Source organism: Nitrospirillum amazonense, from assembly GCF_007828045.1.
GTDB classification, from domain to species: Bacteria; Pseudomonadota; Alphaproteobacteria; order Azospirillales; family Azospirillaceae; genus Nitrospirillum; species Nitrospirillum amazonense_C.
On sequence record NZ_VITN01000032.1, the window covers coordinates 1 to 51,485 of the forward strand.

Below are 51,485 nucleotides of genomic sequence, written 5' to 3' on the forward strand. Positions count from 1 at the left end.
AGAACTCAGGGATCGCTTCGCCGTCGCGCCGTTCGTTGTCGCCCGCCGCGTCGGTGAACGGGGTTATAGTGACCCCAACCACCCCCTGTCTATAGCTTTTTTCATCCACCCCTCACTTTTTTCGAAACGCGGCGTAGCCGCTATCCGGAAACCAGCCCGGAGCCCGCAGGCCGCCGGAAAAAAGGGGCCTTAGGCCAAGCCCAGCTGCCGCAGCTCCGCCAATATGTGGGGCGGCAGGTCCTGCGCGCCCCCGCCGGCCTGGTCCAGGTCGGGCGGCGCATCCTCCGGCTTCAGATAACGCCAGCCCTGGAAGGGGCGCTTGGGCTGGGGCACGGTTTCCACCAGTTCGGTATCCAGCAGCATGCGGCAGACCTCATCCCCCTCGGGCGAGCGCATGAGGTCGAAACCGACGAAACGGGCGCGGCAGCACAGGATGCCCTTCACCACCCAATAGAGGGAACCGCCGTCCAACAGTTCCGCCGTGCGTGTGGGCATGCGGCGGGTATAGGTGGGCACCACCCGATGGCCGTGCCAGTCCATCTGGTTGCGGTTGCGCCAGTCGCGCATGTCGGCAAGGTCGGGGGCGCCCACGGCAAGGCGCAGCATATGAAGGAGCATGGTCTCAACAGGGCCGGTGTCTATCGGGTGGTTGAGACTACGAGCTTAAGCCTGGGGGTCAAGGCGCCCCGTCACAGGGGCGGTCCTCAAGCGGATCATGAGTGGGGGAGTTACGCCCGGCACTCAAGGCACCAACTACGCCCCGGCCGAGGCATTCATGGCGCGGCACTTGGCCTCGAAACCGTCGGAGATGAAGTCCGGCCGCTTGAACATGCCCTTCAGCCACGCAGCCAGCAGGCACAGTTCCTCCAGTTTCAGCACCTCATCCAGGGTGCCCTGGGGGAAGCGGATGGCGAAGCTGTCGGCGACAATGTCCAGCACCTCTTCCACCTGCTCGATGCTGAGGCCGCAGTCGGTCTCCAGCACGGCGGTGCGGGTCAGGATTTTCTCGTCGACGCCGTAGTCGTCGCGGATCAGCTTCACGATCCAACGGAATAGGTGCATCCAGTTGGTGACGCCCTCGATCGACCGGCTCACGGCATCCCGCCCCTCAAGTTTCAGGCCCCGCGCTGGGGTGGTCACCCCGCCCTTACGCGGCTTTCAGGTCCCCACCCCTATCAGAGAAGCGTTAAGACTTTTTTGACGCCGGCACCAGTGATGTTTCTTGGCGGCCAATGGCGGGGCCACGTGCCGCCATCCTGGGGGGCTCCGAGTTCAGCGGTCGGGCGGCCGGCGGCTGCTGGAGTAGCTGAAGATGGCGTTGAATCCGAACAACAACAGCAGCATGCCGACGATGACCTCGGCCGCCACGACCAGGCGGATGAAGCTGCCTACCGGCACGATGTCGCCGTAGCCCACGGTCGACAGGGTCACGACGGAGAAATAAAGGCTCTCCGCGAATCCGATCTTCTGCGGCGCGCCGCCGATCATGAACTGGCTGACGGGGGAGAAGCGGTCCACCACCGTGTAGAGGGCGGCGAAGACGATCACCAGCAGGGAGTAGAAGGTGAAGAAGGCGAAGGCCGGCTCCGCCAGGCCGGCCACCTGCTCGAAAAACTCCTCGAACAGCAGGCCCGTCTCCAACAGCAGCACCACCACGTCGTAGCTGACCAGCAGCACGATGAAGGCGATGAAGCCCATGGCGGCGAAGAAGGCGTCGCGCACCACGGGCTCGGGCGTCTCGGGGGTCAGCAAGAAGGTGGCCGCCCCCACCAGGCCCAGCGGCACCACCCAACCGAAGGCGCGACCGAAGCGGCGCAGGTCGCGCCGCCTGGTGTTGCCGTCCGGCCGCGCCTGGACGATGGCGCGAATGCCCTCGCGGCGAATCACCACGCCGGCCAGGAAAGCGGCCAATGGCAGGACGAAGCCCAGCCCCAGCAGGCCCGGCGGCAACCGTGAGAAGTGCGCCTCGACGAAGAACTCGAAGATGATGGCGTAGATGCCGACGAAGTTGGCCAAGCCGATGGTAAAGAAGCGGCTGCCGGGGAACAGCAGGTGGCAGGCGCCCACCACCACGACCACCGCCCCCAACAGCGCCAGCATCAGGCCCGGATCCGCCCCCTGGATGGTGAGCGAGATCAAGGCCAGCAGGCCCACCGTCAGGACGATGGGCGTCACCAGGGTGCGCTTGCGCCGCCGCCGGGACGGAACGGACCGGGGGGTGGTCGCGTTCATCACCAGCCGCCCTGCGCCAGCCAGCGTTCCACCTGCACCAGGCGGTCCGCCCCCCAGAACCCCTCCCCATCCACGAAGATGAAGGGGGAACCGAAGACGCCCCGGGCCATGGCGGCATCGGTGGCGACGCGCAGCGCGTCCTTCACCGCCGGTTCCTGCATGCCCGCCTTGAGGCTATCCGCATCCATGCCGATGCCGGTGGCGACATCCGCCACCGCGTCCATCCCGGAAATGTCCCGCCCCTCCTGCCAGTGGGCGCGGTACAGCGCCTTCGCCAAGCTTCGCGCCAGGCCGACATCCCGGGTGGCCGTCCAGTAATAGGCGCGGGAGGACGCCACGGCATTGATCGGCATCACCTGCGGCCACACCAGCGGCAGGCCGTAATAGCGGGCGGAGCGCATCACGTCATGCCGCAGGTAATCCCCCTGCAAGGGACGCAGCACCGTGGCGGTGACGCCCGTGCTCTTGAACACCGCCCCCAGCAGGATGGGATGCCAGGCCACGGCGCGGCCATGGCGGGCCGCCAGTTCATCGATCGCCATGGCGGCGAAATAGCCATAAGGCGAGGCGAAGTCGAAATAGAAGTCCAAGGGCCGCGCTGCCGTCACAGGTCCCCTCCCCACAATGTTATTCGGGCGGCCGCACCCCTCGGCACGGCCGCCCGCCAGTATGCCCACTCGCCGGACCAGGTCCAGCGTCGATGGGGGTCAGTTGAGGCGCTCGATGGCCACGGCCGTGGCTTCGCCACCGCCGATGCACAGGCTGGCCACGCCCCGGGTCTGGCCGTAGCGCTGCAGTGCGGCCAGCAAGGTCACCAGGATGCGGGCGCCTGAAGCACCGATGGGGTGGCCCAGGGCGCAGGCGCCGCCATGGACGTTGACCTTGTCATGGGGAATGTCGAATTCCCGCATCGCCGCCATGGGCACCACGGCGAAAGCCTCGTTGATCTCGAACAGATCGACATCGCGGGCCGACCAGCCGGTCTTGGCGAACAGGGTCTCGATGGCGCCAATGGGGGCGGTGGTGAACCAGTTGGGCGCGCGGGCGTGGCTGGCATGGCCGACGATGCGGGCCAACGGCTTCAAGCCGCGCTTCTCCGCCACGCTGGCACGGGTCAGCACCAGGGCGGCGGCACCGTCGCTGATGCTGGCGCTGCTGGCCGCCGTCACCGTGCCGTCCTTGCGGAACGGAGTCTTGAGGGTGGGGATCTTTTCCGGCTTGCCCTTCAGCGGCTGCTCATCCCGGCTGATGACGACGTCCCCGGCCTTGCCCTTCACGGTGACGCCCACCGTCTCGCCGTCGAACCAGCCGCCTTCCACCGCGGCCTTGGCCCGGCGCAGGCTCTCGATGGCATAGGCGTCCTGCATCTCACGGGTGAACTGGTAATGGGCGGCCGTGTCCTCGGCGAAGGTGCCCATGGCGCGGCCCCGGTCGTAGGCGTCCTCCAGTCCATCCAGCGCCATGTGGTCGTAGATGGTGGCGTGGCCGTAGCGATAGCCGCCACGGGCGCGGTCCAGCAGGTAGGGCGCGTTGGACATGCTTTCCATGCCGCCGGCCAGCGCGATGTCGACGCTACCCGCCACCAGCAGGTCGTGGGCGACCATGGCCGCCTTCATGCCGCTGCCGCACATCTTGTTCAGGGTGCTGCAGGGCACCGACTGCGGCAGGCCCGCGGCCAGCGCCGCCTGGCGGCCGGGCGCCTGGCCCTGGCCGGCCTGCAGCACGCAGCCCATCACCACCTCATCGATGGCGTCGGGCGAAAGGCCCGCGCGCTCCACCGCCGCCTTCACGGCAGCAGCACCCAGCTGGGCGGCCGGCAGGCTGGACAGGTCGCCCATCATGCCGCCCATGGCGGTGCGGGCGGCGCTGACGATAACAATCGGATCACTCGACATGGTTCATCTCTCCCGTTTGATTATGTGCGGAGCCCAAGGCGCCCTCCACTTGAAGGCGCCAGGCACGGCGAACGAAATCCAGGCCCTCCGGCTCACCCAACAGGCGGCAGGTCATGGTCTGGGCGAAGGCGATACCCACCATCTGGAACGCGAACAGGGTGCAATCGAGACCGGGGCGGAAATGCCCCGCCGCAATCGCCATGGCGGCCCCCTGCCGGATGAAGGCGCGCAAGCGGCGCTGGGCCCCCGCGATCTCATCCCGCAACAGGCCCGGCCGGTCATCCAATTCCAGGCTGGCCGCCTGGATGGGGCAGCCGCCCGGAAAGGGGGGTGACCGGTTCCACGTCCACCAGCCCTCAGCGAAGGCCTCCAGCCGCGGCAGGCCGCGCGGCAGGCCCAACACGGGACGGATGACATGGGCGGTGAAGCAGGCCTGGGCCTCCTGCAACACCGCCACCTGCAGCTGTTCCTTGGACCCGAAGTGGGCGAACAGCCCGCTTTTCGACAGGCCGGTACGCTCCGCCAACAGGCCGATGGTGAGACCTGACAGTCCATCCGTGCTCATGAGGCTCAAGGCCTCACCCAGGATGGCGGCGCGCGTGCGGACACCTTTGCTCATGGGCGAAAAATAAACGAACGATCGTGCTATTGTCAAGGCAGGGACCCTGCGCCAAAAAAGCGAAGACCCGCCCCGGATCGCTCCGGGACGGGTCTTCACCGCCGTCAGCCATAGGGCGCCCCGAAGGGCCAGGATCAAGCGTCCTCGCCCACCTCATGCATCTGGGCATCGACCACGGCCAGGGCCGACATGTTGACGATGCCGCGCACGGTGACCGAGGGGGTGAGGATGTGCACCGGCTGGGCGGCGCCCAGCAGCACCGGGCCCACCGGCTGCCCCTCGCCCAGCGTCTTCAGCAGGTTGAAGGCGATGTTGGCGGCATCGCGGCTGGGCATGATCAGCAGGTTGGCCATGCCCTTCAGGCGGCTGTTGGGGAACACCCGGTTGCGGATGTCTTCGGAAATGGCGCTGTCGGCATGCATCTCGCCCTCGACCTCCAGCGTCGGGCACTGCTGCTCGATCTTGGCCAGGGCGGCGCGCATGGTCAGGGCCGAGGCATCGCCGTGGCTGCCGAAGTTGGAGTGCGACAGCAGGGCCACCTTGGGCACCACGCCGAAGCGCCGCACCTCTTCCGCCGCCAGGGCCGTCATGGCGGCGATCTGGTCGGCCGTGGGGTCCGGCGTCACATAGGCGTCGGCCAGGAAGAAGGTGCCCTTGGGCAGGATCAGCACCGACAGGGCGGCGGGAATGGTGGTGCCCGGCTTCAGCCCGATGACGTCCAGCACATGCTTCAGGTGCCAGTCATAGAGGCCGACCGTGCCGCCGATCATGGCGTCGGCGTCGCCCTTGCGCACCATCATCAGGCCGATGACGGTGGTGTTGTTGCGCACCACCTGGCGGGCGCGGTCCGGGCTGACGCCCCGGCGTTCCATGATGGCGTGGTAGCTCTGCCAGTAGTCGGCGTAGCGCGGGTCGTTCTGCGGATCGACCAGTTCGACATCGCGGTCCAGCTGGATGCGCAGGCCCAGCTTCTCGATACGGCGCGCCACCACCTCGCGCCGGCCGATGAGGATGGGCTTGGCCAGGCCGTCGTCCACCACGAACTGCACGGCGCGCAGCACCCGCTCCTCCTCGCCCTCGCAATAGACCAGGCGCTTGGGCGCCTGCTTGGCGCGGGAGAACACCGGCTTCATCAGCAGGCCGGAGCGGAAGACGAACTGCGACAGCCGCTCGCGGTAGGCGTCGAAATCGGTGATGGGTCGGGTGGCCACGCCGCTGTCCATGGCCGCCTTGGCCACCGCCGGCGCGATCTCCAGGATCAGGCGCGGGTCGAAGGGCTTGGGGATGATGTTGTCGGGGCCGAAGCCGGCCTGCTGGTCGCCGTAGGCGGCGGCCACCACGTCGTGCTGTTCCGCCATGGCCAGGCGGGCGATGGCCTCCACCGCGGCGATCTTCATCGCCTCGTTGATCTGGGTGGCGCCCACGTCCAGGGCCCCCCGGAAAATGAAGGGGAAGCAGAGGACGTTGTTGACCTGGTTGGGGTAGTCGGACCGCCCGGTGGCGATGATGGCGTCAGGCTGCGCCTCGCGCGCCTCTTCCGGCATGATTTCCGGGGTGGGGTTGGCCAGCGCCAGGATGACCGGCTGCCCCGCCATCTTGGCCACCATGGGCTTGGTCAGCACGCGCGGGGCGGACAGGCCCAGGAAGATGTCCGCGCCATCGATGATGTCGTCCAGGGTGCGGGCGTTGGTCTTTTTGGCGTAGCGGGCCTTGCGCGGGTCCATCAGTTCGGTGCGGCCGTCATAGACCACGCCCTTGATGTCGCTGACCCAGATGTTGTCCACGGGCATGCCCATATCGACCAGCAGGTCCAGGCAGGCCAGGGCGGCGGCGCCGGCGCCGCTGGCCACCAGCTTGACCTCGTCGATCTTGCGGCCGCGCAGCTTCAGCGCGTTGGTGATGGCGGCGGCGACGATGATGGCGGTGCCGTGCTGGTCGTCATGGAAGACCGGGATCTTCATGCGCTCGCGCAGCTTGCTTTCCACGTAGAAGCATTCCGGCGCCTTGATGTCTTCAAGGTTGATGCCACCGAACGTCGGCTCCAGCGCGGCGATGACCTCGACCAGCTTGTCGGGATCCTTCTGGTCGATCTCGATGTCGAAGACGTCGATGCCGGCGAACTTCTTGAACAGGACGCCCTTGCCCTCCATCACCGGCTTGGCGGCCAGCGGACCGATGTCGCCCAGGCCCAGCACGGCGGTGCCGTTGGTGATGACGGCCACCAGGTTGCCGCGCGAGGTCATCTGGCTGGCCTCGGCCGGATCGGCCACGATGGCCTCGCAGGCGAAGGCCACGCCGGGCGAATAGGCCAGGGCCAGGTCGCGCTGTGTCGCCAAGGGCTTGGTCGGCGTGACGGCGATCTTACCCGGCGTCGGCAGCCGGTGATAGTCAAGGGCGGCTTCGCGAAACTCGTCGGACATGGGGCCGGTCTCTTCTGCGGGGGACTGGGTCGCGAGCGGCGTCACGGGGCGCCGATGCTGCCACAGGCGTCGTAAACCGTTCGGTCTGCTTCCTGCTTAAGGCGGGGGGGCCGGCGTTGTCCAGAGGCCATGGGCACTATGGAGCCATTCGACACCGGCGCGCCCGTCTGCCATGCGCGATATCGGCCCATAAACGATGCCCAGAAGCGACCGCCCGGAGAAGCGACCGCCCGAGAACGCGAAAGGCCGACCCCAGGGGGCCGGCCTTTCAGGTGATGGTGCGGTCAAGAAGACTCGAACTTCCACGGGTTGCCCCACAGCGACCTCAACGCTGCGCGTCTACCAATTCCGCCATGACCGCATCATGTCAGAACCTCGTCGGCAAGGGCTTGCCAACGGGTGAACGGGGGAATAGCAAATCGCCGATCCCATAGCAAGCCCTCGTGTGGCCCCATCGGGATCGGGACACACTATATAAGGGTGTGTCCCTGAAAAGACCCCGGCGCCGCACCCGCCGGAACCGCCTTAGCACGACAGGTAAGCAACGCGATGTCCCTGCCCCTGACCGAAACCGACGCCCTTCCGCCTTCCCCGCCTTTGGCCGGCCCGGAATGGCGCATCAGCGACCAGCCGGTAGCCTATCCCGAGGCGGTGGCCGCCATGGAGGAGCGGGTGGCCGCCATCCGTGCCGGCACGGCGCCCGAACTGGTGTGGCTGCTGGAACACCCGCCGCTGTACACCGCCGGCACCAGCGCCAAGGCGGAGGATCTGCTGGACCATGGCCGCTTCCCCGTATTCCAGACCGGGCGCGGCGGGCAATACACCTATCACGGCCCCGGCCAGCGGGTGGCCTATGTCATGCTGGACCTGATGAAGCGCGGGCCCGACGTGCACCGCTACGTCACCAACCTGGAGGAATGGATCATCCGCACCCTGGCCCTGTTCAACATCAAGGGCGAGCGTCGCTGCGGTCGGGTGGGCATCTGGGTGGACAAGCAACCCTATGGCGGCCTGCCGGGCCAGGAGGACAAGATCGGCGCCATCGGCGTGCGGGTGCGACGCGGGGTCACCTTCCACGGCATCTCGCTGAACGTGGATCCCGACCTCGGCCACTTCGGCGGCATCGTGCCCTGCGGCATCACCCAGTTCGGCGTCACCTCCATGCATGCCCTGGGGTACCTGGTCAGCCTGCACGAGGTGGACGCGGCGATGCGCGACAGTTGGTACGGCGTATTTGAAACGCCGGACGCCACCCCCACCGAAATGTGTGCCCGGTAAAGGGGTACCCGTTCGACAGCTAAACCTGCGATAGTTGGACCCCAATCCGGAAGCCACGCATAATTGAGGCAGCGTGGCAACGGCGGGGGGCGCCATGGAAACCGCGATCACGTCTCGGCCTGTCGCGACGGCCAATCGGCACACCTTCTATGTGGCCATGGCCGCCGTCTTCCTGGCCATCGCCTTCGGCGGGTTCACGCCGACCTATTGGCGGCCGGTGTTCAGCGGCACCTTCCACCGGCCGGCCATCGTCCATATCCACGGCTTCGTCCTGTTTTCCTGGTGCCTGTTCTATTTCGCGCAGACGCTGCTGGCGGCCTGGGGCCGGACACCCGACCACCGCAGTTGGGGCCTGGCCGGCATCGCCCTGTTCAGCGTGATGATCTGCACCATCCTGGCCAGCCAGGTCGCCGTGCTGAACCTGTACACGCAACTGGGATATGGCGACGCGGCCAAGCGCTTCGCCGCCGTCTCGCTGACGGCGCTGCCCCTGTTCATCGCCGTCTTCGTGCTGGCCATCGTCATGGTCCGCCGGCCGGAAGTGCACAAGCGGCTCATGGTTCTGCTCATGGCCCTGCTGATGCAGCCGGCCATCGCCCGCGTTTTCGTGGCCCTGCTGGCCCCGCCCGCCGGAGCGGCGGCGGAGGGCCCGCCCCCGCCGCCGTTCGTGGCGATCCCTCCCGGCCTGGTCGCCGATCTGCTGCTGGTCGTGGCCCTGGTCCATGACTGGCGGACGCGCGGACGGCCCCATCCCGTCTATGCCTATGGCTTGCCGCTGGCCATCCTGAACCAGGTGGCCATGGTACCCATCGCCGGCAGCGCCACCTGGATGACCCTCATGGACGGTTACACGAAGCTGTTCGGATAGGTGCCGCCCGAGGGGCCCGGGGGATAGTCCTGGATCAGTTCCTGGCCTTCAGCAGGTCGCGGATTTCCTCCAGCAGCACCTCCTGCCGGGGCGGGGCGGAAACCGCCTTGGTGCGGAAGCGGTTGACCTGCTTGACCAGCAGGAACACAGCGCCGGCGACGATGAAGAAGCGGATGACGACGTTGATGAAGACGCCATAGTTGACGGTGGCGGCACCCGCGTCCTGCGCCGCCTTCAGGTTGGCGTAGTGCTCCCCGTTCAAGGCCAGGAAATAGCTGGAGAAGTCGATGCCGCCCATGAGATAGCCGATGGGGGGCATGATCAGGTCATTGACCAGCGAATTGACGATGCCGGTGAAGGCGGCGCCAACGATGATGCCGACGGCCAGATCGATGACGCTGCCCCGGCTGATGAACGACTTGAATTCTTCCCACATCCTCGCGTCCCCTTTATTCGAGCGGTCCCGGCTGCGCGGGCCGCTTCATGGGTTGGTGAACGCAGTATGCAGGCAGCGGGCCGCCAGGGTCACTACCCACAGGATGTAGGCGCCCCCGCGAAAGCCCCATCAAGGAAAGGGCCGGTCCCGTCGCCGGGCCGGCCCCTGCCATGAAGCGATGTCCCTTGCCCTCAGGCCCCGCCCTCAGGGCAGGACGTACAGGCCGCGCTGGCCTTCCATGGGCTTGAACCTGTCGGTGATGCCCAAGACGGTCTCGGCGCCGCCCAGGTACAGCACGCCGTCGGACGGCATCTGCTTGGCGATGGCCTCCAGCACCTTGGTCTTGGTCGGCTGGTCGAAGTAGATCAGCACGTTGCGGCAGAACACCACGTCGAACTGGCCCAGCGGCGACAGGTCGGTCAGCAGATTGTATTCCCGGAAGGTGGCCATCTGCCGGATCTGCGGCGACAGCTGCCATTTGTCGCCGGTCTGCTTGAAATACTTCACCAGCATGGTGATGGGCAGGCCGCGCTGCACCTCGAACTGGGTGTAGATGCCGGCACGCGACTTCTCCACCATCTCCGACGACAGGTCGGTGCCCACGATCTCGATGCGCCAGCCGTTGAGACGCACGGAGTCCTCCGACAGCATCATGGCCAGCGAATAGGCCTCCTGCCCGCTGGAGCAGGCGGCCGACCAGATGCGGATGGACTTCTTGGCGGCCCGGCTTTCCAGCAGGACCGGCAGGACCACCTGCTTGAACTGGTCGAAGGGCTTCTGGTCGCGGAAGAACGACGACTCATTGGTCGTCATCGCCTCCGTGATGTCCTTCAGCAGGTTTTCGTCCTTGCGGGCGCGAACCGTGGCCGCCAGCTCATCCAGCGTTTTCAGGTTCCACTTCCGCGCTACGGGCATGAGGCGCGATTCCAGCAGGTAGGCCTTGTCCTTGGTCAGGACCAAGCCCGAACGCTGCTTCAGCATCGTGCAGAACATGTCGAAGTCTTCGACCTTCATGCCGCCGTCCTCAGTGCGATCTTGCGGATAAACGGACCGATCTCCTTCAAGGGCAGGATGGAACTGCACAAACCCGCCGTTGCCACGGCGCCTGGCATGCCCCACACCACGCTGCTGGCCTCGTCCTGGCCAACAACCATACCCCCGGCCTGGACCACCTGGTCGCAGCCGCCGCGACCGTCATGCCCCATGCCGGTGAGGATGACCGCCAACACCTTACGCCCATAAATCTTAACAATACTGCGCAACATGGGATCGACCGCCGGCCGGCAGAAATTTTCCGGCGGGTCCTTGGTCAGTTGCGCGGTGGTCACGCCGTTGCGCGACGCCAGCAGGAAGTGGTTGTCGCCCGGCGCCACATAGGCACGGCCGCCGACGATGGGCTCCCCATCCTTGGCCTCCGCACACTCGATCCCGCACTGGCGGGTGATGTGCTCGGCCAGGATGGTGGTGAAGGTCGCCGGCATATGCTGGGTGATGACAATGGGCTGGTGCAGGCCGCCACGGAAATTGGCCATCACCTCGAACAGGGCCTGTGGCCCGCCGGTGGAGCTGCCGATGGCGATGATGTCCGGCCGGATGTCGGGCGCCGGGCGCAGCACCACCGGACCGTGGTCCAGCAGGCGGCTGCGGACGGGTGACGGTGCCGCGGTACCGGCGGGCGCCGCCGCCGGCGCGGCACCGGGAACGGGCGCCACGACAGGGCGCGGGGCCAGCGGTCGTGAGGGCGTGCCCTTGGACGGATCGGCCCGGCGGGCGGCCTCGCCCAGCGCCTGGACCTTGCTGACCAGTTCCGCCTTGAAGCTTTCCGCGCCCGTCAGCTCCCGCGTCGAGGACGGCTTGGTGACATAGTCGGAGGCGCCGGCGCGCAGGGCCCGCAGTGAGATGTCGGCGTTCTTGGCAGTCAGGGTCGAGGCCATGATGACCTTGACCGCCGGATCGGCGGCGATCAGCTGCGGCAGCGCCGTCAGCCCATCCATCACCGGCATCTCGATGTCCAGGACAATGACGTCCAGGGTCTGGCGCTGCAGGGTGTTGATGGCCATCTGGCCGTTGGCCACGGAAGCGACGACACGGATGGTGCCGTCACCCTCCAGGGTACGCGTCAGCAAGCCACGGATGACCGCCGAATCGTCCACGACCATGACCCGGTACGGCTCGGTCGTGGAGGCCACCGAAGACGCGGCCTGAGGTCGTCCGGGGATATCGTTCATGATCTTATGGTTCCCGGGCGTCAGAGAAGCCCGACCTGCTGGAACTTGGTTTGGATGATCTCGCTGTCGAAGGGCTTCATGATGTACTCGTTGGCCCCCGCCGACAGCGCCTCCTGGATGTGGGCCAGATCGTTCTCGGTGGTGCAAAACACCACCTTGGGCGTCTGGCCCCCCGACATCTTGCGCAGACGCCGCAGGAACTCGATGCCGGTCATGACCGGCATGTTCCAGTCCAACAGGATGGCGTCCGGCATGGACGCCGCACACGCTTCCATCGCCTGCTTGCCATCCTCGGCTTCTGAACAGGTGAAGTTCAGCTCTTCCAGGATCTTGCGCGCGACCTTGCGGACCACGCGGCTGTCATCGACGACCAGGCAGGACTTCATGCAAAGGACCTCGGTTGCTAAGCGCTCGAAAGCACCGGTGGGTTAAGCCCAGGCTCAGGCGGCTTCGGTATTAGCGAAATTCAACAACCGCGACACGTCAAGCACAACGAGAAGATTTTCCCGCAGACGATAAATACCCGTGGACACTTCGCGCCAACGCGCGTCCATCGTGGCCGGCTGACGCTCGAAGTCATCCGAAGTCAGGCTCAAGACTTCACCGACGCTGTCGACCATCAGGGAATAAAGCTCGCCCTTGTGGTCCACGACGATGCTCATGCCGGGCTTGTCCGCCGCACGCGGCGGCAGGCCCAGGCGCAGGCGCACGTCGATGGCGGTGACGATGCGGCCGCGCAGGTTCAGCGAACCGGCAACCTCCGGCGGCGCCAGGGGAATGCGGGTGATGCGCTGGGGACCCAGCACGTCCTGCACCTGCAGGACCGGGATGCCGAACACCTGATCGGCGATGGTCATGGTGACGAAGTCTTCGTTCTTGACGACCGCGACTTCGGTGCTGGCGGTGCGCTTGGCGGGCAGGTTCGTACTCATGCGGCACCCTTGGTCTCGGAGATGGTCTGCTGCAGCGTGAAGAGAAGAGCGTCGCGGTCGAACTTCGCCACATAATCGGTGAAGCCGGCCTGCCGGCCGCGGTCAAGGTCGCGCGGGGTGGCGTGGCTGGACAGGGCCACCAGCGGCACGTTCTGCCAGCGGCTGTTGCCGCGGACGGCCTGGGCGAACTCCAGCCCGCTCATGCCCGGCATCTCGATGTCACTGACGATGACGTCGAAGTCCTCGCCCGACTCACAGAGGCCCAGGGCCTCATCCGCGCTCTGCACCGCCGTGACGTCGTAACCCGACACGGTCAGCAGCGGGGTCAGCAGGTTGCGGAAGAAGGGGCTGTCGTCGACCAGCAGCACCTTGTGCAGGCGCTCATCCTCGAAGCGGTCGGTGGCGTTGCCGAACCAGTCGCGGAAGGCCTGGGTCAGGTAGAAGCCGGCGTCGATGACGTCCGTCGCCTTGTCGGCGATGATGGCGCTGCCCATGAAGCCGGCGCGTTCCGTGCCCAGCTCCACCTGCAGGCGGTCCTCGACGATGTCGATGATCTCATCCACCACCAGGCCCATGGAGCGGTCGCCGTCGGCGAACACCAGAACCGGCTGGCGCTTGTCGCGCTGGACCTGCCAGGACGGGTCGATGGGCACCAGCGGCATCAGCTTGCCACGATACTGCACCACCGGCTGGCCGTTGGATGCCTCGACCTGGTTGAGGTCGATGTCCTCCAGGCGGGCGACCAGCGACAGCGGGACGGCCTTGGGGGCGCCATCGCCGGCGCGGAACAGCAGCAGGGCCATGCGGTCGTCCTGACGGGTGGACTGCTTCGCCTCGGCGGCGGCGGCGGCGGTGTCGTGCACGCCCCCCGCAATCTCGCCGGAGAAGCTGGCGATGCCGTTGGGGTCCAGGATCATGATGACGGAGCCGTCACCCAGGATGGTGTTGCCCGAGAACAGCTCGATATGGCGCAGGATGGGGGCCACCGGCTTCACCACGATTTCTTCCGTGTCGAAGACGCGGTCGACGATGATGCCGAAGGTGTAGTTGCCGACCTGGGCCACCACGATGAAGGTTTCGCGGTTGTACTGGTCACCGTCGCCCAGCTTCAGCAGCCGTTCCAGGCTGACCAGCGGCAGCAGGCGGTTGCGCAGACGCAGCACGGGCGTGCCGTTGATGCGCTCGATCTTGTGCTCGCTGTCGTTGGCGGCGCGCACCAGCTCGATCACGCTGATCTGCGGGATGGCGAAACGCTCGCCACTGCATTCCACAACAAGGGCCGAAACGATGGCCAGGGTCAGCGGGATCTTGATGGTGAAGGTGGTGCCCCGGCCCTCGATGGACTTCAGCTCGATCGTGCCGCCGATCTTCTCGATGTTGGTCTTCACCACGTCCATGCCGACGCCGCGGCCGGAAACGCTGGTGACCTTGGCGGCGGTGGAGAAGCCGGCCTTGAAGATGAACTGCTGGATCTGCTGGTCCGACATGCTGGCCAGCTCGGCCTCGCTGGCCAGGCCGTTCTGCAGGATTTTGCGTTTGATGGCCTCGATCGCCAGGCCCTTACCATCGTCGGAGATCTCGATGATGATGTGGCCGCCCTCATGGAAGGCGTTCAGCGTGACGCGGCCGGTTTCGGACTTGCCTTTGGCCACGCGCTCCGCCGGCAGCTCCAACCCGTGGTCGGCGGAGTTGCGGACCATGTGGGTCAGCGGGTCCTTGATCAGCTCCAGCACCTGACGGTCCAGTTCCGTCTCGGCGCCCAGCATCTGCAGATCGATCTTCTTGTGCAGTTCGTGCGCCAGGTCGCGCACCAGGCGCGGCAGCTTGGCCCAGGCGTTGCCGATGGGCTGCATGCGCGTCTTCATGACGCCTTCCTGCAGCTCCGACGTCACGTGGTTCAGGCGCTGCAGCGGGACCGCGAACTCGCTTTCCTTCTGGCTGCGCAGGATCTGCAGCAGCTGGTTGCGGGTCAGCACCAGCTCGGAAACCATGGTCATCAGGTTTTCGAGCAGATCGACGTTCACGCGGATGGTCTGGTTGGCCAGCGACGACTCGCCACCATCACCGCCACCGGCGGCGGGCGGGGGCGGCGGAGGCGCCTGGGGGGCGGCCGGGGCCGGGGCCGGCGGGGCGGCCTCCGCCACGGGCGCCACTTCGCGGGTTGTGGCGGCGGCCGGCACCGACGGCGCGGCGGCCACGGGGGCCGGCGGCGGGGCCACGGGTTCCGGCACGGGCTCGGGCGCCGGCGGCGGGGGGGGCGGTGCGGCGGCGGCAGGGGCCGCCGCGGCGGGCGCCTCCCGGCCTTCGGCCAGCGCGTTCAGGCGGTTGATCAGGTCTTCGTCATTACCGGCCGGCTCGGCCTCGGTCTTCTCCAGAACCAGCAGGATCGACTTGATGGCGTCCAGGGATTCCAGGATCAGCGTGACCGCGTAGGGGCTGACGTTCAGCTCGCCATCGCGGAAGCGGCCCAGCACGTTCTCCGACGCGTGGGCCACCGCTTCCAGCCGCGGCAGGCCGAGAAAGCCGCACGTGCCCTTGATGGTGTGAACCAGCCGGAAGATGTTGCTCAGCAGGCTGGGGTCATTCGGGTTCTGCTCAAGCCGCACCAACTCAACGTCCAAGACCGCGATATTTTCATTGGTCTCGGTCAGAAATTCGCTCAGCAGATCATCCATGGTCCACGTCCCGTTGCCATGCGCGTGTCGAAGCCGTCCCGACGGGCGGCCCCGCTTGGAATAAGGTTTAAGCCCCCGACCCCGCCCCACATCAAAACACCCGGCCAAGCCCCTTCGGCCGTCATGGGTGTCTTAATAGTGACAGGGGGTGCCACTCCCTACACCCATCTTTTCCAGAAAGACGATTAAGAACACGTTACTCCTGCGAGATTGATGGCGTGCCCCGGGCGACAAGACAAGCGATAAACGCGTTAAGGTTCTCTATCGGCGTGAAACGGCGCCCGGGCCTTGTCAGCCGGCCCGTCTCTCCAGCCAGAAACGCAATGCTTCCGTACCTTTGGCCTCGGTGATGATGCGCCAGCCGCACTGTTCGGCGAAGCGGCCGGTGACATAGGCCTGGACGCTGCGCGGGGTCAGGTCGGCCTGCGCCACGGCCCCGTCCAGGGCCTCGCGCACCTCGTCGCGCAGGCTGACGGTGCGCCCCTCCGCCGTCACCGAGAGCGCCGCGCCGCCGGCCCCGGCGGCGACGGTCACCACCCCGCCGTAAGGCATGGCCTCCTCCGCCAGCAAACCCAGGTTCAGCGCCAGTTTCAGGACGCCGCCGTCAGACCCCGGCATGACATCGGCCGGCCAGTCCAGGCGCGTGCGCCCACCCCGGAACCAGGCGCCCAGCACCGTCCGCGCCTCAGCCGCGGTGAAGGCGCCGCTGTTGCCCGCCGCCCCATAGGCCAGGCGGAACAGACGCAGGCGCCGCGCCGCCTGGTCGGCGCTGTCAGCGATCAGGGCCATGGCCTCCTCGGCCATGGATGGGCCCATCTCCTCAATGAGTTCGACGCCATTGCCGATGGCGCCCACCGGGCTGATCAAATCATGGCAAAGGCGGGAGCAGAGCAGCTCGACAACGTGCAGTTCCAAGGAGACCGTCATTCATATGGGCCTTGTTTTGGGGCCTTGTCCGGGCGGCATGGCGGTTCATAGTGGGCATGGCGCAGCATAGTGGACGCCCGTCCGGATGGCAGGGGTTTAGCGAAGCGCCTGCCCAAGAACAAACGGATAAGGGCAAAAGGATAGGTGATGTTTTTTTCGCCACCGCCGGTGCCACCCCATACCCTCTAGCCCTAGGATATACGCCCCATGGCCCCCTTCCCACCCGAATCAGGCGCGACCGCAGCACTGCTGACCCCCGGCACCTACGTCGTGCACACCGGCCAGCCGGACTGGGGCCTGGGACAGGTGCAGTCGGCCGTGGGTGTGCGCGTCACCGTCAACTTCCCCCACGCCGGCAAACAGACGATTGATGCCAGCGTCGTGCCCCTGCGGGTGGTGGAACCGGAAGATTGGATGCCCTGACCACACTGCCTACCCGGTCGCCCACCCGCCGGCCCGCCCGGCCATGGCCCTCATCGCAGCGTTGCCGCCGTCACAGCGTCCCCCTCGACGCTAAGAGGGGGCTGCATTGTTATGGTTGCCGCACCATATTTGCCGTAGATGAGGGTGGGGATGCGCCGCCGCCGGGCGGGCGGCTCCCCGAGCAGCGTGGTTGAGGACGGTTAAAACGATGGCGGACGGCGCCCTGACACCCATGGCCAACGGTACCCCCGGCACGACGATGCCGGCGCGCGGCCAGCCGCCGCTGATTGACCCCTTCGGCCGGTCCATCCGGTACCTGCGCGTTTCCGTGACCGATCGCTGCGACTTCCGCTGCGTCTATTGCATGGCGGAGGAGATGACCTTCCTGCCCAAGGCGCAGGTGCTGTCGCTGGAAGAGCTGGAACGGCTGTGCGGCGCCTTCATCCAGACGGGCGTGCGCAAGCTGCGCCTGACGGGGGGCGAGCCCCTGGTGCGCCGGGGCATCATGGACCTGATCCGCCGCCTGGGCCGCCACCTGGACACAGGGTTCCTGGACGAACTGACCCTGACCACCAACGGCAGCCAGCTGGCCAAGTACGCGGCCGAGTTGTACGCCGCCGGTGTGCGCCGGGTGAACGTCAGCCTGGACACGCTGGACCCCGACCGCTTCCAGGCCATCACCCGCTGGGGCAAGCTGGCCCCCGTGCTGGACGGCATCAAGGCCGCCAAGGACGCCGGCCTGTCCGTGAAGATCAACTGCGTGGCCTTGCGTGGGGTGAATGATGGCGAGGTGCACGACCTGGTCGCCTGGTGCGGGCGCGAGGGTCACGACCTGACCTTCATCGAGGTCATGCCCCTGGGTGACATGGACAGTGGTGACGCCGGGGGGGCCAACGAGGGCGGCACGGTACGGGCCGACCAGTATTGGCCCCTGTCCATGTTGCGGGCCGAGCTGGCCAAGCGCTGGACCCTGACCGACCTGCCCATCAGCACCGGCGGCCCCGCCCGCTATGCCCGGGTGGCAGAGACAGGTGGTCGCGTCGGCTTCATTACCCCCATGACCCATAATTTCTGCGAAAGCTGCAACCGCGTGCGGCTGACCTGCACCGGCATGCTGTACATGTGCCTGGGCCAGGACGATGCCGCCGACCTGCGCGCCGTCATGCGCGGCGCGCCCGGCGATGACGACACCCTGCTGGCCGCCATCAAGGAAGCCATCGCCCGCAAGCCCAAGGGCCACGACTTTATCATCGACCGCCGCCAGAAGGCGCCGGCCGTGTCCCGGCACATGAGCGTCACCGGCGGCTGAGACCGGCACGCCCCTCGCGATCCGTTCTCAAGGACACCGGTTTCCCGGGCACCACGGCATTTCCTTTGCCCGGATCAATCCGTTAAGGTGTGCGTCCGTTTCGGTCAAAAGGCCCCGCCTTTCCCCTCCCTCCCCCCGAGTCCTGGACCCAGGCGAAAGCGCCATGCTCGACGAACCCACACGCCCTGCCGCCTCCCCGCCGGGCTCAGCCGGCCAGGCGCCCGTCCCGGCAGCGGCGGAGGCGACCGCGCAATGCGCCCCGGTGCCCCTGCCCGCCAAGCCGGCCTTCTGCATCGTCGCGGCGGAGACGCCGGAGGCGGAAGCCGCCCGCGCCACATTGTCGGAGCGCTATCGCACCGTGCGGGCGGAGGATGCGGACGTCATCATCGCGCTGGGTGGCGACGGCTTCCTGCTGGAAACGCTGCATCGCCATCTGCCCTTGTGCAAACCCGTCTACGGCATGAACCGCGGTTCGGTCGGCTTCCTGCTGAACAACTTCAGCCCCCGGGGTCTGACCGACCGCGTGCGCCGGGCGCAACGCGTGGCGCTGAACCCGCTGCGCATGGTGGCGGTCAACGCGCAGGGCCGGCACGAGGCGCTGGCCTTCAACGAGGTGTCGCTGCTGCGTGAGACGCGCCAGGCCGCCAAGCTGCGCATCAGCGTGGACGGCGTGGAGCGCCTGACCGAACTGGCCTGCGACGGCGCGCTGGTCTCCACCCCCGCCGGCAGCACCGCCTACAACCTATCGGCCCACGGACCCATCGTGCCCCTGGGCGCCGGCATCCTGGCGCTGACCCCCATCAGCGCTTTTCGTCCCCGCCGCTGGCGTGGCGCCCTGCTGCCCCACACCGCCAAGCTGCAGTTCGACATCCTGGAGGGCGCCAAACGCCCCGTCAGCGCCGTGGCCGACTTCACCGAAATCCGTGACGTGGCCCGGGTGGAGGTCTGCGAGGATCGCAGCGTGGCGTCCATCCTGCTGTTCGACCCGGAGATGAACCTGGAGGAACGCATCCTCAAGGAACAATTCACGCCTTAGGCGCGTACCTCAGGCCGCATCGGCCAGCGCATCGAACGGCAGCGGATCCTGCGGTTCAATTAGCGGACGGCCCAAACGATGGCGTTCGATAATGTGCTTATTGACAAGCACGGAGCGCACCGTTTTCTCGCTGACATGGAAATGGTGCGCAGCCTCAGCAATATCTTCATCACTGGGGTTGGTGCTGTCGAGGAACTCGAGCAGCCCCTGCGTTGGACACAATAGCGCGGCAGCAAAGGCGCGTTGAAATTTCTGACGGGCTGACCCGAGTGTGGAGATTGCACCCAGCGCTGAGCAGCCACTCCAAATTGCGTCACCCAACGCGCGCGCCGCTTGGAATCGTCGATGGTGCGCCCGCCTTGCGGTGAGCAATAGGGTCTGGGCTTTGCCCTCTGGCGCCAGCCGCAAAGCGTAGGGGGCAGCTTGGGAAAGCGTCTGGCCTGACAAATCTTTTGCTGACATGCCGAGCAAATCGGATAAGGCTTTCTGCCGTAGCGGAGTCACACCTTGGCCCATTGCGTTACGCAGTGCCTGCGCCGCCGCTTCGGCCGTCACCCAAGGCTCAAGACGCTCGGTTACGTTGGCATGGGACCCCGTCATCCGCAGAGCATCCGTAAAATCTACTTCTGCGCCCCCTTCCGCTGCAGCCAGAGCAGCATTTAGTCGCTCCGCCGATGCGTCACCCGCCCCTGCGGCGGATGCTTCTTCTACATCTGCGGGAAGGAACCTCTCCTCCAACGCTAGAAGGGATTCGATCAAATCATCTGGCCCTTCATCGGGCCGATAACCATTGACAGCTTCCAGGCGGCGCCAAGCAGCGATATCTTGGTCGGCCCGTTCATCTTGCAGCGCCCGAAGCAAAGCCGAAAGAGGATTCCTTTGTTCCCGTGGCACGATGTCACGCGCATTCTCAAGCATGCTGTCAATAGCCACTTCGAATGCCGCCGCCGGAACATAGGTGATCGCATTGGTCAAAAACCTCACCGGCCCAACGATGCCGGGTGGATCCGCTTTGCTGATCAGCATTACGCGCTCGCGATCACCCCAGAGCGTCACGTTGGGCCACGCATTGCCATGACCAATAGCCGTCATTTCGTGGGCCATGCGCCACTCAGCAGAGAGCTTAACCGGCTTGCTTTCCCAGCGGTGGCGCCACCAGTTGTCCGCAAACCAGAAAGCCAGCGGCGCGCTTGGGCAACACAGGGAATAAGAGGCATTCGGGCTGTTACCGCGCACCAGACGCGTTAGTACCGTTTCGCCAATCGCGATCCTCAGATTGATGCTGCCGCTAGAGTCCAACGGCTCAACGGGCGTTAGTTGGATGCTCAGATCATTCATGGCTGGAATCCATAGAAATTAGCGCAACGGTCGGCAGCATCCCGGTCGGCCTGCGCGCCACTCCGGATGGCCCAATTTGCGAAGCGCTCCCACACCTGCTTCGCGAAGGAATCGGTGGGCAACAGTGGATAGCCGTGCCACTCGTTAAGTCCGGTATTGGTGCTCATTAATTCATAGATCCAGCCGCTGTCATCAACGGTCCATATTAGGTTCCCGACAAGGCCAGCACTTTGGGATCGAAGGAACAGGTCCGGAATTCTCACCATGTCAGATTTACCAAATCCGGCATGCTCATCACACAAAGACCGATCTGTGTCTGCGCCATGATAAGGACCAGCGTTATATAGATATGGATTCCGTTTATGTTTGCCGGAACAGCCATACCGAATGCCTAAGAACCGTGCCGTAAGATGGTGAGCGGTCGGGTTCGGATCAAGCTGCCGGGTGCGATGGTCGTCATTTCGCTTCGGTAGGTTGGCTCGAGTTGTCGGCTTTCTCATCTTGCTGATGACCAACCCAAGGTTATTAATTCGCGAATATTAAAGACCTCCAGCTTTACGATCCCCTCTGGGATGGAGGGTGCGGGCTGAAATCCTACTCCGCCGCCAGGCGTCGGTCGCCCGCGCGTGCCAGGGCGAAGGCGTGGATGGCGCGCATCAGGTCTTCCAGGTCGTGGGACAGGCGCCAGTAGCCGTCGTGGCGCTCCAGCGTTTCCTCGTCCATGTACAGGCGCCGGTCGATTTCCAGCTGCAGGCTGTTGCGCCCCCGGGTGGGGATACCGTAGCGGCGCACCAGCTCCACGCCCTTGTAGGGGTCGTTGTGGCGCACGCGATAGCCCATGCCGCGCAGGGTGGCGGCCACGAAGCGGCTGAAGGACGGATCGCAGCAGACGCCGTCGCGATCGCCCAGCACGAAGTCGGCGCCGGCATCGCCGGTGCCCAGGGTGGGCATGGAATGGCAGTTGATGTGCCAAACCTGGCCGAAGCGGGCGTGCAGCCCGTCCAGCGCCGCCTTCAGCTGGGCATGATAGGGACGCCAGTAGCGCTCGATGCGGGCCTGCACCTCCTGCACCGTCAGCTTGGCGGCGTACAACGCCTCCCCCGGGCGGCTGACGGTACGCACCAGGCCCATGCCATGGCGGCTTTTCTCCGACGGATTCAGGGGGCCGGGCCAGGGGTCGGCCAGGCAGGCGGGGTCGATGTCGTCCTCCGCCCGGTTCACGTCGATGTAGCTGCGCGGGAACAGGGCCTGCAGCAGCGTGGCGCCCAGGGCCGGCGCGCGGGCGAACAGCTCATCCACATGCGCGTCTTCCGACTGGCGCAGCAGCATCAGCGGGCAGCGCGGGGTGAAGCCCAAGGGATAGGCGGAACCGCTGTGGGGCGAGTCATAGACGACGGGAACGGGCATGCCTTCCGGATCGTGGCGCACCAGCACGTCGTCTATGATGAATTTCATGCCACCCTCACAACCGCCGATGTCGGAGGCAACAAAGCCAGCCGCCACAAGCTTTTACCATAGCGCAGGCTGGGGCATCCCGTCCCTTTCCTTGACGCGTCGGACCCGTCACTATTGCTCAACCAGCCCAATACGGAAAAGGCAGCCATGGTTCCAAGGGGTTCGGACCCGACAGTCTGGGATGGATGCTCGTGATGTGGGACCGGTTCAGCCAGCCCCCCGGCCCCGCCACGCCCGAGCCGCCGCTGGCCATGCCGGACCTGCGCGCCCACCGCATGGGCAACACCGGCGTTCCCTATGTCTGGCGGTTCGAGGCCAAGGCCGAGGGCCCCCACGTGGCCGTCGTCGCCCTGATGCATGGCAACGAGCCTTGCGGCGCCGTGGCCTTGGACCGGCTGTTGCGCCGGGGGCTGCGGCCGGCGCGCGGCACCTGGACCCTGGCCTTCGCCAACACGGATGCCGCGGCGGGCGGGCGCCTGTTCGGGCCGGCGGGCACGCCGGCGCGCTATCTGGATCGCGACATGAACCGCCTGTGGGCCGGCGCCAGGGCGGAGGTGCCCGCCCGGGGCCCGCCGCCGGTCTACCCCCAGGGGCGGGAACAGGCGCGCGTGGCAGCCATCGCCCCCTGGATCCTGACGGCGGACCTGTTGCTGGACCTGCATTCCATGCAGGTGCCGTCGCCCGCGCTGACCCTGTGCGGCCGCTCTCCCCGGGCCCGCGCCCTGGCGGTGGCGCTGGCCGATCCCGGCTGGGTGGTGGCGGATGACGGGCATGCGGATGGCCTGCGCCTGATCGACCATCCCCGCTTCTCCGCCCCGGGTGGCAGCGCCGCCGCCATCCTGATAGAATGCGGCCAGCACTCGGCCCCGGCCGCCGGCGTCCAGGCCTGGCGCGGCCTGATCCGCTTCCTGGCGCAGTCGGAAACCCTGGACGCCGCCACCGCCCGCACCCTGCTGACGGAGGCCAACGCCCCCACCACGCCGGCCAAGCCCACCGTGGTGGACGTGACCCACGTCATCCAGGCGGAAACGGATGAATTCGCCTTCGTGAAGCAATTCCAGGGGCTGGAGCGTATCGCCGTCGGCGGCACCCTGTTGGCCTTGGACGGCAAGCGCGCCCTGCATACACCCTACGACGACTGCGTGCTGGTCATGCCCACGCGCACGCCACGCCGGGGGCAGACCACGGTGCGGTTGGGGCGGATCGTTTAGTTTTCCCGTCACGCGGCATGCGGCGGCCATGAGGCCCCGCCGCGCCCGTCTTCACATGAACTGGGCGCGGTTCAGCAGATCATAGAAATTGCGCAGCACGGCAGCCCTTTCGGCCTCCGTCGCCAGGCCCTCGACGAACTTGGTGTCGAAATTGGGCTGGCGCAAATGGGTGATGATCTGGTCGCGCACGATGCGCCGCGCCTTGGGGCTGGCCAGCACCTCCGCCCCCGCGAACTGCACCAGGCGGGTGGCGCGCACCCGCAGGCTGGCGGACGGGTCGTCCAGCCGCTCGATCACCCGGCCGTCGATGATATAGGTCGCCACCAGGTCATCCAGGCGCGCGCCCAGCTTTTCGCCCATGTCACCCGGCAGGGCGTCGCCCTCCGTCACCAGGCGATAGAGTGCGGCGCTGGCCTCCATCTTCGGCTTCAGCGCCAGGGTGCGGTCCACCAGATCGTTCAGGCCGCCCACACGGTTGGCGATCTCCAGGGCCTGGGCGGCGATGGCGGCCCCGTCCTTGGCGCCCAGGTCCGACCGCGCCAGGCAGGCCAGATAAGCCAGCCGCTCCGCCCCCGTGGGCAGCAGCTGCAGCACCGATTCCAACGCCAGCCGGCGCCCCTCGGCCCCGCCCTGCTCAATGAAGCGGAGATAGCCCATCAGCACCGCCTCGGCCATGGCCGGGCCGCCCAGCAGTCCGTCGGGCCGCATCAGGCGGGTGACCAGGTTGCGATACTTGGCGATCTGCTGCAGGGGCTCGCCGTGCGACAGGCGCTGGGAGCCCCGCACCTGGCGGCGCAGGAAATCCAGCAGCACCACGCGTGTTTCATTGCCGTGGGGCCCCGCCACCCAGCGGCTGATGGCCGCCGTGCAAGGCGGCGACATCTCGATCTCCTGGGGCTCGAAGGTACCGCTGACCAGGTCGATCATGCGGTTCAGGGCCGTCATCAAGTCCGGTTGCCGGCCCAGCATGTCGCGCACCATGTCGGGCGCGCCCAGCACGTCGGCCAGCAACTGGTCCAGCAGGGCCGCGTCATCGGCCGGCAGGCTGTCGTCCGACGCCAGGTCGATCAGCAACTCCGCCTTGCCCAGCAAACCACGAATGTTCACCAGGTCGCGGCAGACGATGACCTTGCCCAGGTAGGCCGCCTCTTCCGCCGCCACGTCCGGGCTGGCGGCCGTGGCCGTTCCCAGGATCTCGTCCACCTGGCGCATGGTGGCGGCGAAGCCGATCTCCTTGGGGTACGGCAGGGCGCGGTTGGCCACGGCCTTCTCCGCCCGCTGGCGCAATTCCTCCAGCACGCCCAGGATGACGTCGCGGCGGGCGCGGCTGTCCTCCCCTGTCTCCTTGCTCTGCAGGGTGGCGATGCGGCTGACGGCGTTGGGGACCAGCGCCTCGAAGTTCAGGACGCGCTTGGCCTCGCCGGCGTTGTGCAGCAATTCGGACGCGGTGACACCCTTCTCATCCAGGTACTGGCGCAGCACGCGGGAGATCAGCACCCGGCTGTCGAAGGCCAGGTACTCCTGCGGCACCTGGCAATAGTGCGCCTTCTCTACCGGCACCGGAGCGATGGCGCGCTTGGGCTCCTGTCGGTATTCGGTGTGGATGACGGTGTCTACCGTCTCCCCGCCCCGACCGGGACGGATGAATTCACGGATGATGCGGACGGCGGTGCGGTTGGGCAGGATGCGCGCGGCCAGCGCCCGGGCATCCTCCTCCTTGCGGCAGATCTGCTCAGTGATCCAATGGTCGTCCTTCAGGTATTGCACCTCGAAGGAGACGCCACGCGGCTCGCTCAACGGTGGCGGCCGGTCGGCCTTGTCCTGCAGCAACCCGAAGACCATCGCCCGCCCCAACCGGCAATAACGCCCGGTGGGCGGGGAAGCCCTTCCCCGCCCGACCCAGGCCATCTTCCGGCCCATTGGCAGCCCCGCCACTAAGCCGAACGCACCACCGATATATGGATGCTGCCTAAAAGGTGACGCCGCTCAGGTGGGTAGTCAACCGAATGATGTATGCCCAGCGGGGGAGGTGGCCGCTTTTCTACCCCGATTGAACAGGGTGTTAACGCTCCGGCTTGCCCTTGGTCCAGGTGGGGTTGGCGTTGAACAGCGGCACCGTGGAAATGGCCATCTTGGCCGACGCGTCCTTCACCTGGCGGCTGTAGACGACGTAGATCAGGGTGTCGTTGGCGCGGTCATAGATGCGCCGGACGGCGATGGACTTGAAGATGAGGCTCTTGCGCTCGGAAAACACCTCCTCCCCATGCTTGGAGGTGTCGATCTTGCCGATGACGATGGAGCCCGTCTGCCGGCAGGAGATGGAGGTGTTGGACGGGTCCTCGAACCAGTTGCCCTTGCGCAGCCGGTCGATGACGCTGCGCGAGAAGCTGACGATATGGCAGGTGACGCCCTGGATGTCCGGGTCGGGCACCGCCTCCACCGTCAGTTCGTTGCCCGTCCAGTCATTGCTGAACGACCCCACCTCGTCGGCGCGGGCGGCCCCCGCCGCCAAGCCGGCGAACGTCAGGGCCGCGGCGAGCAGCAGGCGCCTCAATTGGTCAGGTCTTCCATGGTCTGGCGGACGATCTGCACGATCTGGCCGCCGCGGCCGGCCACATCGAAGCCGGCAGCACTGCTGATGACCGACAGCTCGATCTCCGTCGTTGGGGCGTAACGGGCGATCTCCGCCACCACGACGTTGGACAGGACCTCTTCCCTGTCCACGCCCAGCGACTTGGCGACCTCGGTCCGCCAGCTGTTGATGGCGGAGATGATGGCCGATTCGATCTGGGCGGTCTCCTCCTTGCGGCGCAGGTCCCGGTACTGGACCAGCACGCGCCAGGCCCCCTCGGCATAGGCGGTGTCGATGCGCGAAACCTCCACCGTGCGCAGGAACGAGGCCAGGCGGGTCTCGTCCTCGTCATGCGTGGCGTCACGAATGGAGAAGGTGCGGATTTCCAAGGTCATGCGCTATCCCGGTCAGAGGGCCCGGAGGGGTCCGCCCGGCACCGGGCCGGCGGGCCACATCCATGGATACCCGGCAATATAACCGAGGCAGGGGCGCTTGACAGGGGGCTGAGGCACCGCCGCGATGGTTTTTCGGGGTTGGCTTGCGGATTTTCGCCTCGCGCCCGCCTGCGGATTTCACTATCACCAGCCCGATCGTTCGCCAGCCGACGGGTCCCCACGGGGCCCCGGCATCCCGGCGGACGGTCCCCTTCCGCCGCCGCTGCCAAGGAAAACGACCCATGCCCACGATCCACGTTATCGATGCCGATGGCGCGGAGCACGTCATCGAGGGGGATGTGAAGGCCTCCGTGATGGAAAACCTGTGCGATCACGACCTGCCGCTGGACGCCGACTGCGGCGGTTCCTGCGCCTGCGCCACCTGCCACGTCCTGGTGGACGCCGGCTGGGCCGCCCGCCTGCCCCAACCCAGCCTGGATGAGCAAGCCTTGCTGGAGGAGGAGCCGACCTACCAGTCCGGCCGCTCGCGCCTGTCCTGCCAGATCGACTTCAAGCCCGAGCTGGACGGCCTGCGCCTGACCTTGCTGCCGCGCCGTTGAGGTCGGTGACCGCCTAAAGACAAAGGGCGCTGGTGATCCCTCACCGGCGCCCTTCGCATTTATGGGGTCGGTCGACCTCAGGCCTTCTTGGCCAGTATCCGCTCGGACGCCAGTTCCGCCAGGATGCTCCAGCGGGACAGCGAGATGAAGTGGGAATAGACCAGGCCCAGGTAGCCGCGCTTGCGCCAGTCCAGGAACACGTCGTCCGGCAGCTCGTTGAACTTCTTCTCATCGATGATGGTGAAGCCCGTGAGGGTCATGCGGCTGTTATCGTGCGACAGCGTCAGGTCCAGGCGCTGTTCCACCAGCAGGCCGCGGTCGTGCAGTTCCTTGCAGAAGGCGCTGGTCGCCACGGCGGACTGGTTGAAGGTGGCGCAGAAGTTCAGGGCGTCGTTGCCGGCGGCACCGGCCTTGTCCCCCTCGAACAGGGGGACGTCGCCGTCCGGCCCCACCAGGTTGGCGTCCTCTTCCAGGCACAGTACCAGGCGCTCGCGATCCGGCGTCTCCATCATCAGGAAGGGGTAGCGGCGGACATAGGCCGGGATCGGCGTGTTCTTCCGCCAATTGCCCTCGCCGTCCACGAACAGGTTCTCGTCCGGACGCACGCCGGTCAGGACCACCGCGGCCGGGTTGTTGCCCAGGGTGAAGACGATGGGGTAGTGGCCGTTGAGAGAGATGAACTCCTCGCCCACGATCGGAATGGCGTTGGCGTTGGCGGCGTAAGAGAACGTCCGCTGCTGCTTCAGCTTCCAGTCCCCGTGACGGCTGATATCGACGGGAACGGGCTCCCGGTAGAACGGAGGCATCTGGCCGGCTTCGGAATTGGCGGCGGCGGCGTCGGTCATGGCGAAAGGTCCTGGTTTACCGGTTAAATTCAAACTGACCGGGAATTGGACCCTGATGTGCGCGCCCTCTCCCCCGACAGGATGGGCTCTGGAGTGCCGGAATTGTATGCGTGAGTCAACAGCCCCGCGACCCAGCCATGACTTGGACGCGTGACGAACTGTGACATTTCCGGCTTCGCGCCGCCCCTGTCAGCGGCTGCGCAGCGTGGCCTTCTTGCGCTGGGTGTCCACCTCCTGCTCACCCAGCCAGATGACCAGCGTGGCGGCGCCGGAGATGATCTGCAGCACCTTCTCAGCCTTGGCCGGCATGCGGATCTTGCGCGTCATGCAGTAGCTCACCAGCGCCGCGGCCACCTCCATCTCGGCGAAGGTGGCCTCATGCATCTTGCCGTAGTCGTCCTCGATGGGAAGCTGCACGGTGATGGGCGGTCCCTCGACGATGACGGGGTCCTTCACCATGCCCACGGGCAGCTTGCGATTGAGGCGCCCCGTGAATTCCACGATCGCCGTCATCAGCTCCCGTTCGGTGAAGCTGATCGCGCGCAGCTCCTGCATGCCCCGTCCCCTTGGATACCAATGCCCCTGATTGGGGCAACCGGCATCATATAGGCGGGCCGACACCCAAGTCACCCCCACCGTAAGGATCATAATCATCCTGATTCACAACGAAAAAGGCCGGCCGCCCACCGGGGCGCCGGCCTCTTCCGTCATGGTCTTCGAAACCTCAGGCGACCTTGGCCATGCCCTTGGCGCGGCCGGCGGCCAGGCGTTCCCGCGCCATCTGGTCCGCCACCTCGTTGGTGGGCCGGTCCTCGGCGTCGGCGCGGCGGAAGATGTCCGCCAGCGTGCCGTGGATGGCCTCCACCTTCGCCAGGATGGCTTCCTTGCTGTAGGTGCCTCCGACCTCGCCCGCGACGTTGATGATGCCGCCGCCGTTGATGACGTAATCGGGGGCGTAGAGCACGCCCAGGGTCCGCAATTGCCGGCCGATGGCGTCCACCGACAGCTGGTTGTTGGCACCGCCGGCCACCACCTTGGCCTTCAGCTGGGGCAGCGACTGCTCATTCAGCACACCGCCCAGGGCGCAGGGGGCGAAAACATCGACGTCCTGGGCATGGATGACGGAGGGATCCACGGCCGTGGCGCCGTGGCGGTCGACCACCCGCCTCACCTGGTCGGCGAAGATGTCGCTGACGACCAGGACGGCGCCGTCGTCGGCCAGGCGCTGGCACAGGTGACTGCCGACATTGCCCAGGCCCTGCACGGCGACGCGCACACCCTTCAGGCTGTCCGTGCCCAGTCGGTGCTTTACGGCGGCCTTGATGCCCAGGTAGACGCCATAGGCGGTGAAGGGCGACGGGTCGCCGCTGGCGGCGGCGCCGTGGTTCAGGCCGGCCACATGCTTGGTCTCGCGGCCCATGACCTGCACGTCGGCCACGGTGATGCCCACGTCCTCCGCCGCGATGTAGCGACCGCCTAGGCTTTCCACCATACGGCCGAAGGCGCGGAACAGCGCGTCGGACTTGGCGGTCTTGGGGTCGCCGATCAGCACCGACTTGCCCCCGCCCAGGGGCAAGCCGGCCATGACGTTCTTGTAGCTCATACCGCGCGACAGGCGCAGAACGTCCTTCACGGCGTCGGCCTCGGTCGCGTAAGGCCACATGCGGCAGCCACCGCAGGCGGGCCCCAGGGTGGTGTCGTGGACGGCGATGATGGCCTTGAGGCCACTCTCCGGGTCACGGCCGAACAGGACCAGCTCGTGATTGTCGAAATCCGGAGCGTCGAACAGCATGGGGGCACTCTCCTGCCTGGGGCCCGGAACCATGGCGCCGGGCCGGTGATCCGGCCCATGGCGCATGCGGCGGGGGCGGAACTGTCTGCGGGACGAAGCTTAGGGGCGGGACCTGGGCCGGTCGATTTCGTTGTTTTATTGCGCGGCGCAGCTTTGGCGAACACTCAGGCGTCCGCCGTGCAATGTCCTGTCGCGCCGCCGGCGCCGCGACTGGAACTCCCCCGGAATCGGGTCGCGGTGGGATGGAAATTGCCGGCTCAGCGGCCGACGCGCAGGCCCGGCGGGCGGCTGGGGCGGGCGGCGGCCTCCCCCAGGCGGGGCATGACACGGCCATCGGGCAGGCGCGTGTCCTCACCACCCAGCGAAGGCTCACGCCGGACGTCGCCTGGCCGGCCTCGCTTGGGTGCCTTGCGGCTGGGGCGGCGGCCGCTCCACCACCAGATGCCGGCCATCAAGGCCAGCAGGGCACCGACGAAACCCAGCAGGGCGTTGCGCGCCCAGTCCGGCGCGGTGATCTCGGTCGGCGCCTGCTCCGGCGTGTCGCCGGTGGACTGTGTCTCCACCGCGATGCGGCCGGCGCCGGTGGTGCTGGTGGCGTCCAGGCCCGGGGCCGGCTGAGCATTCGCAGTCCCGCCGGGGCGCTGGGTCACGGACGGCGGAGGCAAGTCGGCGGACGCGCCCGCCGGGGCGGAAGCACCCGGGTTGCGCGACACGCTCAGCACCGTACTTTCCTGACTCTGGGCGCCCTTTTCCACCCCCACGGCGGAACGGGCGGCTTTGGGCTGCACGTCCTCTTCCTTCAGGCGCGGCTGAGAGGCCCTGGCGCGGCTGGTGGGATCGGCCAGATTGCCGACGGTCTTGTCCACCGGGCGGCCCTCCATCATGTGGGCGATGGTGTCCTGGTCCAACTTGCCGGTGACCTTCAGTCCCTCGGCCTTCTGGTATTGCCTCAACGCGGCGATGGTGGGCGGGTCCATGCGCGAGGAGGCGCGGCCCTCATACAGCTCTTTTTCCTTCAGGATGTTCTGGGCCCACTGGATGGTGGCGCTGTTGGGCTCACCATTGGTGTCACCCGGGGCGGCCAGCGCCAGGCCGGCGCCCGCCGTGGTCAGCATCACCGCCGCGATGGCAGAGGCGAACAAGGGCCGGCGGGCATCGAACATCGCGAAACTATCCTCTTTCCAGGTCACGTCACGGCAGGGGAAACTTCGGATCAGCGTGTTACAATTCACGCCACTTTGCCATGCGCATTTTAGCCGCCGGCCCCCGTGCATGCTGCATTGCGTCCAAACGAAGTGGGTATCTCTGACGGCGACTTTGGAGGCGCCCGGCGACAACCGCCCCAAAATCAACCGTCATTGTGTGAAAATAAAGGCGTCGGGGACCATAACGTTCCCCGGCCGGACGCCAGACAAGACAACGAACCAAGACAACAAACGGAAAACGCCGATGACTGTGCACCCCGAGGCCGAGAGCTGGCCACTTGAAGACACGCCCACCCTGGACCGTGGCGTGCTGACCGCCCACATCAACGACTTGGGGGCGGAGCTGGTGCGCCAGATCGCGGAGAAATACCTGGACGACGCGCCGTCCAGCGTGGCGGCGGTGCGGGCGGCCCTGGAGGCGCAAGACCTGCCCCTGCTGCGGAAGCTGATCCACCGCCTGGGCGGCGGCGCGCAGACCGTCGGGCTGGCCGCCCTGTCGGCCCAGGCCCGCAAGGCGGAGCATGCGCTGCGCCAGGGCCACAACGACGAAGGCATCCGCGAGGCCACCCGCCTGCTGGCCCGGGTCGGCAGCGACTTGGCCGTGCTGGATGAATTCCGCGCCAGCCTGAAGGGCTGATGCCCACCCCTTAAAATGAAACGGGCCCGATCCAGCCGGACCGGGCCCGTGACGTTTTTGGACTTTGCCGCGGCGGTTACGCCGGGCCGGTGACGTCGGCGCCCAGGCGATAGCCCAGGCCCTTTTCCGTCAGGATCAGGCGCGGCTGGGCGCCGCCGTCGTTCATCTTGCGGCGGAGGCGGCTGACCAGCACGTCGATGGTGCGGTCGCTGGGATTGCGGTCGGTGCCGCTGACGGCGTCGATCAGCTGGTCGCGCGTCACCACCCGGCCGCCGGAACGGACCAGCAGGGCCAGCAGCTCGAACTCGCCCCGCGTCACCCGCACCTCGACTCCCTGGGTGTCGATCAGGCGGCGACGCGCCAGGTCGATGGTCCAGCCGCCGAAGCGGCGCACGGTGCCCTCGGCCCGGCGCATCTTGCTGGGATGGGTCCGGCGCAGCAGGTTGCGCGCCCGGGCCAGCAGCTCACGCGGGTTGGGCGGCTTGGTCACATAGTCATCGCCACCGGTTTCCAAACCGAAGACACGGTCGTCCTCATTGGCGCGCCGGGTGACGATGATGATGCCGACGTTGGAAATCTCGCGTATGTCGCGGGCGATGGAGAAACCGTCCTCGTCCGGCAGTTCGATGTCCAGCAGCACCAGATCGGGGGGTTGCCGGATGATGGCTTCCCGCGTCTGCTTGCCGTTGGCCGCCTCGGCGATCATGAACCCGGCCTGATGAAAGTATCCCCCAGCAAGGCCCTGGTCGCCGGCTCGTCCTCAACGATCAGGACCAGCGGCGCTTCCACACTCTCCGTCATGACTCTTCCAACCCCCCTGCCGGCCATTGCCCCAAATGCACCGCCGGACGTTGGCGACAGAATGTCCCTCGCGGGCCGCCAACGCAAGTCCCTGGCGAACCAGGGCTGTGCGGCCTTGCTATAGGGAAAAAGGCCAGGAAGGAATCGCGAAAAGCTCCCCCAAAAGAACGAGGCGGGCGCCCATGGCCAATCGCCACATGTACCCGCCCCCGTCCGGACCCTACCGCCCAAGGTGTTCCAAGCCCGAGTCTTTGCCCGAGTCTTGGGGTATGACGCGCCGTTGCTGGTCAGCCGCCGAGGCCCAGCAGGTCAGCGTTGCCGCCGAAGGCGGTGATGTTCACGGTCAGCGTCTTCTCGGTGGCGAAGCGCAGCAGATAGTGCGGGCCGCCGGCCTTGGGACCCGTGCCGGACAGGCCGTGACCGCCGAAGGGCTGCACGCCCACGACCGCGCCCACCATGTTGCGGTTGATGTAGGTGTTGCCGCAGTTCAGGCGCCGTAAGATCTCCTGCGCCCGGCCTTCCAGACGGCTGTGCACGCCCAGGGTCAGGCCATAGCCGGTGGCATTGATGTCGGCCAGCACCTGGTCCAGGCTGTCGGCCTTCCAGCGCACCAGGTGCAGGACGGGGCCGAACACCTCGCGCGGCAGGCGCTTCAGACTGTCGATCTCATAGAGGCGCGGCCCGAAGAAGGTGCCGTTGGCGAGATCCGCGCCGGTGGGGCAGGCGTAGACCAGTTTGGCCTCGTGGTCCATGCGCTCGGCATGGGCCACCAGGATCTTGCGGGCGCCCTCGTCGATGATGGGGCCGACGTCGGTGGCCAGGTCCATGGGGTCGCCCAGGGTGACCAGCTGCATGGCGCCCTTCAGCAGATGGGCCATCTGGTCGGCCACGTCGTCCTGCACGAACAGGACGCGCATGGCGGAGCAGCGCTGGCCCGCCGACTGGAAGGCGGAGGTGATGCAGTCGTCCACCACCTGCTCCAGCAGGGCGGTGCTGTCGACGATCATGGCGTTCTGGCCGCCGGTCTCGGCGATCAGGGGGACGATGGCGCCATCGCGGGCGGCCAAGGCCCGGTTGATGAGGCGGGCGGTCTCGGTGGAGCCGGTGAAGGCCACGCCGCCGATGCGGGCGTCGGCCACCAGGGCCGCCCCCACCGTCTCGCCATCACCCGGCAGCAGATGCAGGATGTCGCCCGGCACGCCGGCGCGGTGGAACAGGCGCACGGCGCGGGCGCCGACCAGGGTGGTCTGCTCCGCCGGCTTGGCCGCCACGGCGTTGCCGGCGGCCAGCGCCGCCGCCACCTGGCCGGTGAAGATGGCCAGGGGGAAGTTCCACGGGCTGATACAGACAAAGGTGCCGCGACCATGCAGCGACAGCTCGTTGCTCTCCCCCGTCGGGCCCGGCAGGCGGGTGGGCGCGCCGAACTGCTTGCGGGCAAGGTCCGCGTAATAGCGGCAGAAGTCCACCGCCTCGCGCACCTCGGCGACGGCGTCGCCCCAGGTCTTGCCGGCCTCGCGGATCAGGATGCCCAGCAGGGCCGGGGTGTCGGCCTCCAGCGCGTCGCCCATGGCGTCCAGGATGCGGGCGCGCCCCTCGCCGCCCAGCGCGTCCCAGCCCGGCTGGGCCTGGGCGGACAGCGCCAGGGCGCGGTCGATATGCTCGGCCGTGGCGTCGGCGGTGGTGCCCACGGCGCGGGTGCGATCGGACGGGTCCAGCACCGGTCGGGCCTTCTGGCCGGCCAGGTCCTGGCCGCCGACAATGGGGCCGGCCGTCCAGGCCTGGGCCAGGGCGGCGTCGATGCCGGCGCGCAGGGTCCGCACCGTGGCCTCGTCCGTCAGGTCGACACCGCGGGAGTTGGCGCGGTCGTCACCATAGAGCTTGTCGGGGGTCGGGATACCGGCATGACGCAGCACGGGCAAAGCCTCCAAAAGGGCGATCGGGTCGGCAACCACCTGGCCCACCGGGATGGCCGGGTCCATGTAGGCGTTGACGAAATTGCTGTTGGCGCCGTTCTCCAGGAGACGGCGGACGAGATAGGGCAACAGGTCCTCATGCGTGCCGACGGGCGCGTAGATACGCACGCGCGGCACGTTCTTCAGGCGGTCCCGCGCGGCGGCGTACAGCAGGTCGCCCATGCCGTGCAGGCGCTGGAACTCCAGGTCGCGGTTGTCGCCGGCCAGGTGCAGGATGGCGGCGATGGTGTAGGCGTTGTGGGTGGCGAACTGCGGGTAGATGGCGTCCTTGGCCGCCAGCATCCGCCGCGCGCACACCAGGTAGCTGAGGTCCGTCGCCGCCTTCTTGGTGTAGACGGGGTAGTCGGTGTGGCCCTGGGTCTGGGAGAATTTGATCTCCGTGTCCCAATAGGCGCCCTTCACCAGGCGCACCATCAGCCGGCGCCCGGCGGAACGGGCCAGCGCCGCCAGCCAGTCCACCAGGTGGGCGGTGCGCTTCTGGTAGGCCTGGATGGCCAGGCCCAGGCCGTTCCAGCCGGCGAGGTCGCCATCGCGCGCCAGCGCCTCCAGCAGGTCCAGCGAGATGTCCAGGCGGTCGGCCTCTTCCGCGTCGATGGTCAGGTTGATGTCCCAACGCTTGGCGGCCAGGGACAGGTCCTTCACGCGCGGCAGCAGCTGGGCCATGACGTCGGCGCGCTTGGCGAAGACATAGCGCGGGTGCAGGGCCGACAATTTGATGGAGACGCCGGGGGCGGCGTAGGGGCCGCGGCCCGCCGCCGCCTTGCCCACCGTGTCGATGGCGTTGAGGTAGGAGGCCTGGTAGCGGTCCGCCTGTTCCCAGGTGCGCGCGCCCTCGCCCAGCATGTCATAGGAATGGACGGTGCCCTCCGGCTTCGCCTTCCTGGCCTCCGCCACCGCCTCGGCGATGGTGCGGCCCATGACGAAGTGTTCGCCCATGACGCGCATGGCCTTCATCATGGCGGCGCGGATGACGGGCTCGCCCGAGCGCTGCACCAGGCGGCGCAGCAGGCCCGGAGCGTCCCCCTGCTTCTTGGTGTCGACCTCCACCACCCGGCCGGTCAGCATCAGGCCCCAGGCGGCGGCGTTGACGAAGGCGCTGTCGGACTGGCCCAGGTGCTGGTCCCACTGGCCCTTCGTGATCTTCTCGGCGATCAGCCGGTCGGCCGTGGCCGGATCGGCGATGCGCAGCAAGCACTCGGCGATGCACATGAGGGCGATGCCCTCTTGGTTGGACAGGCCGAACTCCTGCATGAAGGCGTCCAGGGGGCCCAGCTCCGACCGGCGGGCGCGGGCGGCGTTCACCACGTCCACCGCCTGGGCGTCGATGGCACGCCGCTCCTCCGCCGTCAGGCCGTGCGCCGCCAGCAGGGCGCGCACCGCCGTCTCCTCATTCACATGCTTGGCCCGGCGCAGGGCCGCACGGGGGCCGTCAAGGTCAGGCGTGGCCGGGGAGGATGCGGGAGAGGAAGCGGTCGCCTGGTGCATGACACTGCCTGGGGCTGGAATGGGCGGTTGATGTCACGGATTATGGCGAGATCGCCGGCATATTTCCCGCCAATTTGGTGAGTTTTTCAGTATATCATCCGGTCATGGGGCCCTTCGGACGATGAAAATATGACCCGCCAAACCGCCGACCAGTTGGACCGCATCGACCTGAACATCCTGCGCATCCTGCAGGAAGATGGGCGCCTGTCGAATGTGGAGCTGTCCCGCCGCGTGAACCTGTCCCCCACCCCCTGTCTGGAGCGGGTGCGGCGCCTGGAACGCGACGGCTATATCCAGGGCTACGCGGCGCGGCTGGACCCGGAACGGCTGGGCCGCAGCCTGATGGCCTTCATCGAGGTGCGGCTGGACCGCACCAGCCCCGACGTCTTCAAAACCTTCGCCGACGCCATCGCCCCCATGGACGAGATCCAGGAATGCCATATGGTGGCCGGCGGCTTCGACTATCTGATCAAGGTGCGGGTGGCCGACATGGCGGCCTACCGCGCCTTCCTGGGGGACAAGCTGTCCAGCATCCCGGGGGTGGCCCAAACGCACACCTATATGGTGATGGAAGAGGTGAAGTCGACGGCGGCCATACCCGTGCCGGTGCGGTAGGCAGGCCCTGGGGCTCCGGTCCTGGAAGCGGCGCTGCGATAGTTGCCAATTCGCAGGACAAAACTGCCAAGGTCGCAATTATTTAATCAACTTTAAATAATAACTGCGGCGAGGGCTGGTATCAGGTCGCCCGCATCGGCCCCTCCTCGCCACAGGATAGACCCTACCATGTTCCGGAGCATGTTGCTGCGCCGCACCGCCGTGCCGCTGATCCTTTGCCTCGCCCCGTTTGCTGCCCACGCGGACGACGCGCCGCCGGCGGATCAGATCCAGGAGGTGGTCGTCACCGGCTATGGCCATAGCCTGCAGACGGCCAGCGAGGTGAAGCGGCAGGCCGACCAGGTGGTCGACTCCGTCTCGGCCGAGGACATCGGCAAGTTCCCGAACCAGAACGTGGCGGAGGCGCTGCAGCTGGTCACCGGCATCACCATGACACGCAGCCGCAGCGAAGGCCTGGACATCGCCGTGCGGGGCTTCGCGTCCAACTTCCAGACCACGCAGCTGAACGGCCGCAGCATCGCGGTGAACGAGAACGTGGAAAACGGCGGCGTGAACGGCCGGCAGTTCCGCTACGACGTGCTGCCGTCCGAACTGGTGTCGCGCATCGACGTCCAAAAGTCGCCGACCGCCGACATGAACGAGGGCGCCATCGGCGGCAACATCAACATCCTGACCTTCCATCCCTTCGACCTGGGCACCACCGCCAGCGTCAACGCGCAGGGCAGCTACTCCGACCTGCGCGACCGCGTCGACCCCTCCGTGTCCGGCATCGCCTCTTGGGTGAACGCCAACCGGGACCTGGGCGTGCTGATCGCCGCCTCCTACATGGAACGGTCGGTGCGGCAGGATCGCGAATACAGCACGGGCTGGCAGATCACCAAGGCCTGGGATCCGTACTTCGGCGGCGACACCTGGACGCCCACCCGCATCCGCCCCACCATCGAGCAGGAGGATCGCCGCCGCTACACGGTGGACGGGGCCTTGCAGTGGCAGCCCAATGAGCATTGGGAAACCAATGTCGATGTGCTGTTCTCCCGCCTGAAGGACAATTACGACGAATACGGAATCGACTTCTATCCGGGCGACAGCGCGGTGAAGCCGGCGGCGGGCACCTTCACGGTCACGGACGGCACCATGGTGCGCGGCACCTTCAACAACGTCTTCACCATGGCGTCCCGCGAGACATCCGGCCAGCGCCACGACCTGTTCGCCGCCGGCCTGAACCAGAAATGGACTGATGGCCCGTGGACCGTGGACGGCGATTTCTCCTATTCCTCGGCGCACAGCGTCACCGACGACCCCATCCACCGCAGCCGGCTGCAGGCCTACCTGCCGCTGACCATGGATTTCACCCGGGGGTATGAGGCCGCCTATGACCTGGTGACCCCGGTGAACCTGAACAGCCCCGGCAGCTATGTCGGCCGTCGCCTGGAATACCGCGATGAGGACAGCAAGGATTACGATTGGGGTGGCCGCCTGGACCTCACCCGGGACCTGAACGTCGGCCCCCTGTCCAGCCTGGTGCTGGGTGGGGAATACCGGGAGCGGGAACGCGACTATTTCCGCCGCGACCTGGTGAGCGAGGCCGGGGTCAAGGGTGTTCCCGGCTCGGCCTTCCCCTCATCCCTGTTCGAATCCTTCCCCTATTCCGACTTCATGAGCGGGTTCAGCGGCAACTTCCCGCGCACCTGGCTGGTGCCGAACGGCCGCGCCTTCTTCGCCAGCTACTTTGACAATTCGCTGCTGAACACGCCCCTGACCGCCGCCGACCTGGCCAACGGCTTCAAAGTGACGGAAGAGACCGTGGCGGGCTACGGTCGGCTGAACATGAAGACCGAACTGGCCGGCATTCCACTCACCGGCAACGCCGGCGTGCGGGTGGTGGACACCCGGCAGGTCTCCAGCGGCTATGCCACCAACGGCGTCACCGCGACGCCGGTGCGCTATGAGAAGAACTACACCGACCTGCTGCCCAGCCTGAACGTGAAGGCCGACCTGACGGACGACTTGGTTTCCCGCTTCAGCGTGGCCCGGGTGCTGACCCGCCCGAACCTGGGTGACATTGCGCCGCGTCTCAGCATTTCCAACGACGCGCCGACCGGCAGCGGCGGCAACCCCAACCTGTCGCCCTACATGGCGACGCAGTACGACGCCACGCTGGAATGGTATTTCCGCAAGGACGCGTCGCTGACCGGGGGCATATTCTATAAGCAGCTGGACAGCTACATCACCGCCAAGAACACCGAGATCAACATCCCCGGCCGTGGCGACATCCGCGTCACCACCCTGGCCAACGGCGGCAATGCCGAGGTTAGGGGGTTCGAGCTGGCCTATCAGCAGGTCATGACCTTCCTGCCCGCGCCCTTCGACGGCCTGGGCCTGCAGGCGAACTTCACCCACGCCGATGTCACCACCCTGTTCGTCACCGGCACCCGCACCGTCAAGGACCAGCTGCCCGGCCTGTCGAACAACAGCTACAACCTGGTGGGCTTCTACGACTACGGCCCCTTCGGCGCCCGCCTCAGCTATTCCTGGCGCAGCGCGTACATGAGCGGGTTCGGCAACGAGGTCAGCTCGGACACCAATGTCGATGCCTACGGTACGCTGGACGCCAGCCTCAGCTACGCCATCACGGAAAACATCACACTGACCCTGGAAGGGACCAACCTGACCGGTGCCGCCCTGTACAACTACGGCAACACCACCACCCAGCCGCGGGAAATCTACTACTACGGTCGCCGCTACACCGCCGGCGTGCGGGCGAAGTTCTAGGCCCCCGCCTCAGGATGGCCTTCATCGAAGTGCGGCAGGACCGCGCCGGTCCCGATGTCTTCAAAATCTTCGCCTACGCCATCGCCCCCATGGACGAGGTCCAGGAATGCCACATGGTGGCCAGCGGCTTCGACTATCTGATCAAGGTGCGGGTGGCCGACATGGCGGCCTACCGCGCCTTCCTGGGCGACAAATTCTCCAGCATCGCCAGCGTGGCCCAGACCCATACCTATATGGCGATGGAAGAGGTGAAGTCGACAGCGGCCATACCGGTGCCGGTGCGGTGAGGCAAACACCCGATGTATCCGTTCAGCCTTGAGGGCCGGGTGACATGCCGAAGGCCAAAGGACAGCCATATTGACCAAGCCGCTGAGCGTCTGGCCGGGCTGTGGGAAAGTGGAATCGCTTTGGAACGTGAATCCGCTCGCAGAACAAAACTCAGAGCGAAGCGCGGTCACGCGCGCTTCGCTCTCCGAAACTATACCAATGAATCAAAAGGCTACCGAGGCAGACCGAGGCATGTAAACCGCCCCAGGGCATGCCCGAGAAAAATGCCCGGCACAGAACGCCACAAGATCAAGTCAAATCTGGTGTTCCGCCAAGAACTTGAGGGCATCTTCAGATCGCGCCTCTACATCAGATCGGAGGGCAACACAGTTACTTGCCTCACCACCGTAGGTCTCCGACAAATTCTTGTCAAATTTGCTCGAAAATTGCTCCCGACGTGCCGGATCTTTCATTTTTGAAATATACGCCTTTACCGAGGCAACCTCGCCTTTATCTCCCCACCCGCAGAACCGGGCAAGCTTGGTACGGCTGCTCACCGAGAGGATCGCAGAGTAAGCGTCCTCCACAAAAGCACCGCACATGGCGTTCAACGGCGCGCCTTTGTCCCCTGCGCGCTCACAATCCCAATCGGTGAAGGCGTTGTTAAACCAGTAAGCCACGGGATGGTAGTTTCTCCACCCGCCTTCCGACATGAATTTTGCCATCGGCTCGTTAGGGGGAACCTTATCCCCAGGCAGGAAAAAGGCGACAAGGCAGCCACTCTCACCCGAACAGACGGCGGCTAAAGCTTCATCATAGGCGGATCGATCCTTGGCCGCCGAGGGTGAAATCTGAATGAAGACGTTTCGAACGCCCGCCTCAAGCCCGCCAATCACCTGCCATTTCGGGGCATCCGCCACCGGCGAGACCTTATTCCCGGAAGCGGGATTTAAGGGGCCGCTCGCCCCCCCGCCACGCATGCCCCAGATCACAAAGCCCGCGATGGCCACCGCACAAATTGCCCCCGCGGCAAGAAGCCCCTTCTTCACATCCCCCTCCACGTCAAAGTCCCATTAAGAGAACTGGATGGTACGAATTCCCCTTGTGGATTAAAAGCATAACCAAGATACGCGGATAAATTCCATGAACGCCGGGACTAAAACTGACGACAGTCCGACGGGTCACAAGAAATCAGCCACCCCCTCCGCCGCCACCTGCGCCCCGCTGAAGCAGGCTTGCAGCAGATAGCCGCCGGTGGGCGCCTCCCAGTCCAGCATCTCGCCCACGGCGAAGACGCCGGGCAGGCGGCGCAGCATCAAATGGTCGTCCAGTTCGGTCAGCGTGATGCCGCCGGCGGTGGAGATGGCGCGGTCCAGGGGGCGGATGGCGGTCAGGGTGATGGGCAGGGCCTTGAGACGGGAAGCCAGCGCCGCCGGGGTGGCGAGGTCGGCGGGGGATGCCCCCTCGCGCAGCAGGGCGGGGAGGACGCCCTCCAGGCCTAAAGCCTTGCGCAGGCGGTTCTTCAGGCTTTCCGACGGCGGCGCCTTGGCCAGGCGCGCCGTGGCGGTGGCCACGTCCAGGTCGGGCTTGAGGTCGATGTGCAGCACCGCCTGGCCGTCGCGGGCGATGGCCTCACGCAAGGGCGCGCCCAGGGCGTAAAGGGCGCCGCCCTCCAGGCCGGTGCGGGTCACCACCGCCTCCCCCCGGCTGGTCTGGCCGGCGAAGGACAGGGCAATGCGCTTCAGGGGCTGGCCCTCCGTGCGCTCGATGAAGGCGGGGGACCAGGCGACGTCGAAGCCGGCGTTGGCGGCGCGGAAGGGGGCGAGGTCAATGCCCTTCACCGCCAGCAAGGCCGCCCAGCCGCCGTCGGAGCCCAGGCGCGGCCAACTGGCGCCGCCCAGGGCCAGCAGGGTGGCGTCAGCCCGCACCGTCCGGGGCCCGTCCGGCGTGTCGAAGGCCAGCGCGCCGTCGTCGGTCCATCCGGTCCAGCGGTGGCGGGCCTTGAGCGTCACGCCCAGGCCGTCCAGCCGGCGCAGCCAGGCGCGCAGCAGGGGGGAGGCCTTGAGGCCCACGGGGAACACGCGGCCGCTGCTGCCGACGAAGGTTTCGATGCCCAGGCCGTGCACCCAGGCACGCAGATCATCCGGCGTGAAGCGCCTGATCCACGGCGCCACCACGGGTGCGGCCTCGCCATAGCGGGTGAGGAAACGGTCCAGCGGCTCGGAATGGGTGATGTTCAGGCCGCCGCGCCCGGCCATCAGGAACTTGCGCGCCGGTGACGGCATGGCGTCATAGACGTTGACGGCAACACCCTTGCCGGCCAGCGCCTCCGCCGCCATCAGGCCGGCGGGTCCCGCGCCGATGACGGCCACCGCCGGGCGCCGCCCCTCTTGATCCGCCGTCTGCGGCACCGCTGAACCCCTTCGCTCCAATCCCAGGCCGCTTCTAGGCATGGGCGCCCGCCGCCGTCAATCCGCACCACCACAAAAGCACATGGCGTCCGCGTCCGATGCATCACATAAAGACATCTTTATGTTTGCATCTGTACCCCCAGATGACTAGGGTGGCGAACATTGTTACCTGGAACATACCCGGCGCCCCTGATGCCGGCGGAGTACGCGATCATGGCCCTGACCCGTTCCCAACGCCTGGCCCGCCTGCCGGACCTGCTGAAGCAGCGCATCCTGGTGCTGGACGGCGCCATGGGCACCATGATCCAAGGCTACAAGCTGGATGAGGCCGGCTATCGTGGGGAGCGGTTCAAGGACTGGCACCGCGACGTGCGCGGCAACAACGACCTGCTGAACCTGACCCAGCCGAAGATCGTGCGCGAAATCCACCAGCAGTATTTCGACGCCGGCGCCGACATCGTCGAGACCAACACCTTCAATTCCACCAGCATCAGCCTGGCCGATTACGGCATGGAGGATCTGGCGTACGAGTTCAACAAGGCGGGCGCCGCCCTGGCCCGCGCCGCCGGTGACGCGTTGGAGGAGATTGATCCGTCGCGCCCGCGCTATGTCGCCGGCGCCATCGGCCCGACCAACCGCACCGCCTCCATCAGCCCGGTGGTGACCGACCCCGGCTTCCGCAACGTCGATTTCGATGAGCTGCGCCTGGCCTACCGCACCCAGACCGAGGGCCTGATCGACGGCGGCGTGGACATGCTGCTGGTTGAGACCATCTTCGACACCCTGAACGCCAAGGCCGCCTTGTTCGCCGTGGATGAGGTCCTGGAGGAAAAGGGGCTGGAGCTGCCGGTCATGATCTCCGGCACCATCACCGACCGCTCCGGCCGCACCCTGTCCGGCCAGACGACGGAGGCCTTCTGGAACAGTCTGCGCCATGTGAAGCCGCTGAGCATCGGCCTGAACTGCGCCCTGGGCGCCGACCTGATGCGCCCCTATGTCCAGGAACTGAGCCGCGTCGCCGACACCTATGTCAGCGCCCACCCCAACGCCGGCCTGCCCAATGAGTTCGGCGGCTATGACGAGACGCCGGAGCAGATGGCCGACGCGCTGCGCCACTGGGCCGGCGACGGCCTGGTGAACATCGTCGGCGGCTGCTGCGGCACCTCCCCCGTGCATATCCACGCCATCGCCGAGGCGGTGAAGGGCATCACCCCGCGCCCGCCCGCCGACCGCCCGGCGCGCATGCGCCTGGCCGGGCTGGAGCCGTTCGAGATGCCGGCATTCTAACCCGCCCCACCCAGACCCAGGCGCCCCGCCCCTCGTTTCGCTTCCGGAATCAGCCGCCATGACCCAGCCCCGCACCGCCATCTTCATCAATGTGGGTGAGCGCACCAACGTCACCGGATCGGCCAGGTTCAAGAAGCTGATCCTGAACGGCGATTACGAGGCGGCCCTGGCCGTCGCCCGCCAGCAGGTGGAGGGCGGCGCCCAGATCATCGACGTGAACATGGACGAGGCCATGCTGGACAGCGAGGCCGCCATGGTCCGCTTCCTGCGCCTGATCGCCTCGGAGCCCGACATCGCCCGCGTGCCGGTCATGATCGACAGTTCCAAGTGGAGCGTGATCGAGGCGGGACTGAAGAATGTCCAGGGCAAGGCCATCGTCAATTCCATCAGCCTGAAGGAAGGCGAAGAGGCCTTCATCGCCCAGGCCAGGAAGGTGCGCCGCTATGGCGCCGCCGTGGTCGTCATGGCCTTCGACGAGAAGGGCCAGGCCGACACCGAGGCGCGCAAGGTGGAGATCTGCCGCCGCAGCTATGACGTGCTGGTCAACAAGGTCGGCTTCCCGCCGGAAGACATCATCTTCGACCCCAACATCTTCGCGGTGGCCACGGGCATCGAGGAACACAACAACTACGCCGTCGACTTCATCAACGCCACGCGCCGCATCCGCGCCGAGCTGCCGGGCGCCCACGTCTCCGGCGGCCTGTCCAACGTCTCGTTCAGCTTCCGCGGCAACGAGACGGTGCGCCAGGCGATGCACGCCGTGTTCCTGTACCACGCCATCGCCGCCGGCATGGACATGGGCATCGTCAACGCCGGCGAGCTGCCGGTGTATGAGGACATCCCGGCCGAGCTGCGCGAGCGGGTTGAGGATGTCATCCTCAACCGCCGCGAGGACGCCACCGATCGCCTGCTGGAAGTGGCGGAGAAGTACAAGGGCGGCGGCGCCAGGAAGGAGGCGGACCTCAGCTGGCGCCAGGCGCCGGTGAACCAGCGCCTGACCCACGCCCTGGTGCACGGCCTGACCGACTGGATCGACGAGGATGTGGAGGAGGCCCGCCAGGCCGCCGACCGACCGCTGTCGGTCATCGAAGGCCCGCTGATGGACGGCATGAACGTGGTGGGCGACCTGTTCGGCGCCGGCAAGATGTTCCTGCCCCAGGTGGTGAAGTCGGCCCGCGTCATGAAAAAGGCCGTGGCCTACCTGCTGCCCTACATCGAGGCGGAGAAGGATGGGGCCGCCAACCGCAGCAACGGCAAGGTGCTGCTGGCCACGGTGAAGGGCGACGTGCACGACATCGGCAAGAACATCGTCGGCGTCGTCCTGCAGTGCAACAATTACGAGGTCGTGGACCTGGGCGTCATGGTGCCCTGCGCCAAGATCCTGGAGACAGCCAAGCAGGAGAAGGCCGACATCATCGGCCTGTCCGGCCTGATCACCCCGTCACTGGACGAAATGGTGTTCGTGGCCAAGGAGATGCAGCGCGAGGGTTTCCACCTGCCGCTGCTGATCGGCGGCGCCACCACCAGCAAGGTGCATACGGCGGTGAAGATCGACCCGGCCTACCAGGGCCCCGTCGTCCATGTCATCGACGCCAGCCGCGCGGTGGGCGTGGCCGGCAACCTGATCAGCCTGGCGGCCAGGGGCGACTATGCCCAGGGCGTGAAGGGCGATTACGCCCGCATGCGCGAGGCCCACGCCCGCGCCCAGGCCAACCGCGCCCGCCTGCCCATCGCTGACGCCCGCGCCAACCGGGCCCGGCTGGACTGGGCGGCGTATGAGGCGCCGCAGCCGCTGAAGCCTGGCCTGACGGTGTTCGAGGATTACGACCTGGCGGAGCTGGTGTCGCGCATCGACTGGCGCCCCTTCTTCCAGGCCTGGGAACTGGCCGGCACCTTCCCCGCCATCCTGGAGGATGCCGTGGTGGGCGAGGCCGCGCGCAACCTCTACGCCGACGCCCAAGCCATGCTGCAGCGGATCGTCGGTGAGAAGTGGCTGACGGCCCGCGCCGTGGTCGGCCTGTGGCCCGCCAACACCGTGGGCGACGACATCGAGATCTACGCCGACGCCAGCCGTTCAGCAGTCAAGGCCACGCTGCACACCCTGCGCCAGCAGATGGCGCGCGAGGCCGGCCGCGACCGGCCGCACCTGGCCCTGGCCGACTTCGTGGCGCCCAAGGAGACGGGTGTCGCCGATTGGATCGGCGGCTTCGCCGTCACCGCCGGCATCGGGCTGGAGGAACGCGCTAAGGCCTTCGAGGCGGCGCACGACGACTACAGCGCCATCCTGCTGAAGGCCCTGGGCGACCGCCTGGCCGAGGCCCTGTCGGAACGCATGCATGAGCGCGTGCGCACCGAGCTGTGGGGCTACGCCGCCGGCGAGAGCCTGAGCAACGAGGACCTGATCGCGGAGAAGTACCGCGGCATCCGCCCGGCCCCCGGCTACCCCGCCTGCCCCGACCATACGGAGAAGGGCATCCTGTGGCAGTTGCTGGATGCGGAGAACAACACCGGCATCACGCTGACCGAGAGCTACGCCATGACCCCCACCGCCGCCGTCAGCGGCCTGTACTTCGCCCATCCGGACGCCAAGTACTTCGGCCTGGGCAAGGTGGAACGCGACCAGGTGGCGGACTATACCGCGCGCAAGGGCATGGACATGGCCACCATGGAACGCTGGCTGGCCCCCAATCTGAACTACGAGCCCGCCACGACGGATGGCGTGGCGGCGGCGTGAGGCTGCGCCCCTTGCCCGGCGAGTCCTCCGGCCAAATGTCGGTTTGGCGGTAGGCGCAGTTGTCGCCGGCCCCCTGCTGTTCCAAACGATGGGTGAACCGGTGCCGGTAGTCGTAGCCGGTGACCGTGACACCTGCCATTCCCATCCCCCATCATCACTGCCAGATGTTGATCTGCTCCGGCGTGCAGCGGTAGTGCCAGCGCTCGCCGTTCCAGCGGATGCGGCCTTCCCATTCCTCGCCCCGGAAGCCGAAATCGCTGGGCGGCCCGAAGCGCTGGACGAAGGCGTCATAGATGCGATGCCGGCATTCGCCCATGGGCGGCGGACCCTCGCGGCGATCGTCGTCCCAGTTGATGCCGCCCTGCGGCGGCGGCGGGGGCGGCTGGTCATAGGCGCCGGGACCGTTGTTCCAGGTGATGCCCCCGCCATAGCTGGGCGGCGGGCCGTAAGAGGGCGGAGGCGGGGGCGGGTTGTAGACCGGCGGCGGGGGCGGCGGCTCCGGCTGGTAGTAGCGGCCGTCGATCTGGCGGGCGGACGAGATGCTGGCGAACAGGCCGATGGAGCCCAGGTCAGCGATGCGGGTGCCGCGGCCCACGCGCTTGCAGTCATGGAAGCCGGCGTTCCTGCACACCTCCCACTCGCCCGAACGCACGATCATGGACTTGGCCCTATCGTTCCAGCGGCCCATGTCCGCCAGGTTTTCCACACCGTCGCGGATGGTCAGGGCCTCACCCCGGAACCCGGCCTCGGAGAAAAGGGTGATCTCACCCGCCAGCGCGCCGCCGGCGGTCAGCAGGGTACCGGCCAGGACGGCCGCGCCCATCAATCGGTGCATCAAACGTGTCATGACGGTCCACCCTGTCATCCATTGGGGGCATTGTTTGCAAGAATGCCTTCCCGGCGGATGTAACCTAATCCGCCGAGAATGGCGAGCCCATGGCAGGGGGGTGACATCATTCGGGTTTGGCGGCCTGCTCAGGGGGCCTTGGGCGCCCGCACCCCCAGCATATGGCAGATGGCTACGGTCAAGTCGGCCCGGTTCAGCGTGTAGAAGTGGAAGTCGCGCACCCCTTCCCGCTCCAGCCGCAGGCATTGCTGCACCGCCACGGTGGCGGCCACCAGCTGGCGGGTTTCCGGTTCCGCGTCCAGGCCGCCGAACAGGTCCTCCATCCAGGCGGGCACGGCGCAATTGCACTTGGCGCCCAGTTCCACCGCGCGGCCGAAGTTGGTGATGGGCAGGATGCCGGGCACGATAGGGATGTCGATGCCCGCCGCCGCGACCGTGTCGCGGAAGCGCAGGAACCGGTCGGTGTCGAAAAAGAACTGGCTGATGGCGCGGGTGGCGCCGGCATCCACCTTGCGCCGCAGATTGTCGATGTCGGCGGCGGCGCTGGCGGCCTCGGGATGGGTTTCGGGGAAGCAGGCCACGGAAATCTCGAAGTCCGCCACCCGCTTCAATCCGGCCACCAGGTCGGTGGCGTAGGCGTAGCCGCCGGGATGGGGCTGGTAGCCGCTGCCGCCCAGGCCGCCGCTGCCGTCCGCCGCCTGGGGCGGATCACCGCGCAGCGCCACGATGTGACGGATGCCGGCGTCCCAATAGGCCCGCGCGATGGCGTCGATCTCTTCCTTGGTTGCCGCGACGCAGGTCAAATGGGCGGCGGCCGGAATGCCGGTCTGCCGCTGGATGGCGGTGACGGTGGCGTGCGTGCGTTCCCGCGTGGAGCCACCGGCGCCGTAGGTGACCGAGACGAAGGCCGGCGACAGCGGCGCCAGGCGGCGGATGGCCTGCCACAGCGTCTGCTCCATCTTTTCCGTCTTGGGCGGGAAGAATTCAAAGCTGACGCGCAGGTCCCGCGGCACGGTCACCAGCGGCTCACCACCCCCCAAGGGGCTGTCGGCGGCGGTCTCAGTCACGATGGTCATGGCAAGTCTCGGCGTGTTCGGGGCGATCAGGCGGGCCGCTGGCCGGACCAGAGGGTCACGGTCAAGGGGGTGCCAGGCAGGTGCACGGGTTGGACCGGCGTCAGGCCGGCATGGCCGAACCATTGCGCCATTTCGATATCCGTGAAGCCCAGGCGGCGGTGGGCATGGTCGGTCCGCAGGTTTTCCAGGGCATGGCTGGCGAAATCGACCACCACCACACGGCCGCCGGGACGCAGCACGCGCGCGGCCTCCACCAGTACCTCCTGCGGATCCTCGGCGTAGTGCAGCACCTGGTGGACGATCACCATGTCCTGGCTGCCGCTGGGGACGGGCACCTGGTACATGTCGGCCAGCCGCACCTGCACGTGGCGCAGGCCCGCCTTTTCCAGATTGGCCCGCGCCACCGCCAGCATCTCGCGCGAGGCGTCGATGCCCAGGGCACGGGTGACATGGGGGGCGAACAGCTCCAGCATGCGGCCGGTGCCGGTGCCGATGTCCAGCAGGTCGCCGATGCCACCGCCCGGCACCAGGGCCAGCAGCGCCTGTTCCACCTCGCGCTCGGGCACGTGCAGGCTGCGCACCTCATGCCAGCGGGCGGCGTTGTCGCGGAAATACTGGGCCGCCGTCTCCTGCCGCGCGCGCTTGATCTGGTCCAGCCGTTCCAGGTCCAAGGCCAGGCCGGGGTCGTCCGCTGGAATGGCGTCCACCAGGGTGCGCGCCAGTTCCGCCACCGCCCCCCGCTCCGCCAAACGATAGTAGGCCCAGATGCCTTCGCGGAAACGGTCCAGCAGCCCGGCGTCGCACAGCAGCTTCAGATGCCGCGACACGCGCGGCTGGCTCTGGCCCAGGATCTGCGTCAGCTCGCTGACCGTCAGTTCGCCATGGGCGCACAGGGCCAGCAGACGCAGGCGCGTCGGCTCAGCCGCCGCCTTCAGGGCCCCAAGCAAAAAGTCCATGGTCCAAGAATCCCAATGCCACCGCAGTCTCTGGGATCATTTGTACATATAAAGATGTCTTTATGCGAGCGAATAATGACAACAATACGAGACGGCAAACGCGCCACCCGGCGACGGGCAAGGCGGTATAATGGCCTACGTCCCATCACCAGCCACGGGGGCGCGGGTGTGCCGCACCCACTCGTCCGATGGCCGACCCCTATATCGAAGGTCAGATAGAAAATGGCCCCACCTTGGCCCACCTCATAGTGGTGCCTGGATTTGGCCACAAAGTATGCCAATCATTCATCAATAACCAATTTAACCGTGGGTTGACGCATGCGCCTGATGTCGCCGATCCCGCAGGGCGGGCCCCTGGTTTCTTTCATGCCGGCATGGCTCCTGGCGCATCGGGGGCGGCGATTGGCCCCCGCGTTACTTGCGGTGGGCATGTTGCTGGGCGTCTCAGCCTGCGCCACCAATCCCGATGGCACGACCATGCGCCCGGCCCTCGCCGGGCCCGATGCCAACGACCCGCTGGAGGACGTGAACCGCGGCGTCTTCTGGTTCAACGACCAGGTGGACCAGGCCGTGCTGCGCCCCGTGGCCCAGGCCTATCGCTGGGCCATCCCGCCGGCGCTGCGCGACGCCGTGTCCAACGTGCTGAACAACGTGCGCTCCCCCCTCACCCTGGCCAACAACCTGCTGCAGGGCGACTGGGATGGCGCCGGCGTGACCGTGGAACGCTTCGTCATCAACTCCACAGTGGGCATCGGCGGCCTGGTGGACGTGGCCGCGGCCAACGGCATCCCCTATCATTACGAAAGCCTGAGCCAGACCTTCGCCGTCTGGGGCATAGACGAGGGGCCCTATCTGGTGTTGCCCTTCCTGGGCGCATCCTCCGTCCGCGACGCCGTGGGCTTCGGCCTGGAATCCTGGGGTGACCCGGTCACCCGCGTGTCCACCAACACCGACAACGACTGGGCCAACTATACCCGCGTGGGCTTGACGGTGCTGGACGTGCGTTCAACCTATTTCGAGGCGCTGGACGATTTGCGCAAGAACAGCGTCGACTACTACGCCGCCATGCGCGCCGCCTACCGGCAGCAGCGTGATGGCTATGTCTTGAACGGCAAGGCAGATCCGCGCCAATACCCCAGCATTCCCGACTACTCCCAGAACCCTGACCCGTAATAGAAAGGCGCCGGGCTCAGGGGGATCACCGGCACCGGTCCGGCGTTGAAACTGTACTGGCCCGCCGTGACCCCCATCACTGCATCCGCCCCGTCCCCGACAGACTGTCCTGACACACGAAGAGATTAACAAGGCCATGACCAACATGCTGACGCGCCGCACCCTTTTGCTCGGCACCGCCACGATGGGCCTTGCCCTGTCCCTGGGCTTGCCGTTCGCCACCCCCGCCCAGGCCGCCGCGGATACCGGTGCCGCCGTGAAGTTCGTCCAAGGCCTGGGCGACAAGGCCATTGGCGTCCTGTCCAAGCCTGGTGCCTCGAAGGCGGAGATTCAGTCCACCTTCAACCAGCTGCTGCAGCAGAACTTCGACCTGCAGACCATCGGCCGCTTCGTCCTGGGCCGCTACTGGAACGTCGCCAATGACGCCCAGCGCCAGGAATACATGAAGCTGTTCCAGACCATGATCGTTTCGGTCTATTCCGAACGCTTCAGCCAGTACGCGGGCGAGACCTTCAAGGTCGGCGCCGCGCAGCCGGACGGCGACAAGGATGCCATCGTCAACAGCCAGGTGGTCCGCTCCAACGGACCGGCGGTGAACGTCGATTGGCGCCTGCGGTCCAAGGACGGCAGCTTCCGCATCATCGACGTGGTGGTGGAAAACGTCAGCATGAGCCTGACCCAACGGTCGGAGTTCGCGTCGGTGATCGAAAGCCATGGCGGCGACTTCAACGCCCTGCTGGAAGCCCTGCGCGACCGGATCCAGAAGGCCAACGCCGGCGTGGCCCAGTAAAGGCCGGCATCCGAGAGAATTGGCAGTTGGAATGGCGTCCCGAGGCAACGACCCCGGGGCGCCATTTTCTTTTGACGCTGGGCGCCGTAGCCTCCCGCCATGCTTAGGGAATGGATCGCCAGCCGGATGACGCTCTGCCCGCCCGCCGCCCGGCGGCTGGGCTACCATCACGAGTCCGCCGCCATCACGGCGCGGGCCCGGCGCCAGCGCGCCGCGTGGGCATCCCATCTGGCCAACAGCCGCCGCATGGTGTCACAGGCGGCGCAGCGCTTCGGCCGAGGCGGCACCCTGCTGGTGCTGGGGTCCGGGCCGCTGCTGGACCTGCCGCTGGACACCCTGGCGCCCCGCTTCGGCCGCATCGTCCTGGCCGACATCGCCCACGGGCCGGAAGCTCGATGGCGTGCCTGGCGCGATGCCAAAATCACGCTGGACCTGGTGGACCTGACGGGGACGGTGGCCGACATCGTCGCCGGCCGGCCGTTGAAGCCGTACTGCAACGCGTACGCCAATACCGCGCCGGACCTGGTTCTTTCCCTGAACCTGGCCTCGCAGTTGCCGCTGGCGGCGCACGGCCTGGTGGCGGTGCAGGAAGGGGAGACAGCGGCCGATGCCCTGGCGGCGGACATCGTGCGGGCGCACCTGGGCCATGTCGCGCGCTTGGCCGCCCCGTGCCTTATCCTGGCGGATGTGGAGCGGCGTTGGCTGGACGGCCAAGGCCGCATCCAAAGGGTCGAGGACCCCTTGTTCGGCCTAAGACTGCCGGGGGAGCCCTTGGCCACCTGGCCATGGACCGTGGCGCCCGCCGGTGAAATCACCCGCGAGAAAAGCTTCGAGACCACCGTGGCGGCCCACCTGTTGCTGGCGCCCCCTCCGCCTTAAGGGTCTGTTGATAAATTATCGCTTCAATCTGGTCGGTGTGTTTGGCGAAATGGTGTAGTTCCATTCGCCATGGAAGTCATGTCGACGGATGT

At 66.9% G+C, this 51,485-nt stretch carries 46 protein-coding genes, 1 tRNA gene and 1 pseudogene; 16 read left to right on the forward strand and 32 right to left on the reverse strand.

From position 1 onward, the window contains the following. Window positions 1-189: 189 nt before the first annotated feature. The 8 genes from FBZ89_RS28120 to FBZ89_RS28155 form a co-directional block, all read right to left on the reverse strand. Window positions 190-606 (reverse strand): DUF1489 family protein, encoded by a 417-nt coding sequence (locus FBZ89_RS28120; RefSeq protein WP_246172818.1) that lies wholly within the window; start codon window positions 604-606, stop codon window positions 190-192. Window positions 607-753: 147 nt separating this feature from the next. Next, window positions 754-1,095: an acyl carrier protein gene (locus tag FBZ89_RS28125; protein WP_145754180.1), complete on the reverse strand. Its 342-nt coding sequence runs from the start codon at window positions 1,093-1,095 to the stop codon at window positions 754-756. A gap of 177 nt (window positions 1,096-1,272) precedes the next feature. Then, window positions 1,273-2,232, reverse strand: a complete 960-nt coding sequence (locus FBZ89_RS28130) for an ion channel (protein ID WP_145754181.1) — start codon at window positions 2,230-2,232, stop codon at window positions 1,273-1,275. Next, the gene (locus FBZ89_RS28135; protein WP_145754182.1) at window positions 2,232-2,840 is read right to left on the reverse strand and encodes a 2-hydroxychromene-2-carboxylate isomerase; all 609 of its coding nucleotides are present in this window, start codon (window positions 2,838-2,840) and stop codon (window positions 2,232-2,234) included. The genes FBZ89_RS28130 and FBZ89_RS28135 overlap by 1 nt, the downstream gene beginning before the upstream one ends. 99 nt (window positions 2,841-2,939) lie before the next feature. Next, window positions 2,940-4,127 carry an acetyl-CoA C-acyltransferase gene (locus FBZ89_RS28140; protein ID WP_145754183.1) on the reverse strand — a complete coding sequence of 396 codons (1,188 nt, stop codon included), beginning with the start codon at window positions 4,125-4,127 and terminating at the stop codon, window positions 2,940-2,942. After that, a complete protein-coding gene (locus tag FBZ89_RS28145; RefSeq protein WP_145754184.1) occupies window positions 4,117-4,746 on the reverse strand; it encodes a TetR/AcrR family transcriptional regulator in 630 nt (209 codons plus the stop codon). The genes FBZ89_RS28140 and FBZ89_RS28145 overlap by 11 nt, the downstream gene beginning before the upstream one ends. A gap of 134 nt (window positions 4,747-4,880) precedes the next feature. After that, complete coding sequence (locus FBZ89_RS28150; protein ID WP_145754185.1) at window positions 4,881-7,166, reverse strand: NADP-dependent malic enzyme; 2,286 nt, start codon at window positions 7,164-7,166, stop codon at window positions 4,881-4,883. Between the two features lie 276 nt (window positions 7,167-7,442). Then, window positions 7,443-7,527 (reverse strand) — tRNA-Leu (locus FBZ89_RS28155). A gap of 188 nt (window positions 7,528-7,715) precedes the next feature. On the opposite strand from FBZ89_RS28155, the gene lipB reads away from it, so the two are divergent. Both lipB and FBZ89_RS28165 read left to right on the forward strand, forming a co-directional pair. After that, a complete protein-coding gene (gene lipB, locus FBZ89_RS28160; RefSeq protein ID WP_145754186.1) occupies window positions 7,716-8,444 on the forward strand; it encodes a lipoyl(octanoyl) transferase LipB in 729 nt (242 codons plus the stop codon). 94 nt (window positions 8,445-8,538) lie between these two features. Further along, window positions 8,539-9,312 carry a hypothetical protein gene (locus FBZ89_RS28165; RefSeq protein WP_145754187.1) on the forward strand — a complete coding sequence of 258 codons (774 nt, stop codon included), beginning with the start codon at window positions 8,539-8,541 and terminating at the stop codon, window positions 9,310-9,312. A gap of 34 nt (window positions 9,313-9,346) precedes the next feature. Here FBZ89_RS28165 and mscL read toward each other — a convergent pair whose 3' ends face one another. From mscL to FBZ89_RS28200, 7 genes are all read right to left on the reverse strand, one after another. Then, entirely contained in the window at window positions 9,347-9,748 is a 402-nt protein-coding gene (gene mscL, locus FBZ89_RS28170) for a large conductance mechanosensitive channel protein MscL (protein ID WP_004272454.1), read from the reverse strand. A 204-nt stretch (window positions 9,749-9,952) separates the two neighbouring features. Continuing rightward, window positions 9,953-10,762, reverse strand: a complete 810-nt coding sequence (locus FBZ89_RS28175; RefSeq protein WP_145754188.1) for a CheR family methyltransferase — start codon at window positions 10,760-10,762, stop codon at window positions 9,953-9,955. After that, a complete protein-coding gene (locus FBZ89_RS28180; RefSeq protein ID WP_145754189.1) occupies window positions 10,759-11,976 on the reverse strand; it encodes a protein-glutamate methylesterase/protein-glutamine glutaminase in 1,218 nt (405 codons plus the stop codon). The genes FBZ89_RS28175 and FBZ89_RS28180 overlap by 4 nt, the downstream gene beginning before the upstream one ends. Window positions 11,977-11,996: 20 nt before the next feature. Beyond that, window positions 11,997-12,362: a response regulator gene (locus FBZ89_RS28185; protein ID WP_004272883.1), complete on the reverse strand. Its 366-nt coding sequence runs from the start codon at window positions 12,360-12,362 to the stop codon at window positions 11,997-11,999. 54 nt (window positions 12,363-12,416) lie between these two features. Further along, window positions 12,417-12,908: a chemotaxis protein CheW gene (locus FBZ89_RS28190; protein ID WP_044559593.1), complete on the reverse strand. Its 492-nt coding sequence runs from the start codon at window positions 12,906-12,908 to the stop codon at window positions 12,417-12,419. Continuing rightward, window positions 12,905-15,583 (reverse strand): hybrid sensor histidine kinase/response regulator, encoded by a 2,679-nt coding sequence (locus FBZ89_RS28195; protein ID WP_145754190.1) that lies wholly within the window; start codon window positions 15,581-15,583, stop codon window positions 12,905-12,907. The genes FBZ89_RS28190 and FBZ89_RS28195 overlap by 4 nt, the downstream gene beginning before the upstream one ends. Before the next feature lie 291 nt (window positions 15,584-15,874). Beyond that, the gene (locus FBZ89_RS28200) at window positions 15,875-16,510 is read right to left on the reverse strand and encodes a histidine phosphotransferase family protein (protein WP_145754192.1); all 636 of its coding nucleotides are present in this window, start codon (window positions 16,508-16,510) and stop codon (window positions 15,875-15,877) included. A gap of 207 nt (window positions 16,511-16,717) precedes the next feature. Here FBZ89_RS28200 and FBZ89_RS28205 point away from each other — a divergent pair, with 207 nt between their 5' ends. From FBZ89_RS28205 to FBZ89_RS28215, 3 genes are all read left to right on the forward strand, one after another. Beyond that, entirely contained in the window at window positions 16,718-16,933 is a 216-nt protein-coding gene (locus FBZ89_RS28205; RefSeq protein ID WP_145754193.1) for a DUF3553 domain-containing protein, read from the forward strand. Window positions 16,934-17,192: 259 nt separating this feature from the next. Continuing rightward, window positions 17,193-18,242, forward strand: a complete 1,050-nt coding sequence (gene moaA / locus FBZ89_RS28210; RefSeq protein ID WP_145754227.1) for a GTP 3',8-cyclase MoaA — start codon at window positions 17,193-17,195, stop codon at window positions 18,240-18,242. Window positions 18,243-18,405: 163 nt separating this feature from the next. Then, on the forward strand, window positions 18,406-19,278 hold the full coding sequence (locus FBZ89_RS28215) for an NAD kinase (RefSeq protein ID WP_145754195.1): 873 nt from the start codon (window positions 18,406-18,408) through the stop codon (window positions 19,276-19,278). Between the two features lie 9 nt (window positions 19,279-19,287). Here FBZ89_RS28215 and FBZ89_RS28220 read toward each other — a convergent pair whose 3' ends face one another. From FBZ89_RS28220 to FBZ89_RS28225, 3 genes are all read right to left on the reverse strand, one after another. Continuing rightward, entirely contained in the window at window positions 19,288-20,616 is a 1,329-nt protein-coding gene (locus FBZ89_RS28220; RefSeq protein ID WP_145754196.1) for an ImmA/IrrE family metallo-endopeptidase, read from the reverse strand. Beyond that, complete coding sequence (locus FBZ89_RS31070) at window positions 20,613-20,783, reverse strand: hypothetical protein (protein WP_186457631.1); 171 nt, start codon at window positions 20,781-20,783, stop codon at window positions 20,613-20,615. The genes FBZ89_RS28220 and FBZ89_RS31070 overlap by 4 nt, the downstream gene beginning before the upstream one ends. 427 nt (window positions 20,784-21,210) lie before the next feature. After that, the gene (locus FBZ89_RS28225) at window positions 21,211-22,071 is read right to left on the reverse strand and encodes an N-formylglutamate amidohydrolase (protein ID WP_145754197.1); all 861 of its coding nucleotides are present in this window, start codon (window positions 22,069-22,071) and stop codon (window positions 21,211-21,213) included. A gap of 194 nt (window positions 22,072-22,265) precedes the next feature. Here FBZ89_RS28225 and FBZ89_RS28230 point away from each other — a divergent pair, with 194 nt between their 5' ends. Next, window positions 22,266-23,282, forward strand: a complete 1,017-nt coding sequence (locus FBZ89_RS28230; RefSeq protein ID WP_186457632.1) for a M14 family metallopeptidase — start codon at window positions 22,266-22,268, stop codon at window positions 23,280-23,282. A gap of 51 nt (window positions 23,283-23,333) precedes the next feature. On the opposite strand, the gene FBZ89_RS28235 is transcribed toward FBZ89_RS28230, so the two are convergent. The 3 genes from FBZ89_RS28235 to FBZ89_RS28245 all read right to left on the reverse strand — a co-directional run bounded on the left by FBZ89_RS28235 (window position 23,334) and on the right by FBZ89_RS28245 (window position 26,249). Next, a complete protein-coding gene (locus FBZ89_RS28235; RefSeq protein ID WP_246172822.1) occupies window positions 23,334-25,124 on the reverse strand; it encodes a hypothetical protein in 1,791 nt (596 codons plus the stop codon). A 220-nt stretch (window positions 25,125-25,344) separates the two neighbouring features. Further along, window positions 25,345-25,836, reverse strand: coding sequence for a CreA family protein (locus tag FBZ89_RS28240; protein WP_145754200.1), 492 nt, complete (start codon window positions 25,834-25,836; stop codon window positions 25,345-25,347). Further along, entirely contained in the window at window positions 25,833-26,249 is a 417-nt protein-coding gene (locus tag FBZ89_RS28245; RefSeq protein ID WP_145754202.1) for an HRDC domain-containing protein, read from the reverse strand. The genes FBZ89_RS28240 and FBZ89_RS28245 overlap by 4 nt, the downstream gene beginning before the upstream one ends. A gap of 281 nt (window positions 26,250-26,530) precedes the next feature. Here FBZ89_RS28245 and FBZ89_RS28250 point away from each other — a divergent pair, with 281 nt between their 5' ends. Further along, window positions 26,531-26,848 carry a 2Fe-2S iron-sulfur cluster-binding protein gene (locus tag FBZ89_RS28250; RefSeq protein WP_145754204.1) on the forward strand — a complete coding sequence of 106 codons (318 nt, stop codon included), beginning with the start codon at window positions 26,531-26,533 and terminating at the stop codon, window positions 26,846-26,848. A 77-nt stretch (window positions 26,849-26,925) separates the two neighbouring features. On the opposite strand, the gene FBZ89_RS28255 is transcribed toward FBZ89_RS28250, so the two are convergent. The 4 genes from FBZ89_RS28255 to FBZ89_RS28270 form a co-directional block, all read right to left on the reverse strand. Continuing rightward, on the reverse strand, window positions 26,926-27,693 hold the full coding sequence (locus FBZ89_RS28255; RefSeq protein ID WP_145613951.1) for a SapC family protein: 768 nt from the start codon (window positions 27,691-27,693) through the stop codon (window positions 26,926-26,928). A gap of 189 nt (window positions 27,694-27,882) precedes the next feature. Then, on the reverse strand, window positions 27,883-28,248 hold the full coding sequence (locus FBZ89_RS28260; RefSeq protein ID WP_145754205.1) for a hypothetical protein: 366 nt from the start codon (window positions 28,246-28,248) through the stop codon (window positions 27,883-27,885). Between the two features lie 169 nt (window positions 28,249-28,417). Beyond that, window positions 28,418-29,485 carry a Glu/Leu/Phe/Val family dehydrogenase gene (locus FBZ89_RS28265; RefSeq protein WP_145754207.1) on the reverse strand — a complete coding sequence of 356 codons (1,068 nt, stop codon included), beginning with the start codon at window positions 29,483-29,485 and terminating at the stop codon, window positions 28,418-28,420. Window positions 29,486-29,742: 257 nt separating this feature from the next. Next, the gene (locus tag FBZ89_RS28270; protein WP_186457633.1) at window positions 29,743-30,648 is read right to left on the reverse strand and encodes a peptidoglycan-binding domain-containing protein; all 906 of its coding nucleotides are present in this window, start codon (window positions 30,646-30,648) and stop codon (window positions 29,743-29,745) included. A 286-nt stretch (window positions 30,649-30,934) separates the two neighbouring features. Here FBZ89_RS28270 and FBZ89_RS31075 point away from each other — a divergent pair, with 286 nt between their 5' ends. Continuing rightward, entirely contained in the window at window positions 30,935-31,327 is a 393-nt protein-coding gene (locus tag FBZ89_RS31075; RefSeq protein WP_186457634.1) for an Hpt domain-containing protein, read from the forward strand. Window positions 31,328-31,403: 76 nt separating this feature from the next. Here FBZ89_RS31075 and FBZ89_RS28280 read toward each other — a convergent pair whose 3' ends face one another. Further along, the gene (locus FBZ89_RS28280) at window positions 31,404-32,033 is read right to left on the reverse strand and encodes a response regulator transcription factor (RefSeq protein ID WP_246172824.1); all 630 of its coding nucleotides are present in this window, start codon (window positions 32,031-32,033) and stop codon (window positions 31,404-31,406) included. A 382-nt stretch (window positions 32,034-32,415) separates the two neighbouring features. Beyond that, on the reverse strand, window positions 32,416-35,586 hold the full coding sequence (gene putA, locus FBZ89_RS28285; protein WP_145754210.1) for a bifunctional proline dehydrogenase/L-glutamate gamma-semialdehyde dehydrogenase PutA: 3,171 nt from the start codon (window positions 35,584-35,586) through the stop codon (window positions 32,416-32,418). Window positions 35,587-35,715: 129 nt separating this feature from the next. On the opposite strand from putA, the gene FBZ89_RS28290 reads away from it, so the two are divergent. The 3 genes from FBZ89_RS28290 (at window position 35,716) to FBZ89_RS28300 (ending at window position 39,260) form a co-directional block, all read left to right on the forward strand. Further along, the gene (locus FBZ89_RS28290; RefSeq protein WP_145754212.1) at window positions 35,716-36,201 is read left to right on the forward strand and encodes an Lrp/AsnC ligand binding domain-containing protein; all 486 of its coding nucleotides are present in this window, start codon (window positions 35,716-35,718) and stop codon (window positions 36,199-36,201) included. 168 nt (window positions 36,202-36,369) lie between these two features. Then, window positions 36,370-38,973, forward strand: coding sequence for a TonB-dependent receptor (locus tag FBZ89_RS28295; protein WP_145754213.1), 2,604 nt, complete (start codon window positions 36,370-36,372; stop codon window positions 38,971-38,973). Between the two features lie 14 nt (window positions 38,974-38,987). Next, window positions 38,988-39,260, forward strand: a complete 273-nt coding sequence (locus tag FBZ89_RS28300) for an Lrp/AsnC ligand binding domain-containing protein (protein ID WP_145754215.1) — start codon at window positions 38,988-38,990, stop codon at window positions 39,258-39,260. Window positions 39,261-39,554: 294 nt separating this feature from the next. Here the strand turns inward: FBZ89_RS28300 and FBZ89_RS28305 are convergent, their stop codons facing one another. Both FBZ89_RS28305 and FBZ89_RS28310 read right to left on the reverse strand, forming a co-directional pair. Next, window positions 39,555-40,289: a hypothetical protein gene (locus tag FBZ89_RS28305; RefSeq protein ID WP_145754216.1), complete on the reverse strand. Its 735-nt coding sequence runs from the start codon at window positions 40,287-40,289 to the stop codon at window positions 39,555-39,557. Window positions 40,290-40,421: 132 nt separating this feature from the next. Further along, window positions 40,422-41,651, reverse strand: a complete 1,230-nt coding sequence (locus tag FBZ89_RS28310) for a BaiN/RdsA family NAD(P)/FAD-dependent oxidoreductase (RefSeq protein WP_281292054.1) — start codon at window positions 41,649-41,651, stop codon at window positions 40,422-40,424. A 213-nt stretch (window positions 41,652-41,864) separates the two neighbouring features. Here FBZ89_RS28310 and FBZ89_RS31270 point away from each other — a divergent pair, with 213 nt between their 5' ends. Beyond that, window positions 41,865-42,938 (forward strand): homocysteine S-methyltransferase family protein, encoded by a 1,074-nt coding sequence (locus tag FBZ89_RS31270; protein WP_145754219.1) that lies wholly within the window; start codon window positions 41,865-41,867, stop codon window positions 42,936-42,938. A gap of 19 nt (window positions 42,939-42,957) precedes the next feature. After that, window positions 42,958-45,672 (forward strand): annotated as a pseudogene (gene metH / locus FBZ89_RS28320) (methionine synthase); the annotation flags it as partial. 154 nt (window positions 45,673-45,826) lie between these two features. Here the strand turns inward: metH and FBZ89_RS31080 are convergent. The 3 genes from FBZ89_RS31080 to FBZ89_RS28335 form a co-directional block, all read right to left on the reverse strand. Next, a complete protein-coding gene (locus FBZ89_RS31080; RefSeq protein WP_186457635.1) occupies window positions 45,827-46,519 on the reverse strand; it encodes a beta/gamma crystallin-related protein in 693 nt (230 codons plus the stop codon). Between the two features lie 128 nt (window positions 46,520-46,647). Continuing rightward, window positions 46,648-47,595, reverse strand: coding sequence for a methylenetetrahydrofolate reductase (gene metF / locus FBZ89_RS28330; protein WP_145754222.1), 948 nt, complete (start codon window positions 47,593-47,595; stop codon window positions 46,648-46,650). Between the two features lie 26 nt (window positions 47,596-47,621). Beyond that, window positions 47,622-48,551: an ArsR/SmtB family transcription factor gene (locus FBZ89_RS28335; protein ID WP_145754224.1), complete on the reverse strand. Its 930-nt coding sequence runs from the start codon at window positions 48,549-48,551 to the stop codon at window positions 47,622-47,624. A gap of 366 nt (window positions 48,552-48,917) precedes the next feature. Between FBZ89_RS28335 and FBZ89_RS28340 the strand changes: the two genes are divergently transcribed. The 3 genes from FBZ89_RS28340 (at window position 48,918) to FBZ89_RS28350 (ending at window position 51,393) form a co-directional block, all read left to right on the forward strand. Next, window positions 48,918-49,724: an MlaA family lipoprotein gene (locus FBZ89_RS28340; RefSeq protein ID WP_246172826.1), complete on the forward strand. Its 807-nt coding sequence runs from the start codon at window positions 48,918-48,920 to the stop codon at window positions 49,722-49,724. 136 nt (window positions 49,725-49,860) lie between these two features. Continuing rightward, window positions 49,861-50,514 (forward strand): MlaC/ttg2D family ABC transporter substrate-binding protein, encoded by a 654-nt coding sequence (locus FBZ89_RS28345; RefSeq protein ID WP_211115391.1) that lies wholly within the window; start codon window positions 49,861-49,863, stop codon window positions 50,512-50,514. A gap of 126 nt (window positions 50,515-50,640) precedes the next feature. After that, on the forward strand, window positions 50,641-51,393 hold the full coding sequence (locus FBZ89_RS28350; RefSeq protein WP_145754225.1) for a hypothetical protein: 753 nt from the start codon (window positions 50,641-50,643) through the stop codon (window positions 51,391-51,393). The last annotated feature ends 92 nt before the right edge of the window (window positions 51,394-51,485 follow it).

Coding starts and splice junctions, on each gene's coding strand:
- moaA (WP_145754227.1), top strand. CDS start 17,193: ATGCCGGCGCGCGGCCAGCCGCCGCTGATTGACCCCTTCGGCCGGTCC.
- FBZ89_RS28245 (WP_145754202.1), bottom strand. CDS start 26,249: ATGACCTTGGAAATCCGCACCTTCTCCATTCGTGACGCCACGCATGAC.
- FBZ89_RS31080 (WP_186457635.1), bottom strand. CDS start 46,519: ATGACACGTTTGATGCACCGATTGATGGGCGCGGCCGTCCTGGCCGGT.
- lipB (WP_145754186.1), top strand. CDS start 7,716: ATGTCCCTGCCCCTGACCGAAACCGACGCCCTTCCGCCTTCCCCGCCT.
- FBZ89_RS31270 (WP_145754219.1), top strand. CDS start 41,865: ATGGCCCTGACCCGTTCCCAACGCCTGGCCCGCCTGCCGGACCTGCTG.
- FBZ89_RS28120 (WP_246172818.1), bottom strand. CDS start 606: ATGCTGCGCCTTGCCGTGGGCGCCCCCGACCTTGCCGACATGCGCGAC.
- FBZ89_RS28250 (WP_145754204.1), top strand. CDS start 26,531: ATGCCCACGATCCACGTTATCGATGCCGATGGCGCGGAGCACGTCATC.
- FBZ89_RS28145 (WP_145754184.1), bottom strand. CDS start 4,746: ATGAGCAAAGGTGTCCGCACGCGCGCCGCCATCCTGGGTGAGGCCTTG.
- FBZ89_RS28265 (WP_145754207.1), bottom strand. CDS start 29,485: ATGCTGTTCGACGCTCCGGATTTCGACAATCACGAGCTGGTCCTGTTC.
- putA (WP_145754210.1), bottom strand. CDS start 35,586: ATGCACCAGGCGACCGCTTCCTCTCCCGCATCCTCCCCGGCCACGCCT.
- FBZ89_RS28260 (WP_145754205.1), bottom strand. CDS start 28,248: ATGCAGGAGCTGCGCGCGATCAGCTTCACCGAACGGGAGCTGATGACG.
- FBZ89_RS28300 (WP_145754215.1), top strand. CDS start 38,988: ATGGCCTTCATCGAAGTGCGGCAGGACCGCGCCGGTCCCGATGTCTTC.
- FBZ89_RS28200 (WP_145754192.1), bottom strand. CDS start 16,510: ATGACGGTCTCCTTGGAACTGCACGTTGTCGAGCTGCTCTGCTCCCGC.
- FBZ89_RS28190 (WP_044559593.1), bottom strand. CDS start 12,908: ATGAGTACGAACCTGCCCGCCAAGCGCACCGCCAGCACCGAAGTCGCG.
- FBZ89_RS28340 (WP_246172826.1), top strand. CDS start 48,918: ATGCCGGCATGGCTCCTGGCGCATCGGGGGCGGCGATTGGCCCCCGCG.
- FBZ89_RS28195 (WP_145754190.1), bottom strand. CDS start 15,583: ATGGATGATCTGCTGAGCGAATTTCTGACCGAGACCAATGAAAATATC.
- FBZ89_RS28255 (WP_145613951.1), bottom strand. CDS start 27,693: ATGACCGACGCCGCCGCCGCCAATTCCGAAGCCGGCCAGATGCCTCCG.
- FBZ89_RS28270 (WP_186457633.1), bottom strand. CDS start 30,648: ATGTTCGATGCCCGCCGGCCCTTGTTCGCCTCTGCCATCGCGGCGGTG.
- FBZ89_RS28290 (WP_145754212.1), top strand. CDS start 35,716: ATGACCCGCCAAACCGCCGACCAGTTGGACCGCATCGACCTGAACATC.
- FBZ89_RS28350 (WP_145754225.1), top strand. CDS start 50,641: ATGACGCTCTGCCCGCCCGCCGCCCGGCGGCTGGGCTACCATCACGAG.
- FBZ89_RS28280 (WP_246172824.1), bottom strand. CDS start 32,033: ATGATCGCCGAGGCGGCCAACGGCAAGCAGACGCGGGAAGCCATCATC.
- FBZ89_RS28205 (WP_145754193.1), top strand. CDS start 16,718: ATGGCCCCCTTCCCACCCGAATCAGGCGCGACCGCAGCACTGCTGACC.
- FBZ89_RS28150 (WP_145754185.1), bottom strand. CDS start 7,166: ATGTCCGACGAGTTTCGCGAAGCCGCCCTTGACTATCACCGGCTGCCG.
- metF (WP_145754222.1), bottom strand. CDS start 47,595: ATGACCATCGTGACTGAGACCGCCGCCGACAGCCCCTTGGGGGGTGGT.
- FBZ89_RS28180 (WP_145754189.1), bottom strand. CDS start 11,976: ATGAACGATATCCCCGGACGACCTCAGGCCGCGTCTTCGGTGGCCTCC.
- FBZ89_RS28175 (WP_145754188.1), bottom strand. CDS start 10,762: ATGAAGGTCGAAGACTTCGACATGTTCTGCACGATGCTGAAGCAGCGT.
- FBZ89_RS28335 (WP_145754224.1), bottom strand. CDS start 48,551: ATGGACTTTTTGCTTGGGGCCCTGAAGGCGGCGGCTGAGCCGACGCGC.
- FBZ89_RS31075 (WP_186457634.1), top strand. CDS start 30,935: ATGACTGTGCACCCCGAGGCCGAGAGCTGGCCACTTGAAGACACGCCC.
- FBZ89_RS28230 (WP_186457632.1), top strand. CDS start 22,266: ATGTGGGACCGGTTCAGCCAGCCCCCCGGCCCCGCCACGCCCGAGCCG.
- FBZ89_RS28225 (WP_145754197.1), bottom strand. CDS start 22,071: ATGAAATTCATCATAGACGACGTGCTGGTGCGCCACGATCCGGAAGGC.
- FBZ89_RS28165 (WP_145754187.1), top strand. CDS start 8,539: ATGGAAACCGCGATCACGTCTCGGCCTGTCGCGACGGCCAATCGGCAC.
- FBZ89_RS28130 (WP_145754181.1), bottom strand. CDS start 2,232: ATGAACGCGACCACCCCCCGGTCCGTTCCGTCCCGGCGGCGGCGCAAG.
- FBZ89_RS28235 (WP_246172822.1), bottom strand. CDS start 25,124: ATGGTCTTCGGGTTGCTGCAGGACAAGGCCGACCGGCCGCCACCGTTG.
- FBZ89_RS28220 (WP_145754196.1), bottom strand. CDS start 20,616: ATGAATGATCTGAGCATCCAACTAACGCCCGTTGAGCCGTTGGACTCT.
- mscL (WP_004272454.1), bottom strand. CDS start 9,748: ATGTGGGAAGAATTCAAGTCGTTCATCAGCCGGGGCAGCGTCATCGAT.
- FBZ89_RS31070 (WP_186457631.1), bottom strand. CDS start 20,783: ATGAGCACCAATACCGGACTTAACGAGTGGCACGGCTATCCACTGTTG.
- FBZ89_RS28140 (WP_145754183.1), bottom strand. CDS start 4,127: ATGTCGAGTGATCCGATTGTTATCGTCAGCGCCGCCCGCACCGCCATG.
- FBZ89_RS28215 (WP_145754195.1), top strand. CDS start 18,406: ATGCTCGACGAACCCACACGCCCTGCCGCCTCCCCGCCGGGCTCAGCC.
- FBZ89_RS28185 (WP_004272883.1), bottom strand. CDS start 12,362: ATGAAGTCCTGCCTGGTCGTCGATGACAGCCGCGTGGTCCGCAAGGTC.
- FBZ89_RS28295 (WP_145754213.1), top strand. CDS start 36,370: ATGTTCCGGAGCATGTTGCTGCGCCGCACCGCCGTGCCGCTGATCCTT.
- FBZ89_RS28345 (WP_211115391.1), top strand. CDS start 49,861: ATGACCAACATGCTGACGCGCCGCACCCTTTTGCTCGGCACCGCCACG.